Source organism: Streptomyces dioscori (assembly GCF_003024195.1).
Classification (GTDB): domain Bacteria; phylum Actinomycetota; class Actinomycetes; order Streptomycetales; family Streptomycetaceae; genus Streptomyces; species Streptomyces dioscori.
This window is the reverse complement of the sequence record NZ_KZ679060.1, coordinates 1-57,671: the sequence shown is the minus strand read 5'-3', so window position 1 is coordinate 57,671 and position 57,671 is coordinate 1. Positions and strand designations below refer to the sequence as shown.

Genomic DNA, 57,671 nt, shown 5'->3' with positions numbered 1-57,671 from the left:
CATCTCGCCCCGGCCGGACGGGGCTCCGAGGGCCCAGCCGAGCGTGCCCGGGTCGAGCTTGAGCATCAGCCGGTCGGCGATGGCGGAACTGCCGGGGACGGGGGCGCCGTCGGGGCTGTCCGAGGCTCCGAAGCACTGGTCGATCGGCGGGATCGCGGGCGGCAGCGCGGTCGTCCGGACGTCGTCGGGCAGGCCGTCGAGGTCCCCGTACGAGGCGAGGACGCGGATGCGCTCGACCTCGTGGCCCTCGTCGTCGTACTGGTAGAGGGACGCCTGGCCGGTGGAGAGGGTGCGCCCGGCGCGGACGACCTCGGTGCGCACGACAGCCGGACCCGGGCGGGACGCGGTCAGGTAGTGCGCGGAGATCGTGAACGGGTCGGAGTGCGGCAGGGCGTCGGCGAGGGCGCGGCCCAGGACGGCGAGGAGGTAGCCGCCGTTGACGGCGCTGATGATCGTCCACCCGGCGGACAGGTCGATGTCGTAGACGCCGGGTTCACGACGGGTGACCGCGGTGTCGCGGTCGAACTCGCTGTCGCCGATCCTGGCCCGCAGCGCGTGCGCGGAAGCTGCTTCTGGCATGGATGAACGGTACAACAGGTGATTACTAAGCGGTAGCTTTTCCCGTTGCGATCACATGAACACATGACCTCGGGTCCGACTCACTCGGCACCCGGGCCGGCTCACTCCGGTACCTCCACCGCCGTCGAGCGCCGGTGCCACGCCCGGGGCGCGCGCCAGTGGAAGCGCATCGCGAGCAGCCGCAGCGCGAAGGCGGTGACGACCGCGAGTCCCGAGGTGAACGGGCTCAGCACGTCGTAGCGGATGCACAGGACGACCATCGAGGCGCCGACGATGGCGGGCACCGCGTACAGGTCGCGGTCCCAGCGGAGCAGCGACGGCACCTCGTTGGCGAGGACGTCCCGCAGCACACCGCCGCCGACCGCCGTGGCGAGGCCGAGGGTCGCGGAGGCGGTGAGGCCGAGCCCGTACTCGTACGCCTTCGTCGTGCCGGAGACGCAGAAGAGGCCGAGGCCGGCCGCGTCGAAGACGTTCACCCCCAGCTGGATCCGTTCCACCTCGGGGTGCAGGAAGAAGACGAGCAGGGTGGCGAGGAGCGGGGTGAGGAAGTACCCGAGGTCCGTGAAGGCCGCGGGCGGCACCGCGCCGATGATCAGGTCCCGGAACAGGCCGCCGCCCAGCGCGGTGACCTCCGCGAGGACGGCCATGCCGAAGACGTCGAAGTTCTTGCGCACGGCCAGCAGCGCGCCGGAGATCGCGAAGAAGAAGATGCCGACGAGTTCCAGCGTGTGCTGGACGGAGGGCGTGAAGAGTTGCTGGAGCACCTCTGTATTCTCACCCAGCACACAGCCCCCGCCTTACATTGCAAGGCGGGGGCTCGGTGTTACGTGCCTTACTTACGGCACTTACTTCTCCTGCTGCGCTTACTTCTCTTGCTGCTCTTACTTCTCCTTGGCGGGAGCCTCGTCCTCGGGCGCGGTGGCGGCCGGCGACGCGGTCGGCGTCTCGGCCGGCGTGGCCGCGACCTCCGCCGCAACCGCCGCCGAGGTCGCCGCGGACTCCGCGAGCACCTCGTCGGCCACCAGCTCCGCCGCCTGCTTGGCGACGGTCAGCAGCACGGTGTCCTGCGGTGCCTGGTCCTCGAAGTTCTCCGGGTGATGGCAGGCGACCTGCTGACCCGGCTTCAGCTCCAGGAGCGGCGGCTCGGTGGTCGTGCAGATCTGCGTGGCCTTCCAGCACCGCGTGTGGAAGCGGCAGCCGCTCGGCGGCGCGATCGGCGAGGGCACGTCTCCCTGGAGGAGGATGCGCTCGCTCTTGGCCGACTTGCGCCGCGGGTCCGGGATCGGCACGGCCGACATGAGCGCCTTGGTGTACGGGTGCATCGGCGCCTTGTACAGCGAGTCGCGGTCGGCCAGCTCGACGATCTTGCCGAGGTACATCACGGCGATACGGTCCGAGACATGGCGTACGACGGACAGGTCGTGCGCGATGATCACGTACGTGAGGCCGAGCTCCTGCTGGAGGTCGTCCAGCAGGTTCACCACCTGCGCCTGGATCGACACGTCGAGCGCGGAGACCGGCTCGTCCGCCACGACCATCTTCGGGTTGAGCGCGAGCGCGCGGGCGATACCGATGCGCTGGCGCTGGCCGCCGGAGAACTCGTGCGGGTAGCGGTTGTAGTGCTCGGGGTTGAGCCCGACCACCGACAGCAGCCGCTGGACCTCCTTCTTGACACCGCCCTCGGGCGTGACGCCCTGGAGCTTGAAGGGGGCGCTGATGATCGTGCCGATGGTGTGGCGCGGGTTCAGCGACGAGTAGGGGTCCTGGAAGATCATCTGGACGTCACGGCGCATCGGACGCATCGCGCCGACGCCGAGGTGCGTGATGTCCTTGCCCTCGAACTCGACCTTGCCCGCGGTCGGTTCGAGGAGCCGTGTGATCAGCCGGCCCATCGTCGACTTGCCGCAGCCGGACTCGCCCACGACGCCCAGGGTCTCACCGGACTTGACCTCGAAGTCGAGGCCGTCGACCGCCCGCACCGCGCCGACCTGCCGCTGGAGCAGGCCCTTGCGGATCGGGAAGTGCTTCTGGAGCCCGGTCACCTTCAGGAGCGTCTCGCCGGGAGCGGCATCCCTGTTGAGGGTCGCACCCGCGGCCACGCCTTCGCGCTGTGCGGAGTTGGCCACTGGTTTGTCCTCTGCTTTGTCACTCACAGCTTCGGCGCAATCTCTTCGGTCCAGATCCGTTCCCGCTGCTCCGGTGTCATGTGACAGGCGGCCCAGTGCTGGCTGCCGACCTGGGCCAGCTCCGGACGGACCGTGCGGGTGACGTTGTCCTTGGGTACGTCCGCGTACGAGCAGCGCGGGTTGAAGGCGCAGCCCGTCGGGAGGTTGATCAGCGAGGGCGGGGAGCCCTTGACCGGGATCAGCCGCTCGGTCTGCTCACGGTCGAGCCGCGGCATCGAACCCAGCAGACCCCAGGTGTAGGGGTGCTTGGGCTCGTAGAAGACCTTCTCGGCCGGACCCCGCTCGATGCAGCGGCCGCCGTACATCACCAGGATGTCGTCGGAGAGTTCGGCGACGACGCCCAGGTCGTGGGTGATGACGATGACCGCGGAGCCGAACTCCTTCTGCAGGTCCCGGATGAGGTCGAGGATCTGCGCCTGGACGGTCACGTCCAGGGCGGTCGTCGGCTCGTCCGCGATCAGCAGCTCGGGGTTGTTGACCAGCGACATCGCGATCATCGCGCGCTGGCGCATACCGCCCGAGAACTCGTGCGGGTAGCTGTCGACGCGCTTGTCCGGCTGCGGGATGCCGACACGGTCGAGCATCTCGACGGCCCGCCTGCGGGCCGTCTTCTTGTCGACCTTGTGGTGGATCCGGTAGGCCTCCACGATCTGCTGACCGATCGTGTAGTACGGGTGCAGCGCCGACAGCGGGTCCTGGAAGATCATCGCCATCTCGCGGCCACGCAGCTTGCGCACGTGGTCGGGGTCGGCGGTGAGCAGTTCCGTGCCGTCCAGCCAGATCTCGCCGGAGATCTGCGCCTTGCGCTTGCCGTACTGGCCGGCCGTGTGCAGGCCCATGATGCCGAGCGAGGTCACCGACTTGCCCGAACCCGACTCGCCCACGATGCCGAGGGTCTTGCCCTTCTCCAGCGTGAAGCTGAGCCCGTCGACGGACTTGACCAGTCCGTCGTCGGTCGGGAAGTGCACCTTGAGGTCGCGGACTTCGAGGAAGGCGGAGGGCGCGGGCGAGTCCTTGACGGGCTCCCCCACGGCGGCTCCGCTCTTGCTGAGTTCGGTCATGAGAGCCTCACTCGGGGGTCGATCACGGCGTACAGCAGGTCCACCAGCAGGTTCGCGATGATCACCGCGAGCGAGGTGATCAGCGTGACGCCCAGGATGACGGGCAGGTCCTTGTCCCGGATCGCCTGAAGGACGGCGCCGCCGAGGCCCGGAAGACTGAAGGTGGTCTCGGTGAGGATCGCGCCACCGATCAGCGCGCCGAGGTCCATGCCGAGCATGGTGAGGATCGGCGTCATCGTGGAACGCATCGCGTGCTTTCCGATGACGACGGGTTCGGTCAGGCCCTTGGCGCGGGCCGTACGGATGTAGTCCTCTCCCAGGACCTCCAGCATGGTGGCTCTGGTGATGCGGGCGTACATCGCGGCGTACAGGAAGGCCAGCGTGACCCAGGGGAGGATCATGCCGCCGAGCCAGCCGGTGAAACTCTCCGCGAGGGGCACGTACCGGCCGTCGATCCAGCCGAGTCCGTAACTGAAGATCGCCAGCGACAGCATGCCGGTGAAGTAGATGGGGAGCGAGACACCGCCGAGGGCGACGATCATCGCACCGCGGTCCCAGAGGGATCCGCGCTTGAGCGCGGAGAGCACACCCGCCGCCACACCGAAGAGCAGCCACAGGAAGGCGGCACCGAGCGCGAGAGCCAGGGTCACTGGGAAGCGGTCGGTGAGCACCGGCCAGATGGCCTGCTCGCTCTTGAAGGAGTAGCCGAAGCAGGGAGCAGCACAGTCCGTGACGTCGCCGCCACTTGAGTACGTACGGCCTACGAAGATGCCTTTGAAGAACTCCCAGACCTGGGCGAAGATCGGGTCTGCCAGACCGAGCTTCTGCCGCACGGCCTCGATGGCCGCAGGGTCCGCCTGCTTGCCGACGAACATCGTGGCCGGGTCCACGCCCGCCCAGCGGGGGACGAGGAAGAAGATGCCGAAGACCACCAGAATGATGACCACCAGCATCACTGCGGCGGCGAAGAGCCGCCTGATGAGGTATGCGAGCACTGCTCTCGGCCCGGCGGCGGTGCCGCGGGCCACCGGAGGTCTTCCGGTGGCCCGCGGGTCACGCCGCGCCGGCCTTCACCTGCCTTTCGTGCCGTATGGCGGGTGCGCCGGTCGGTGTTACTTCTTCAGGCCGAGGTTGACGAAGTCGTACTGACCGCTGTAACCGTCGGTGGTGTAGACGTTCGCCAGACGGTTCGAACGCCAGTTGATGAACTTCTCGAAGACGAAGGGCAGGTAGAAACCGCCCTCCATGACCTTGTGGTTGATCTCCGTGGAGATCTCGGCCTTCTTCGTGGCGTCGAGCTCCTTGGTGTAGCTGTCAAAGAGTCCGTCGATCGTCTTGTCCTTGATCAGGGCGAAGTTGTTGTTGCCGCTCTCAAGGATGTAGTCGCCGCTCCACAGGGGCAGGCCGTAACCCTGGACGCTGGGGAAGTCCGGACCCCAGCCCATGATGATGATGCCGTAGCCCTTCTTCTTCACGTTCTCGGGGCTACCGATGATGCCGGTGGTCTGGGCACCGTCGAACTGGTCGATCTCCAGCGTGATGCCGACCTTCTTCAGCGAGGCCTGGAGGGACTCGGCGGTGGCAACCTCGACCGGCTTGTTGTTACGGACCGCGACGGTGGTCTTGAAACCGTTCGGCTTGCCGCAGGCCTTGAGCTCTTCCTTGGCCTTCGCGACGTTGCCGGTCTTGTTCGCCGTCGCCAGCTCGTACGGGTCGTACTTCTGGCCCTCGGAGCCCGGGACCGACGGCGGCAGCATGTTGGTACCGATGTCGCCACCGGCGACCGGGCCGCCACGAGCGGTCTGGAGCGACTGGTGGTCGGCACCGTAGATCACGGCCTTGCGGCAGTGCTCGTTGTCGAACGGCTTGACGCTCTGCGGGAAGACCGCGTAGCGGATGTAGCCGGAGACCGGGTTGTCCAGGTTGTCCTTGTGCTCCTTCAGGGCGGTGGTGCGGCCCTGCGGGGAGAGACCGGTCTGGCCGATGTCCAGGTCGTAGTCGCCCTTGATCAGACGCTGGTCCATGTCATTGGCGTTGGTGAAGAAGTCGACCGTGATCTTGTCCGGGTACGCCTTGCGGACCGGGTCCGAGGACGCCTTCCACTCGGTGTTGCGGACGAGCACGATGCCCTTGCTCGGCGTGTACGACTGGAACTTGTACGGGCCGGACGAGAACGGCTTCAGGCCGTACTTGGACTTGGTGTCCTTGTCCTGGCGGACCGGGGACGCCGAGGTCAGCGCGAGCATCTCCTCGAAGTCCGAGTTCGCCTCGGGCAGCTTGAAGATGATGGTCTTGTCGTCGGGCGTCTCGATGGCCTTCAGACCGAGCTTGTCCGCGGACTTGTCCTTGTACGGGCCCTTGTACTCCTTCTTCGGGTCCAGGACCTGCTGAAGGTAGATCGGACCGCCGGAGAGCACGTCCTGCGCCCACGCGCGCTCGATGCCGTACTTGACGTCCTTGGAGGTGATGGGCTTGCCATCCTCCCAGGTCGACCCGTCACGCAGCGTGTACGTGTAGGTCTTGCCGTCGTCCGAGACCTTCGCGGCCGCGGTGGCGAGGTCCGGCGTGACCTTGGCACCGTCGGCGCCCGGCGCGGTCGCGTTGGTGACCAGCTGGCGGCTGTAGTACCGCGAGAAGTTCCACATGAAGCCGTAGTAACCGCGGGTGGTGTCCCACGAGTCGGCATCCTGGGCGCCCGCGAACTTGAGCGTGCCGCCCTTCTTGGCGAGGGAGGCCTGGGCGACCTTGTTGTTCGCGGCGTCGAAGCCGGCCGCGCCGGTCTTCGAACCGCCCCCGTCGTCGTCGTTGCCGCCGCCGCACGCCGCCGTGGACAGCAGTGCAGCGACCACGGCTGCGGCGGCCACGGCCTGCTTGCGCCGCCCTGTGGTGCGTTGGGTACTCACTCGGATCCTCCGATATGTAGCGGCCCGTCGACAGATGACGGGCCCATGGGGGTACGGCAGTTCAGCGGGAGCCCTTCGGGTCGAGCGCGTCACGCACGCCGTCACCGAAGAGGTTGAAGGAGAGCACCGTGATGAAGATCGCCACACCGGGGATCACCATGTACATGGGATCCGACTCGTAGTAGTCGATCGCGGCGGAGAGCATCTGCCCCCACGAGGCGGTCGGCGGCTTGACGCCGACGCCCAGGAAGCTGAGTGCCGCCTCGGTGAGGATGTTGGTCGGGATCATCATCGTCGTGTAGACGATGATCGGCGCGACCAGGTTGGGCAGCAGCTCCTTGAACAGGATGTAGAACCGTCCGGCTCCGAGGCTGCGCGCGGCTTCCACGTACTCGCGTTCGCGCAGCGAGAGCGTCTGGCCACGGACCACACGGCCGACGTAGGGCCAGCCGAAGAAGCCGATGACCAGGATCATCACGAACAGGCGCACACCCGTGCCGGTCAGACCCAGCATCTCGTTCGGCATGACCGAGACCAGCGCGATGATGAAGAGCAGCTGCGGGAAGGCCAGCAGGCCGTCCATCACACGGCTGATGGCGGCGTCGACCCAGCCGCCGAAGAAGCCGGCGAGAACGCCGAGGATCGTGCCGAGCACCACGGCCACCAGGGCCGACAGGAAGCCGACCAGCAGGGAGATCCGGGCTCCGTAGACGATCCGGGCGAAGATGTCGCGGCCGCTGACGGGTTCGACACCGAAGAGGTGGTCCCCGCTGATGCCGCCGTAGGCCCCCTTGGGGGTCGAGAAGAGCGGGTCGATCAGGTCCTCGTGGTGCGTCTCGGGGTCCTGTCCGACCAGGTTCGCGATCACGGGCGCGAGCAGGGCGATCAGGATCAGCAGAAGCACGACCATGCCGCCCGCCAGGGCCAGCTTGTCGCGCTTCAGGCGCTCCCAGGCGATGCGGCCGAGGGAACGTCCTTGTACCGCCTTCGCCTCGGCGGAGCCGGCAACGAGCGCCGCCTCTTCGGCCGCGCTCGGCGCGGCTTCGGCCGTCGGCTCGTGCAATGGTGCCGTCATCGTGGCAGGGACCCCTCTCAACCGGCGGTAGCCGGCCCACGCTTGCCGCTGTAGCGGCGTGATCAGTCCGTCGTACACATCAGGAGGTTTAAACCTCCTGGACCGGGAGTCTTCAACGCCTCGGTGATCTGAAGCCAGACCTGAAGGCGAATGGATGCGCAACCGTGATGCCGTCAGGAGGGTTCCGTTATCCGAACGCCGGGTAACGGGGGTCGGACACATGACACTTGGGGCGAAAGGGGCCTCGCATCCCATTTACCCGCGTAGATCAGGACATTCCGCCCAGTGGCGGTACGGGTGTGGGAGCGGATGCTCCACTGGGTGGACTCCGCCTGACGGATCACGACCATCCGGCTGGATGGACCGTGTCCCTCCAGATCATCTCAGTACGTGCCGGGGAATCCGTAACCGCCCGCCGCCGGCGCCTGGACGGGAGCCGCGTGCGCCTCCCGGTCGTAGAACGGCCGGGCGTTGGCGCGCAGCCACAGAGCCACCGGGTCGTACTCGTCCGACATCGCGACGGTGGACACCGGCAGCCCGTCCGGCACCGCGCCGATCGACTGCTGCATCATCGCCCGCACCGAGTCCACGGCCGGCGGACTGGTGTCGTACACGTCGAGCCCGATGGCGAGGTACGGGGCACCGAGCGCGGGCTGCACCCAGGCGCGGCGCAACGAGCGGACGGCGGCCGTCCGGTGCGCGTTCTGCGTGAGCAGGGCGTAGAACTGCGGGATCTCGATGGCCGGTTCGGACAGCCGCAGCGGGCCCGCGGGCTGCCGCTCCAGGCCGGTGGCGATCCGCCGCAGATCGAGCCAGGGGATGCCGACGCCGCCGCCCGGCGCGTGCGGGTTCAGCCAGAGGCCGTAGTGGTCGGGGTACAGGGTGCGGGCCACGTCGAGCCCGTCGACCACCTCGTACGAACGGTTCCAGCCGCTGGCCGACAGCTCCTGGGCGGAGGTCACACAGGGGGCGTAGCCGAAACCGTCGACCTCCATGTTCCCGTACTGGGCGTCGGGCGAGCCCGACTGGCCGTGCCAGAGCAGCATCCACACCTGACCGGACGGCGGGGTCGCCAGGGCGCGCAGCAGCGCCTCGTAGGCGTCGTAACGCCCGGGCGTCACTTGGCGCAGCATGTGCTCGACCTGCCCGGCCGCGGCCGTGCCCGACGCGCTCACCTTCTACCGCCCCTTCGCGACATCACTGACATACCGGTCCCGTTCGATGAGGTGTCCCGTTCACTTGAACATCGCACCACTCCGACCGAGCCATGAAACCAGCTTAAGTGGCGATCCCGACAGCACCGTTGCGCTCCGCTGGGTTTGGTGTTTTGAGCTCGGGACCGTGTGTGATGCGTCGGGTGCGGGTTGTGTGTGGCTGGCCGCGCCCCGCGGCGGAGCCGCACATCGAAACAGCCCCGCGCCCCTTCGAGGCGCGCCCTGACGGGCGCAGCCTCGAATCGGGTCAGAACGCCCGGGTGTAGAACGGGCGGACCTTTTCCCTCAGCCAGTCGCCCACCGGGTCCTGGGCCACGTCCAGGAAGACCAGGCTCACCGGGTGGGGCAGGGGGACGCCGCCGAGGGCGCGGCCCAGGGCGTCCAGGGGGAGGGTGCGGGCGTTCTCGTCCCAGTGGGTCACCTCCACGCCGACGAACATCACGGTGTCGCCGCCCTCGATGCTCGCCAGACAACGCCGGGCGCTCGCCACCAGGCCGGTCGCCTCGAACTCCGCCGAGGCCGCGGCCAGGAAGTCCACCGGGTCGTCCTGCCAGTCGGGCTGGAAGAGCCGGACCCGGCCGCCGCTCGCGGGCCCGTCCAGTTCGGTCCGGCCGGCCCGGCACAGCTCGGCGACGGCGGCCGGGGGCAGCGGTATCCCGACCGTGCCGTCCGGGTTCAGCACGATGCCGGCCTGGGGCGGCAGCCCGCGCGCGAACTCCACGGCGGGCGCCACCGTGTACGCCATGTGGTCGCCGACGACCTGGCGGAACTGCTGCTCCGAGGTGAAGACCGGCACGTACGCCTGCCCGGCCAGCTCCATCGTGGGCAGGTCGAGCGGGCCGCTGTGCGGGCCGCCCCCCTGCGGCAGCGGCACCCAGATGAAGCTGCGCCCGAGGGTCTCCACGATCCGGGCCCCCGTCGAGGGCGACGGGGGGAGCCCCAGGGAGGCGGCGAGCACCTCCTCCAACTCGTTGCCGGGCCAGCCCATGTGAGGGTGCGCGTGTGCCGGAATGTCCTGTGCCGGGAAGTCCATCTCTACCGCCTGCTCCAACCGCCGTGTGCGGCTGCCGAGGTTAGTCGTCCTCAGTCGCCGAAATCGATGCGGCGCAGTACGTCCGCCGCGGCGCGGTCGACGAGCACCGCGGAACCGCAGCCCTCGGGGAGGTCGCCCTTCTCCACCGCGCGCAGCAGCCGGGCGACCGCGCCGCGGTGGCGCGCGAACGCGTACCGGGAGACGCCCCGGCCGCGCTCGCGCTGGCCGTCGAGGGCCGTGCCGGGATCGACGTCGAGGAGCAGCAGGTGCAGGGTGCCGCCGCGGCGGCGGGCGTCCCGGGCGAGCCAGTCGCGCACCCAGGCCTGCGTACCGCAGTCGTGCACGACGACGCCCTCCCCGGAGCGCAGGGCCCGGCGCAGGCCCGCGTAGTGCGCGGCGCGGACGAGGGGGCGGTAGACCGCGTACGGCAGGAAACGGGCCAGGCGCTCGTCCCAGCGGTCGCGGGTGTCCTGGGAGTCGATGCGGCGGCCGGTCACCGCCCGGCGCATCAGGGTCGATTTGCCACTGCCCGGCAGCCCCGTGACCACCACCAGATCGGCCGCGCCGAAGCGCAGGCCGTGCGGACTGTGGCCCGATCGCGCCCGCAGATCGCGGACGACGGGGGTCACCAGCGGGTCGCACGCCTCCCTGGCCGGAGCGGGTGGCTGCTTGGGCAGCGCGATGCCCGAACTGGTCGCGTACGCCGTGGTCCTGTTCACCCTGATCGTCCTCCCCATGGGGTCGGCAGACCCATCTCCGTCGAGTGTAAAGAGAAGGTAATGCGCTGGTCCCCCTGTTTCTGTTCTTGTCCTGCCACAGCCCCGTCACAGATCACTGTGAACGCCCTGGCCACCGCTCCGGACACCGCGCGGCCCCCTGCCGGAGCCGGGGGCGTGCAATGATGTGCCCGCCAACTGCATACCGGCCGCTTGAATCCGCGCGGGAGAGTTCCGGGAACATGTACACGCAGGTGTACGAGTGCCCGGGCGCCGAAGGAGCAAGTCCCTCCCTTGAATCTCTCAGGCCCCCGATACCGCACGGACGAGGCACATCTGAAAAGCGGGCCGCCCCTGACCGTCAGGGCGTGGGCCCCACCCAAGGTGCAAGTCAGTGATCCCCGTTTTTCGGCGGCGGGTCACGGCGAACCTCTCAGGTTCCGATGACAGATGGGGAGGAACGACCTCGCCGTCATGCCTTGGGAGCCCCGCCGATGAGCAGCAACGCCTCTGTTGAACCGCGCCGTACCGCGCTCGATGCCCTGCATCGCTCGCTGGGCGCGACGATGACCGACTTCGCGGGCTGGGACATGCCCCTGCGGTACGGCTCCGAGCGCGACGAGCACCTCGCCGTCCGGACCCGGGCCGGGCTCTTCGACCTCTCCCACATGGGTGAGATCACCGTGAGCGGACCGCAGGCCGCCGCCCTCCTCGACCACGCGCTGGTCGGCAACATCGGCGGCGTGAAGACCGGCCGCGCCCGCTACACGATGATCTGCCGGGCCGACGGCGGCATCCTCGACGACCTGATCGTCTACCGCCTCGCCGACACCGAGTACATGGTCGTGGCCAACGCCTCCAACGCCCAGGTGGTCCTGGACGCCCTCACGGAGCGCGCCGACGGCTTCGACGCGGAGGTCCGCGACGACCGGGACGCCTACGCGCTGCTCGCGATCCAGGGCCCCGAGTCCCCCGGCATCCTGAAGTCCCTCACCGACGCGGACCTGGACGGCCTGAAGTACTACGCGGGCCTGCCCGGCACGGTCGCCGGCGTCCCGGCGCTGATCGCGCGCACCGGCTACACCGGCGAGGACGGCTTCGAACTGTTCGTGGCCCCGGCCGACGCCGAGAAGCTGTGGCAGGCGCTGACCGACGCGGGAACCGCGGCCGGACTCGCCCCCTGCGGGCTCTCCTGCCGGGACACCCTGCGCCTGGAGGCGGGCATGCCGCTGTACGGGCACGAGCTGAGCACCTCGCTCACGCCGTTCGACGCGGGGCTCGGCCGGGTCGTGAAGTTTGAGAAGGAGGGCGACTTCGTGGGCCGCGAGGCGCTGTCCGCGGCCGCCGCGCGTGCCCTGGAGAATCCCCCGCGGGTGCTCGTCGGCCTGGCCGCCGAGGGCCGCCGCGTCCCGCGCGCCGGCTACCCCGTCGTCGCCGGCGGCAAGGTGATCGGCGAGGTCACCTCCGGCGCGCCCTCGCCGACGCTCGGCAGGCCGATCGCGATGGCGTACGTCGACGCGGAGCACTCCGCGCCCGGCACCGCCGGTGTCGGCGTGGACATCCGGGGCAGTCACGAGCCGTACGAGGTCGTGGCACTGCCGTTCTACAAGCGCCAGAAGTGACACTGGTCCGCAAGCACCGCACGTGACGCCCCTCCGCAGGCGCCACACGTGATCCTGGGCACATCCGCCCAGCTCACCCGTACTCCCCCTGCATCAGCACTCACCCGCGTACAGGAGAATTCACGCCATGAGCAACCCCCAAGAGCTGCGCTACAGCAAGGAGCACGAGTGGCTGTCGGGCGCCGATGACGGCGTCTCGACGGTCGGCATCACGGAGCACGCGGCCAACGCGCTCGGCGACGTGGTGTACGTCCAGCTCCCCGAGGTCGGTGCCGCGGTGACCGCGGGCGAGACCTGCGGCGAGCTGGAGTCGACCAAGTCGGTGAGCGACCTGTACTCACCCGTCACCGGTGAGATCAGCGAGATCAACCAGGATGTCGTGGACGACCCCGCGCTGGTGAACACCGCTCCCTTCGAGGGTGGCTGGCTCTTCAAGGTACGGGTGACGGACGAGCCGAAGGACCTGCTCTCCGCCGCCGAGTACACCGAATACTCCGGCTCCTGATTCCGGCTCCTCGCAAAGGACCCCAGACCGATGTCGCTTCTGAACACGCCCCTGCACGAACTCGACCCGGACGTCGCCGCCGCCCTCGACGCCGAGCTGAACCGTCAGCAGTCCACCCTTGAGATGATCGCCTCGGAGAACTTCGCCCCGGTCGCGGTCATGGAGGCCCAGGGCTCGGTCCTCACCAACAAGTACGCCGAGGGCTACCCCGGCCGCCGCTACTACGGCGGCTGCGAGCACGTCGACGTCGCCGAGCAGATCGCCATCGACCGGGTCAAGGAGCTGTTCGGCGCCGAGTACGCCAACGTGCAGCCGCACTCGGGCGCCTCCGCCAACCAGGCCGCGCTCTTCGCGCTGGCCCAGCCCGGCGACACCATCCTCGGCCTGGACCTCGCCCACGGCGGTCACCTGACCCACGGGATGCGGCTGAACTTCTCCGGCAAGCAGTTCAACGTGGTCGCGTACCACGTGGACGACGCCGGCCTGGTCGACATGGCCGAGGTCGAGCGGCTCGCCAAGGAGCACCGCCCCAAGGTGATCATCGCGGGCTGGTCGGCGTACCCCCGCCAGCTGGACTTCGCCGAGTTCCGCCGCATCGCGGACGAGGTCGAGGCCCACCTGTGGGTCGACATGGCGCACTTCGCGGGCCTCGTCGCGGCCGGCCTCCACCCGAACCCGGTGGAGTACGCGGACGTGGTCACCTCCACCACCCACAAGACGCTCGGCGGGCCCCGCGGCGGGATCATCCTCGCCAAGAAGGCCTTCGCGAAGAAGCTGAACTCGTCCGTCTTCCCCGGCTTCCAGGGCGGCCCCCTGGAGCACGTGATCGCGGCCAAGGCGGTCTCCTTCAAGGTCGCGGCCACCGAGGAGTTCAAGGAGCGCCAGCAGCGCACGATCGACGGCGCGCGCATCCTCGCCGAGCGGCTGACGGCGGCCGACGCCCGCGAGGCCGGCGTGAACGTGCTCTCGGGCGGCACCGACGTGCACCTGATCCTGGTCGACCTGCGCGAGTCCGAGCTGGACGGACAGCAGGCCGAGGACCGCCTCCACGAGGTCGGCATCACGGTCAACCGCAACGCCGTCCCGAACGACCCCCGGCCGCCGATGGTCACCTCGGGCCTGCGGATCGGTACGCCCGCGCTCGCGACCCGCGGCTTCACCGCCGAGGACTTCACCGAGGTCGCGGACGTCATCGCCGAGACCCTGAAGCCCACCTTCGACGCGGCGGCGCTCAAGGCCCGCGTGACCGCCCTGGCCGAAAAGCACCCGCTGTACCCCGGTCTGGGCAAGTAGTTCCGTTTCGCGGGGTACCGCGCACACTGGAAGGTGCGCGCGGTACCCCGTTCCGTTCCACCCCGTTTTGAGGAGTTCCCGTGGCCATCTCGGTCTTCGACCTGTTCTCGATCGGCATCGGCCCGTCCAGCTCCCACACGGTCGGCCCGATGCGCGCGGCACGCATGTTCGCGCACCGCCTGCGCAACGAGGACCTGCTGGCCCCCGTGACCGCCGTCCGCGCCGAGCTGTACGGCTCACTGGGCGCGACCGGACACGGCCACGGCACCCCCAAGGCGGTGCTGCTCGGCCTGGAGGGCGCCTCGCCCCGCACGGTGGACGTCGAAGGCGCCGACACCCGCGTCGAGAAGATCAGATCCTCGGGCCGCCTCGACCTGCTCGGCGAACACGAGATCGACTTCTCCTTCGACGACGACCTGGTGCTGCACCGCCGCAAGACACTGCCGTACCACGCGAACGGCATGACCCTTTGGGCGTACGACGCGATGGGCGCCGAGGTCCTCTCCAAGACGTACTACTCGGTGGGCGGCGGCTTCGTCGTCGACGAGGACGCGGTCGGCGCGGACCGCATCGTGCTGGACGACACGGTCCTGAAGTACCCCTTCCGCACGGGCGACGAGCTGCTGCGGCTCACCCAGGAGACGGGCCTGTCCATCTCCGCGCTGATGCTGGAGAACGAGCGGGCCTGGCGCACCGAGGAGGAGATCCGCGAAGGGCTCCTCGCCATCTGGCGCGTCATGCAGGCGTGCGTCTCGCGCGGCATGTCCCGCGAGGGCATCCTGCCGGGCGGCCTGCGGGTCCGCCGCCGCGCGGCCATGTCGGCCCGCCAGCTGCGCGCCGAGGGCGACCCGCTGGCCCACGCCATGGAGTGGATCACCCTGTACGCGATGGCGGTGAACGAGGAGAACGCGGCGGGCGGCCGGGTCGTGACCGCCCCCACCAACGGCGCCGCGGGCATCATCCCCTCGGTCCTGCACTACTACGTCAACTTTGTCGCCGGCACCTCCTCCTCCGAGGCCGAGAAGGAGGACGGCGTCGTACGCTTCCTGCTCGCCGCGGGCGCCATCGGCATGCTCTTCAAGGAGAACGCGTCCATCTCCGGCGCCGAGGTCGGCTGCCAGGGCGAGGTCGGCTCCGCCTGCTCGATGGCGGCGGGCGCGCTCGCGGAGGTGCTCGGCGGCTCTCCCGAACAGGTCGAGAACGCCGCCGAGATCGGCATGGAGCACAACCTCGGCCTCACCTGCGACCCGGTCGGCGGCCTCGTCCAGATCCCCTGCATCGAGCGCAACGGCATGGCCGCGGTCAAGGCCGTCACGGCGGCGAAGATGGCCATGCGCGGCGACGGCTCCCACAAGGTGTCCCTCGACAAGGTCATCAAGACGATGAAGGAGACGGGCGCGGACATGTCCGTCAAGTACAAGGAGACGGCACGGGGCGGGCTCGCGGTGAACATCATCGAGTGCTGAGGCCTCAGGGGCTGCCGTAGGGGCGCGCGCTCCGGCGCGGCCTTCAGGGCGCTGACGTGCATGAGGGTAGTAGGGGCCAAGTGCGGGCACCACAAAGGAGATTGCCCCCCCCACAGGCCCCAGGAAGCACGGTCCGTGTTTCCGGCCACCCCAGCACCAAGGAGTCACGCATGCTGCGCGGCATCGACGTAAGTGCCTACCAGTCGTCCTCGTACAGCACCGAGGGCCTGTCCTTCGTCTTCGTCAAGGCCACGGAAGGCCGGACCTATGTCAACCCGAAGCTGAGCGCGCAGACGAAGCGGGCCAGGGACGCCGGTTGCGTGGTGGGTTTCTACCACTTCCTGTGGCCCGGCAACCTCACGGCCCAGGCCGAGTACTTCGTCAGCAAGGCCCCGGAGAAGGCCGGCGACATCCTCGCCGTCGACTGGGAGACGACGGGCGAGGGAACCCACGCCAGCAACGCCGAGAAGGACCGCTTCATCCGCAAGGTGAGGGAGTTGCGCCCGAACAACAGGGTCGTCCTCTATTGCAACCGGAGCTACTGGTTGAACGTCGACGACACGTCCTACGCCGGTGACGGCCTCTGGATCGCGGACTACGTGACGGCGGGCAAGCCCCGTATCCAGGCCAAGTGGCGCTTCCACCAGTACACGGACGACCCGCTGGACAAGAACGTCGCCGATTTCTCCAGCAAGGCCGCCCTGCGAGAATGGGCCGAGGACGCCTGACACGCTTCATGACAGAGCAGGTCCGGCAACGACCCCCGGTGCGATACTCATCCCCTGCGCGGTCGTACAGGAAAGCCGATGCCGGGGGGGCTCCATGGCAGAGACCGATCCGGTGGAAACCGCGTGGCGGGTCCACACAGTTCTCACCGACTGGGCGGGAAAGGTGGACGCGAAGGCGGCATTCGCACTCACCCTGGAGTCGGCGGCCCTGGGCGCGCTGATCGCCGTATCCGGTCCCGGACACAGGCTGGGAGAACTGGACAGCACGCTGCCCAAGGTCCTGTTCTGGCTGGGCGTGGCCCTGCTCGGACTCGCCGCTCTGGCCGCGGTGTCCGTGGTCAGCCCACGGCTACGCAGCGAGCCCGGGCTCGACAGAGAGAACCACTTCATCTACTTCGGCGACCTCCGGCACTGGGATCCTCAACATCTCGCCGAACGGCTGGGCCAGGTATCGCCGCTGGAAAGCCTGACCCGTCAGCTGGTGACCATGAGCCAAGTCGTATGGGTCAAGCACCAACGAGTGCGGCAATCGCTGATGCTCGCCATCGCCGGCTCCGCGTCTGTCGTTCTAGCGTGGCTGCTGGGCTGAGGACCGTGACACTCCGCCGCACCACCACTTTCTGGGAGGTACTGGAGCCCTCGGACCAGGACGCGCTGCGCCGCGCGGCGATCCACACTTCGCTCCCCGCCGATGAGCAGTTCTTGGCCCAGGGCGAGGAAACCGACCACTTGGTCGTACTGCTGAACGGCTGGGTCAAGGTTGTCGCCCAGTCGCACGCCGGCTACCGTGCCCTGCTCGCCCTGCGCGGCCCCGGCGAACTACTGGGCGAGCAGGCCGGGTTGGAGAGGCGTCGCCGGTCCGCCTCACTGCACACTGCCACATCGGTCGAGTTGCTGCACCTGCCGGCCCGACGTTTCCACGCCATTGCCCACGGGAACGTCCGGGTCGCCGGGGCGTTGCAGCAGACGCTCTCTCAGCGGCTGCGCGAGGCCGATCTCCAGCGGACCGGCATCACCGAACCCGTCCCGACCCGGCTGGCCGCACTCCTCCTCGACCTCGCCGAGCGCTGCGGGTACAGCGAGCCCGACGGCACCGGCAGACGCATAGCGCTACCCCTGTCCCAGGATGACCTGGCCGGCCTGATCCTCAGCTCCAGACGTACGGTCAGCCGAGTACTGGAGCAATGGCGCGGCCAAGGTTGGATTGTGACGGGGCGTCAGTCACTATTGATCCGCTCCGTGGACCAGCTGAAGGCACAGGCATTCGGCGACTGAGAACAGTCGGTATGACCTCCCCCTCGGGTCAGATCACCTCGGAAACCATCGTGAAGTCCGGCTTGCATCCGGCCAGCGCCTGCTCGATCGGGAGTATCCACTGTGCCAGCGCCGGGCGGTCACGCGGTCGTGTGGACAGGCTGCGCACGGCCAACCGCTCCAGCGTGTCCGAGTGCCGGGCGAGCGCGGCACTGTCCGTGCTGACCTGGTCACGGTTGAACAGCCGTAACGCGACCAGGCCGAACTTGTACGCGTCCGACGCCCGCGTGGCCTTCTCCCTCTCGGGAACTTCCCAGTCAGCTGTCTCCGCCGGCGGCAGCGCGGAGTGCCCTCCGAACCGCATCGAGTCGCAGTCGAGGAGCAGACAACGCGGCCAGACGTCCAGTCTGAACAGGATGCTCATAGGCGAGAGGTCACCGACCGCGATCCCGTGGCCGTGGAGCACGCCCAGGACGCCCGCCAGGTCCTTGAGCAGCCTCAGGCGCTGTTCGTCGTCGACGAACAGCCCAATGTGTTCGGAGTAACTGTCGGAGTTCATCAGGAAACTCAGGTCCTGTGATCGCGCCCCGCCCAGAACCGGTCTCTTCAGGGTGTACTCCTCCGGAATCCGCCGCATCAGGTATCCGGCGGGGCTGCCCCCGCGGTAGCCGATCTGCAACGGCCAGACCAGCCGGGAGTCGAGGAAAGCGTGCTCGTCCGGCGAACGCCGCGCCAGGTCCCGGAAGAACCGGACCATGTCCTCCAGCACGGCGGGCCGGGAGAGCACATCCGGGCGGTGGTACTCCTTGTACGCGAGCGGGCCGGACAGCCCCGGCACCTCACGCACCACGGCGTACACGTTGCCCAGCCCGCCTGCGCCGAGAAGGAAGTCCCGGTGGATGATCGGGCCGGAGATCCCCGGAACCGGTTGCCCCTCGGACTCGGCGAGATCGCCGCCGGGGTCGGTGCGGGGCGACGACTCGTCCCGTATATCTCGGGAAGGGGTGGCCCACCGCGGCGGACCGCCTCGGTGGGGAACGGTCGCCCAGGCGACGAGACTGCCGTCCTCGGACTCCCTGGCGGGGATCTGCACAGGCCCGTACTCATACGGGCGGATGCCCGAGTGGCCGCCCAGCACGACGGTCTGGTGGACGGCATTCGAGAGGACGAGCAGCAGACCGGAGCCACCCCTCATGGGCTCCGCCGGTGTGCCCTCGACGAGCCGGATCAGCTCATTGATGGCCCGGCTCGACCAGTGCGGGCCGTGGACGGCGACCATGCCGTGATGCACACCCAGTCGTACCGAGAGGTGATGAGTCTCCCGGAACGCGTCGTCATGACCGCCCAGACTGTCGCAGAGCGACCGGACGAACTCACGCAGGAGGGGTAGCGGTGACGCCGAGGAGGAGACGAGAACAGCGAGTCCGGTGTCCCGGTCCCGCTCCTGACAGTCCCTGGTCCGCACGCGCGCGTCCCCCAGCGCCTTTCGGACGTATTCGCGCAGCTTCTCCCGGAGAACCATCTGCACCGCTTCCGCCCGTCCCGAGAGGTCCTCTACGTGGAGCAGGAGGATCCAGTAGGCGAGCGAAGCATCAGCAGGAGGCATAACTCACCTCCTCTCTGGGTGCCTTGAGGATGCGGTACCCCTTCGTATGGGTCAGGTGGTAGGTCACCGTCCATTCGTCGCAGGTGTCCTTGGGGTTCGAAACGGGCCCATAGCCGACGTCCTGGTGGCTGGTGAAGTTCACCGTGGCGAGGGTGTACGGGCCGGAGACGGACAGCGCCCTGAGGGCGATGTCCGTCTCCTCGGTCGTACTCATGGCATGCGTCCACTCCTCGCGGCTCGCGGCGGAGCCGGTGTCGACCACATTCGACGCGGGGTCGTAGTACGTCATGGCCCTGTCGTAGTCTCGTTCGTTGACAGCCCCGTAGAAGCGGGCGAACAGGGTGGCCACCTCGTCCGCCGCCGGCTCGTCGGCGACCTGGGAGTAGTCGACGCTCGCGCCGGGCGCCTCGGCCCGTCCCGGGACATCGGCGGCTCGCGACGGACCGCCGGGGCCGGTGTCGCTCTTGACGGTCGAGTCCACCGTCGACGACGACCCGTTGGTCGAGCCGCCCGAGGTCATCCCGAGCAGCAGGCCAATGACGAACATGATGACGAATACCACCAGCAACATGGTCACCGCACGTCCGACCCGTGAGTACGTCGGATTCGACGGTGTCGGCCGCGTCGGAGTGGACGGTGCCGCCACAATCCGAGCCGGGGTGGGCTGCGGTGCGGTGGGCCCGCGCGAGGACTGTGGCCGGGACCTCGGCTGTTGCGGGAGCTGCTGCCCGACGGGCGGCGCGGGCCGGACGGGTGACTGCGCCTGGATCCAGGCGTTCAGATGCGGGTTCGACTGCGTCAGCCGAACCTTCTGCCTCTGCTGGCTCCGGGCCTGTTCCAGTGCCCGGAGCCACTCCTCCGGCGAGGGCCGGGTACGCAGGTCCAAGTCCACGCTGCGCTCCGCAAGATGCACCAGATCGGTCGCGATGCCGCGCAGACCGCCGAGATCCGTACTGGTCTGGTGCCGGTTGAAGAGCCTGGTCGCGATCAGCCCGAACTTGAACAAATCCGAGGCGGTCGTGGCCTTCGCGGCCTCCGGCACCTCCCAGTCGCCCGTCTCGACCTGCTTCTGTACGTCCCTGCCCCTGAGACGCATCGAGTCGCAGTCGATGAGCAGGCACGTGGGCGTCGGGACGAGCGTAAACAGGATGTTCTTCGGCGAAAGGTCACCGACGGTCACGCCGTGCCGGTGCAGACGGATCAGTGTCGCTGCAAGGTCGGAGAGCAGGCAGAGCCGGTTCTCGTCGCTGACAAAAGGCAGCTCGATCCGCTGGGCGAACGCGTCCTCGTTGAGCAAGAACGCCATTTCCTGCGCCTTCGAACCGCCCAGCACCATACTGCTGAACTGGTACTCCGGCTTGAGCCGGGGCATCAGGAAGCCAAGCACCTGCATACCGGGGTTGAGCGACGGTTTTAACTGGGTCGGCCGGCTGCCCGTATAGATCATCGCGAGCGGCCAGGTCAACCGCTCGTCCAGGAAGGCCCAGTCGTGCCGGTGGGACCGGCTGAGTTCTTCACGGAAGACGATCATGTCGTAGAGAACGTCGCTGTCGGTCTCTCGCGGTTTCGAAAACTCCTTGTAGACGAGGGACTCGCCCGCGAACCTTCCCGGCGGAACGGGCACCCCGTAGACCGCGCCCTGGCCGCCATCACCCAATGGGTGTGCCTTGTAGTCTCCCAATTGCTCAGGCCGGGCATAGCTGACCGGAACCGTCATGGCCTGCCTCCTGGTGTCTCGGTCCGCAGCCAGAGGACGACGAGCGTCCGGTCGTCGTCGAAGGTCTCCCGTGAGAAGTCCAGCAGGTGGGCGAGGCCCAGCGGCGGCACGGGCTGCCGCAGCCGGGCGCGGAACAGCGTGGCCACTTCCCCCGCCCCGTCCCCCAGAGGGTCACCGAAGCCGTCCGTTCCGACGAGCAGGACAGTGCCCTGTTCCAGGGGGAAGGACGTCGGACGGATCACACCGGAGATGAACGGCAGCGGATCCACCGCGCAGGAGACCAGCCCGTCCGCGCCCGCCATCTTGCCGCCCACCACCTGGAAGAAGTTCTCGCGTTTGATCTGCCAGGCTCCGGAGTCCCCGATCGAGACCAGCTGGATGCGCACCTCCCCTTCAGCGGGCGTCGCGGTCCCCGCCACCAGAGTGGTGGCCAGCAGTCTGGCCGTCTGCTCGGCCCCCGCCTCGGAGTGGCGCAGGATGCGGCGGGTCTGTTCCACCAGTTGCCAACGGACCGTTTTCAGCAGATGGTCCCAGTCGGCCACGAAGCCGTCTCCTTCCCGCACCTGCGCCAGCATCGTCTCCACCGCACTGCGGCACGCCAACTGAGAGCCGATGTGCGGCTGCTCGGCAGCGGAGACCCCATCGGCGACGGCGAACACCACGGTCCCGGTACGCCGATCCCAGGCCGCCGCCACGTCGTCCTCACGCGGGCTGCCGTCGGCACGGTGCTGGTAACCGCGCACGGAGGCGAGGCGCAGGTGGAGTTCCTTCGTGGACCAGCCGTCGCACACGGTGTCCGGCCGGTAGGACAGACCCGAGGGCGGCTTCGGCTCGAAGAGCGGCAACGGTTCACCCACCTTCAGAGGCCGCCACAGCCGAGCGAGGTCGTCCGTCACCGGCTCCGGCTCGACGGAGAGAGCGGGCTCCTGGACCGGCTCGGCGGGCTCGCCTCCCTCGGGTTGTGTCCTCGCGTCGTTCATGAGGTCGTGGCGGGGATCGACGACCGGAGTCCGGTCCGGGGCCGGTGCCGGAGCTGTGGCCGGCGGTGTTCGGTCCGCGGTTCGTGTGGGCTCCGGTGCCAGATCCTCGGGCTCGTGCGCGGGCGTTCGCTCCCTCGGTCGCTGCCGCTCCTGCCGCTCCTTCTGCTTCTGGCACCCTTGCTGTTCCTCGGCGGAGCGCCTGAAGGGCCACAGCACGTCAGATCACATCAATCGCGAGAGTGAAGTTCTCCGGCTTGTCGACCACCAGCTGCGGAGAGGCCGAGGTGAGCGAACGGCCCGACGCGATCACGCTCTTGGTGAGCGCGGTGCAGAACTTGGCAATGGCCGGACCGACATCCACACCCTCGTTGGCGACGAAGCCGAACTCCGGCTGGGTGGCGACCTGGCTGATGATCTCCGCATCGGCATCCGAGATCCCGCAGGCGATGATGTTCGGCGCCCCCAGGGTCAGCGTGCGGTCGGTGAGTCGGCGGCGCGCGTCGTACCAGTCCTCGCCCATGTTCGGCACCCCGTCGGTGAGGAAGAACACCGCGGGCCGGTGCACCTGGTACCCCTCGGCCTTGAGGCCGGCGATGTCGACAGGTATCCGGGTGATCAGGTCTTCGAAGGCCGCCGCGTAACTGGTCATACCGCGGGTGCGGAGCAGCGGGAACTCGTTCGCGCTGCGCAGGTCCACCAGGTGCACCCGCTCGATCACGTCGTCCGAGAAGCCCAGCACGGAGAGCCGTACCTTGGCCGCCGCCATCGGCTCTCCGAGCAGCGCCTGGTGCAGAGACCTCAGCCCGTCGTTCAGGTCGTCGATGTGGTTCATCATCGAACCCGACTCGTCGGCGAGGACGTAGATGGGGAGCAAGTGCCCCCTGTTGCTTTCCACCATCGTCACTTGTCCTTGTCCGTTGTGCGATTGCTTTCTTCGGTGCCGCGCGTCAGAACGCGTCTTCCGCCATCCGGAAACCGTCCGGCGGAACGAGTGAGAACTGCGGGTCGCCGGAGCTCAGGCGCTGCCCGTAGGCGATGATCGTGTCCCGCAGGAACGCCGCGCAGCTGTGCGCCGCGGAAGCCACGTCCTGATGCGGTGCGGCCATGAACCCGAACTCGGGGCGGGTCGCCACGGTTCGGACCGCGCGGGCCTGGGCCCGGCCGAGGCCGAGCGCGATGAGATGCGGTGCCACTGGGTTGCCGCCCTGGTCGACCAGCTCCCGATAGGCGTCCTGCCATCCGTCGCCCCCCTCCGGGACGCCGCCGGAGAGGAAGAACACGATCGGCCGCAGCACCTGCGCACGCTGCGTCTTGACCAGCGCCACGTCCTGCCGGAGCAGCGCCTGCAGCATGCGGAAGGCCTGCTCGTACGAGAGTCCCTGGCGTCCGGCGAGGATCGGGGTGCGGGTACTGGGCAGCACGGTGTCCAGGGGCAGCCTCATCTCCGTACCGGCGGCCATGCCCAGGACGCACAGCCGCAGTGCGGCCGAGACGGCCGGTGCGCCGGCGAGCGCCGAATGCAGGGCTGCGAGACCGCGGTTGAGTTCATCGAGGCAGTCGTCGTCCAGCGACTCGTCGATGACGAGGTAGATGAGGGCGACACCGGAGAACGCGGTGGCCGGGGCGGCCGTCGTTCCCGAGGCGGACGGTGCGGTCGGCATCACCGGCGCCGTAACGGTGGGCGGCGCACTCGGCGTGACCGGTGCCGCCGCGTCCGGCGCCTGCTGGGGCGACGCGGGCGGGAGCTGTGCCGTGGCGTCCCAGGGCCGGGCGCCGGGCAGTTGGGGCGGAGCGGCTGCCGAGAGCGTAACGTGACCACCGGTGGCCTGGCCGACCTGTCCGGTGAGCTGCTGGCGCAACAGATCGAGGTCTCCGGCCTGGATGAGGCCCTTGTCCGCCATCACCTGGAACAGCGCGAGGGCCCGTTGGTTCTGCAGTTCGTCGGTGGTGGCCCGGGCCTCCTCCAGCTGGCGGCTCATCTCGAACGCCCCGGCAGCGTCGTTCGGATGGGTGATCAGGTAATGCCGGATCAGCCCCTCGCTGTTCGCGATCATGTCAGAGAACGCGGCGGCCTGGCGCTGCGTGGCCTGAATCTCGTAGGTCTGCTCGATCGCCTTGAGTTCGCCCTCCCGATGGGCGCCGCCGGACTTCGGCCGATGCCTGGCGGCGCCGATGTTCTCCTCCCACTCCGCCTCGATCAGCATCTCCAGGTAGGTCAGTGACTTGGCGTCGGGGCGCACTGAGACCCGGCAGCCGTCCATCACCAGGCCCGGGTCCAGGGACTCGGATGCGGCGCAGAGCTGGTTGAGGTGGCGCTGGAGTCCGAAGGAGTCGTCGATGCCGAAGCTCTGCCCTGCCGCGTGGAAGCGGCTGTTGAGGTGTCCGTGCACGATGGGGAGCGGGTCCTGCAGGCCGGAGCGCACCCACTCCTCGGCCCCCTGCCAGCCGGCGACACGGAAGGTGAAGGAAATGGTCACCTCGAAGGCGTGCACACCGTCCCGGGAGACCAGTGGATTCTGGCCGAGGACAGCGGTGCGGTGCTGCTGACGCATGTCGACCTCGTAGCGCATGCGGTACTTGGAGAAGAATTGCTGCCCGGTCCGCAACGGCCGGCCGTCGAAGCAGGCCACCTCACCCACGGCGGTGGCGTACACGACGGCCAGATACGGTTCCCTCGCTTTGGTGGGACCCACCGCCAAGCGGGGCACGGCCGACTGACTGACAATCAACGACACCGGCTGGTTCACCGGGCACCTCCTGGCTGAGCGGACAGGTCGGGCCGGCCCTGGCGCAGGGCGCCGCCGAGGACCGCCGCGGAGCGGGGCAGGGGACGAAAAGAGTCGCGCTCGTTCCAGCGCGCGACGTAGCGCTGCAGGAGCAGGCCCACTCGGGGGTTGCGAGTGGCGACATCTCCGACGAGCGAGCGGACCAGGTCGTCGAGGAGCAGCGGGTCCGACTCGGCCTGAGCGGCCCAGCCGTGGAGCACTCTCGCGGCCTCCTCCGCGAAGAGCTCGCCACCGATCGCTTCGGCCCACAAGTAGCCGAGTAGCCTCCGCAGTTCGCCACCGGACGGCCCGGTCGCGGCCAGCCACAGCAGCGTCGGCCGGCTGCGCGGCACGGCGCCCGCGACCACTTCCTCGGTCACGAGGGCGTCGGCGAGGATCAGGAAAACGAGGTGTCCGCAGGCTCGGCTCCGTGGCTGGTGCACCATCTCGGCCACGGCGCGCAGCACCACCGGTGCGCGCTCCGTCACGTCCTCCGCCATCATGTCGGCGAAGCCGTCACCGATCGCGATGGCCACCTGGATGTGATCCACCATTCCGAGCCGGGTGAGGGCTGCGACGGCGGTGCCGAGATCGGTGCCGCCCAGACACAGGCCGTACGCGCGCGCCGCCGCGGCCTGTGTCTGCCACGTCCCGCTCAGGTACCACTCGTTGACCAATGCGTACACGCCCGTACGAAGGGCGGGGTCCCGTGCACAGACCTTCAACGCGTAGGCGACGGCCTCACGGCGCAGCGAGCCGCTCTCCTCGTGCCGAATCCAGCCCGCGAAGACCTGGTTGGCGATGAACTCGAACGACTCGGTGGCGATCAGGCCGAGTGCGGTTCCCGCGAAACCGCGGACCTGCTGGGCCGGCGAGTCCACCAACCCGGCGAGCCAGCCGATGAGTTCCGGCTGAACACGGTATTCCGACCAGACGTGACGGATGATGCGGGACGGGTAGTCGGGATTCCGGTACTCGGCGACGGTGCACGGCAGCCAGCCGTAGCTCCCCTGGGTCACGGAACTGACGGTCCGGGAGCGCAACTTGTCGGCGAACAGCCTGCGCGAGTGGGCGAAGGGGTCCTGGCGCAGCGGAACGGGTCCCTGTTCGACGCTTGGCGTGAGAACCCCGCGCTCGCTGCGGAACCGGTCCAGCAGCATGCTCGCGGCCAACGCCACTTCCTCCTGCGGCAGGCCGCCGAGCACGGCGAGGGCGACAGCCTGGGTGCGCAGCACCGTGTCACCGAGCCCCTCGAACCATTCCTCGGGCCCCTCGCCGCCGGTCTGGTCCATCCTGGCCCGCACGCGGTCCAGGTCGAGGTCCAGCACCTGGGGCGGGTCGAGGGTGCCGGGGCCGTACTCCTGCGCGAGGACTTCCGCGAGCCGGGCCGCGTCACGGCAGGCCGCGTCGTCCAGCAGCTCCGCAGCCAGTTCGCCGACCCCGTCCACCTCCAGTACGCGCTCGGCCTCGGCCTCGCCCAGGTGGTGTGCCAGATGGGCTTCCAGTACGGCGTTCAGCGCTTCCGGGCGGATGACTCGCTGCACGTACTCGCCGACACCACGGCCCAGTTCGTCCTCGGTCCCGGCGATCAGGACCAGGTGTGCGTCCGCCCGGTACAGCAGGTCCTCCAGGCTTTCGAGCAGCGGGCCGCGCAGTTCGCCGAGGTCGGGGGGCCGGTCGAGGATCAGGCCCGCTCCGCTGCCGATCTGCTTCAGATCCGTCAGACGGGCCAAATCGTCTACGGAGTCGAGCCGGAACCATGTCTTGGCGCTGGCGGCGATCAGCAGCCGCACAGCCGCAGCTGTCTTTCCCGCGCCGCCCGGCCCGCGCAGTACGACGGAGCGGCTCTGCCGCCAGGCGTCCGTACGGATGGCGTCCCAGCGCGGCGGTTCCCGGAAGGCGTGCCGAACGGTGTCCACGATGCTCGCGGAGAGGGTGCGCAGCACGACACCGCGATCTCCCGCGGCCTGGATGACGATCTTGTTGCCCTGGACCCGGTCGCCGCCGATGTGCGTCCAAGCCTCGCGCAGCAACCCGGCTCGCAGACTGCCCTGCCCGGTACGGGCCGTGGCGTCCTGGGCGTTCCTTCCCGCCCCGACATTGTCGCCACCGGCTCCCGGGCTCTGGGGCCGATGCACTCCGTCCCCTCCGGGTGGCCGAGGTGCGTCACCGCCACCCGGAGGGGACGCACCTCCGCCGCCACTCTGTCCGCCGCCCGCGCCCGGCGGCGCGGGCGGCGAAGCCGGAGAGCCGACCGGGGCCGGCGCAGGCGAGGGGCCATCGGACACGCTCATGAGCCGTCCGCGGAGGTGCCGTAGTGGCGATGCTCGTACTTGCCGCCCTCTACATAGTCGCCTTCTTCGAGGTAGACGACGCGCTCTGCGCCGGGACCCACTATCCGGCTGTTCGACACGTCACGAATGTTCATGGGGGTGGACGGCGGGACCGTGCTCCCCTGGACGGTCCCGCCATCACCCGTCCCCGCCCCGGCGCCGTCCCGGACCGCAGTTCCCCCTGCTGCGCCGGGCGGCGTCCCCGAATCGGCGGGAAGCCCGGGCGGTGACGAGTAGCCGGGCACGGTGATCCAGCCCCGGCGTAGTTCGCCGTGCTTCGTGACGAAGTCGGCGGACAGATAGGACGCCGGGTCTATCCCGGGGTACCCGCCGCGCACGATCGAGGTGTGCACGTTTTCAGAGACCACCAGCACCAACTGGGCCCTGCGAGCCTGTTCGAGCACACCCTTGACCGGGCCAGCGTCCACCAGTCGGGCCAAATCGTTAATGGCGGTGCCTGTCCAGCGCTCGCCCTGCCGAATCACGAGCCCTTGATTGAGGCCGACCCTCAGCCGCATGCGGTGGTCCTGGTTGTACTTCACCTGGTGTGCCTGCAATGCGTCCTCCAGCCCGCGCGCCACTTCCCGCAGCAGCTTGGTCGGGCTCGTTCCCATGGGGATCAGAATCAGCATCCCGTCCCCACGGTCCTGGACTGGGCACTCGGCAAGGTCGAGTCCGGCCCGGGCGAGCGCGAACTCGACCACCTCATACAACTCACCGTGCAGTGTCGCCTGGGCGACTTCCGTTCGCAGGCTGAAGTCTTCGATGTCCAGCAGCACGATCCAGTAGCTGTGCGGATCAGGCGACACCATGTCCGTCCTCCTGTGCTCACGCAGGAGCGGCCAAGAGCGCCCCCGCGGCTCCATGCAAAAACCTGTGAGAAGCAGTGTCTACGCCAACTGGCACACAGCGCACCATATTTAGAACATCTCTATTGATAGAGAAATAGAGGAGGAAAACCCGTAAGGAGCACCTTTCGCTAGTTACGCTTAAGGAAAGGCAGGAACTTTTACACCGCTATAACCCCGAGCCACGAGAGGTAGCTTCGGCATATGAGTAGGACAGTTGCTGCAGTCAGCAGTAAGGAGACGTACTCGTTCACCAAGCCGAACCGGGAGAGCATCATGCTGCTCGCGGGGCTCGGGGTCGAGGGTGATGTGCATGCGGGGACGACCGTCAAGCATCGGTTCCGGATGCGGAAGGATCCCTCGCAGCCGAATCTGCGGCAGGTGCACCTCATCCACGAGGAGCTGTTCGACGAGGTCCGGGGAGCCGGGTTCGAGGTCGCGGCCGGGGAGCTCGGCGAGAACGTCACCACCCGGGGCATCGATCTGCTCGGGCTGCCGGCCGGGACGCTGCTGCGGCTCGGGGATGAGGCCGTGGTGGAGGTCACCGGGCTGCGCAATCCCTGCGCGCAGATCGACACCTTCCGGAAGGGGCTCATGAAGCAGGTCGTGGGCCGGGGCGAGGACGGGAAGGCCCGGTTCCGGTCCGGGATCATGAGTGTGGTCGTCGCGGGCGGCCGGGTGCGGCCCGGTGACCCCGTGGAGGTCGAACTGCCGGCCGGGCCGCACCTGCCGCTGGAGATCGTCTGAGCGGGGCGGGAGAGTTACGCGGTGAAGTCCGGGGTGCGTTCCCTGGACGCCTCGGCCAGGGCCTTCGTCACCGCGTCCACGCCTTCCTGGAGGCCGTAGACGGGGGTGGCGGGCTGCTGGCGCCAGGAGTCGTCGAGGCCGCCCGCGTCCACGGTGTCGAAGCCGAGCTCGTCGATGAGGGCGCGTACGACCTGCTTGGCGGCCGCGTCGTCGGCCGCCACCGGGAGGGCGATGCGGTCGGGGGCGCCGGCCGGCCGGGGGCGGTCCAGGATGTCCTGCGCGTACGTGCCGTTGAAGGCCTTGACCACCGTGTGGCCGAGGTGCTGGGCCGTCCAGCGGGACTCCGTCAGACCCTCGTCCAGGATCGCGGCGATCCTGCCGTCCCGCTGCGGGTAGTAGTTGCCGGTGTCGATGACGGTCACCCCGTCGGCCGCCTGGTCCAGCAGTCCGGACGGCAGGTCGGGAATCGCCTTCAGGGGGATCGTGACGACGACGACCTCGGCGCCCCGGGGAGCCTCCTCGACGGTGACAGGGGTGGCTCCGGTCTCCTCCGCCAGCGCGGTGAGCGTCTGCGGGCCGCGGGAGTTGGCGACGTACACGTCGTGGCCGAGTGAGGTGAGGCGGCGGGTGAGGTTGCCGCCGATGTTCCCTGCTCCGATGATGCCGATCTTCATGGGGGCTCGCCCTTCGAGGGGGTGGGTGACTCCTGGCGCGATATACCAACCCGGGTTCATACCGGGCTATTCCGAGCCCCACTCGGATGGACGAACACGACAAAGGGGCGCCCACCGTGAACCGGTGGGCGCCCCTGCCACTCGGGTCACTTGTTGATGTGGGCCCAGAACTCGTCGAACGAGAGCAGCTTGTCGCCGTTGAGGTCCTGGGCGCCGATGACGGCCTCGGCGACCGAGTCCGTGACGTTCCAGTCCCCGCCCTGGGCCAGGGCCTTCTTGAACTCGGCGGCGGTGATGTAGCCGTCCCCGTCCACGTCGATGCGCTCGAACGCCTTACGTGCTTCCTCGATGTCCGCCACCGGACCCGCCCCTTCGTGGTGCTTCAATGACGAGGTCAGATTAACGTTCCGCTCCGGCGCGCAGCGCGGCGACCACCCGGGCGCCGGAGTCAGTGCCAGGGCTCGTAGTGCGGGTTGCTCTCGCAGTCGCTCATGATCTCGGTCTTGGTCTTCTTGTCGACGGGGCAGACGCCGATGATGTACTGCCGCGCGATACCGCCCGGGAAGGCGACCTCGACCTGGTCGGCCCACCTGTGGGTGTCGCCGATGGTCTTGTTGACGTCCACGCCGCCCGGGGCGTCGATGTAGTAGTTGTAGCCGCTCTTCCACCACGTCTTGTAGAGGTCGTGGTCGTAGCTCGTGGAGACGTACGGGGAGGGCTGGTTGACCAGGACGTACTGCTCGATGTCGTACTGGCCGTTGATGACGTTCTTCGGCAGGAAGCCCTGCTCGAAGACGACCGCCGGGCCGCGGCCGTCGCTGCGGTAGAGCGTGCCGCAGCTCGTGCGCCAGGCGGGGTCCGGGGTGATGCGGTCGACGTCCACGCGGTGGTCTGCGGCGGCGTGGACGGGGTCCGCGTACTGGGGGCAGGCGGGGGCGGCTGCCGCCTTTGCCGTGGGGGTCTGCGTGGGGGGTGTCGCTGCGGAGGTGGTGAGGACTGCGGTCAGGGTGAAGGCGAGGGTGGCTGCGTGGCGCTTCCAGCGGGTTGTGATCATGGGAGCACGATCTCGGTGGGGGCTGCCTCGGGGGCGAACCCTCACTCGTTGGCGGCGTGTCCGTGGGCGGGGTTGCCGTGGGGTGTTCCTCGCCCCCGCCGCCCCTACCCGTTCCCGTCAACGACTCGGGGGGCCAGCCCCCCGAACCCCCGCTCCTCAAACGCCGGAGAGGCTGATCATCAGCCCGTCCGGCGTTTGAGGACACCCCTAGCGGTCCGCCACCCGCATCTCGAACCATGTCGTCTTGCCGCGAGGCAACAGGTCGACCCCCCAGCGGTCGGAGAGCTTGTCCACCAGGAACAGGCCCCGGCCGCTGACGTCCATGTCCTGGACCGGCATCAGACAGGGCAGCCCCCGCGAGGGGTCGCGGACCTCGACCCGGATCCATCCGCGGCGGCGTCGCATCCGGAGCCCGAAGACCCGCGCCCCCGTGTGCCGCACGGCGTTGCCCACGAGTTCCGACACCAGTAACACGGCGTCCTCGGTCATCTTCGGCGAGAGCCCCCACTGGCGGAGCACCACCACCTGGGTGAGCCGGCGCGCCGTGGCGGCGGACTCCGGCCGGGACGGCAGAGGTACCTCCGCCTCGGTGGGGTTGCCGAACAGTTCCAGCGCCTTCAGCGCGTGTTCGTCCTCGACAGCAGGCGACCAGCGCGCCGCGGTCGCACTCCCGTGCCGCCGCGGCTGTTCGATACCCTCCAGCCCCGCCATGCCCCCATCATGACCCCCGAAGGGGCCTCTCCGGGGGTGTTCCGGAGGAATACGCCCCCCGGAACCCATTGTTCCGCATCATCCGATTGACATATGCCATCGGCATCACAATGGCCCAGGCAGCCCATCTGGCCTGCACGGACAGGGGTGTTCGGGGCAATCGCCCGCGCTCCCCCGCAAGGAAGGCTTAAGGCTGCCTTAAGGACCGGATAAGCCGCCCCGCCGAGCCGAATGTCCACGCGGACGGGTGATACACCGCGTCAACAGCAAGTGGACCGGCGGAAGTTTCTCAACAGCCGCCGCGTCAGAGGAACTTCGCCTTGCCCGGTCCCTCCTCGACGAAGCTCCGCATCCCCGACTCCCGGTCCTCCGTCGCGAACAGGCCCGCGAACCAGGTGCGTTCGACCGCGAGTCCGGTCTCGATGTCCGTCTCCAGGCCGACGTCGACGGCCTCCTTGGCCGCGCGCAGCGCGAGCGCCGGTCCCCGCGCGAGTTTCGCGGCCCAGGCGTGCGCCTCGGTGTACACGTCGGCGGCCGGTACGACCCGGTCCACCAGGCCGAGGGTGAGGGCCTCGTCGGCCTTGACCATGCGGCCGGTGAAGATGAGGTCCTTCGCGCGGGAGGGGCCGATCAGCCGGGACAGGCGCTGGGTGCCGCCGGCGCCCGGGATCAGCCCGAGGAGGATCTCCGGCTGGCCGAGCTTGGCGTTGTCCGCGGCGATCCTGTAGTCGGCGCACAGCGCCAGTTCGCAGCCGCCGCCGAGCGCGTAGCCGGTGACGGCGGCGACGACCGGCTTGGGGATGCGGGTCACGGCGGTGAAGGAGTCCTGCAGGGCCCGGGAGCGTACGACCATGGCCGCGTGGTCCATGGCCTGCATCTCCTTGATGTCCGCGCCCGCCGCGAACACCTTCTCGCCGCCGTAGAGGATCACGGCGCGCACGTCCTCGCGGCGGGTGGCCTCCTCGGCGAGTTCCCTGAGCCGGTCCTGGGTGGCGACGTCCAGCGCGTTCATGGGCGGACGGTCGAGGCGGATCGTGCCGACGCCCTCGGCGACTTCGAGATGCACAGTCATGAGAGGAGGTTAACGAAGGCTAACGGGAACGGCCCCGGTGTGCCTCGTCACATCACGGACGAGGCACACCGGGGCCGTACGGTCTCGGGAGAGAGGGTGCCGCGGTCGACGGCGCCCCCTCAGCGCGAGGTCAGGCCGTCCACTTCTCCCACGACATGTTCCAGCCGTTGAGGCCGTTGTCCGGGTCGATGATCCGGTCGTTGGAGTTCTTCACGACCACCACGTCGCCGACGATCGAGCGGTCGAAGAACCACGCGGCCGGGGCTCCCCGGTCACCGCCGCCGCGCTGGTCGCGCAGGCCGATGCAGCCGTGGCTGGCGTTGTAGTTGCCGAAGGCGTCGCCGCCCCAGTAGTTGCCGTGGATGAACGTGCCCGAGTTGGACAGGCGCATCGCGTCGGGCACGTCCTTGATGTCGTACTCGCCGCCGTAGCCGACCGTCTCGCCGTTCATACGGGTCACCCGAAGGCGCTCGCTGATGACCATCTGGCCGTTCCAGGTCTCGTAACCCGCCTTGCCGGTCGTGACGGGAATGGTCTTGATGACCTTGCCGTCGCGCTTGACGGTCATCTTCTTGGTCTTGACGTCGACGGTGGAGACCTGGCTGCGGCCGATCGTGAACTTCACGGTCTTGGCCTGCTCGCCGTAGACACCGGGCCGGCCCTCGACACCGTCGAGGTTCAGGGTGACGGTGACCTTCGTACCGGACTTCCAGTACTTCTCCGGGCGGAAGTCGAGGCGGTCGTTGCCGAACCAGTGGCCCTGGACGTCGACCGCCGGCTCGGTCTTGATCTTGATGGCCTTCTCGATGTCCTCCGGGTGCGTGATGCCCCGGGTGAAGCGCACCGAGAAGGGCATTCCGACGCCGACCTTGGAACCGTCCTCCGGCGTGAAGATGCCGACGAACGTGTTCTTCGGGGTCAGCGTGGTGAACGCGGACTCCTCGGCGGCCTCACGGCCGTCGGAGTCCTTCGCCACCGCGTGGACCTTGTACTTGGTCGAGGCCGCGAGGTGGGCGGCGGGCGTCCAGCTGGCGCCGCCGCCGGTGATCTTCCCCTCGACCGGGTTGCCCTTGGTGTCCTCGACCTTCACCTCGGTCAGCTTGCCCTTGGCCGCTGTCACCTTCAGTGCGCCGCTGGTCTTGACGGCGTCGGCGCCGTCCTTCGGCGCGATGGTCACGACCGCCTGCGAGACCTTGGTGTCCGCCTGGCTGGAATCCTTGCCCTTGTCCTTGTCCCCGCCGGACCCGGAACCCGAGTCCCCTCCTCCGCCGCACGCGGTCACGAGGAGCAGCAGCACCCCCAGCACAAGTGCCAGGGCTCCCTTGCCGCTTCGTGTCCGCGCGCCAACCGACGCCCCCGATATCGGTCGCCCGTTCAAGTTCGTTCTCCCCTCGCACGGCCTGTTCAGGCCCGTACTACGACGGCGCGTCCCGCGCACGCATCGCGCTAATTAATCACACTGCCAGGAGAGATGACCTCCCGGGAATGTCACCGTTCAGTCCCAACTGCTGGAGCCGGGAGCGCGATGGGGGCCCTTCCTGTGCGTACCCCTATGTCGGGCTACTTCACCGCTGAGCCCGCTTTCCAGGCTTTCCAGCCCATGTTCCACCCACCGAGGCCGTTGTCGGGAGCGACCTTCTTGTCATTGCTGCGGACGACCTCGACGACGTCACCGATGAGGCTGCGGTCGAAGAACCAGCCCGCCGGGGTCGCGGAGCTGCCGCCCTTCACATCGCGCAGTCCGACGCAGCCGTGGCTGACATTGGCCGTGCCGAAGACGCCCTTGGCCCAGTAGTTGCCGTGCAGGAAGGTCCCTGAGGAGGTGAGGCGCACGGCGTGCGGGACGTCCGGGATGTCGTACTCGCCCTTGCCGTCGGCCCGTTTGAAGCCGACGGTGGCCCCGTTCATCCGGGTGACCTCCAGCATCTCGGTGATCACCATTTTCCCGTTGTACGTGGTGTTGCCGGGGGCACCCGCGGTGATCGGCACCGTGGACAGGAGTTCGCCGTCGCGGGTCACCCGCATGGTGTGGGCGGCGGCGTCGACGACGCTGGTCTGGCTGCGGCCGACCGTGAAGGAGAAGGTCTTGTACTGGAGCCCGTACACGCCGGGGGCCGCCTCAACGTCCCGCAGCCGCAGGTCGACGGTGACCTTGGTGCCGGGCTTCCAGTAGGTCTCGGGCCGGAAGTCGAGTCGGTCCTCGCCGAACCAGTGCGGGGCGATCTCCGTCTTCGGTACGGAGGTCACGCGGATCGCGCGCTCGACGGCCGCCCGGTTGTCGATCTCGCGGTTGAACTCCAGGGACACGATCATTCCGGTGCCGACCGTCGAGCGGTTCTCCGGCGTGACGTATCCGATGAACCGCTCGTCGGGAACGTACGTCGTGAAGGTCACGTGCCGGGCCACCCGCCGGCCGTGGGCGTCGAGCGCGACCGCGTCCACCGTGTACTTGGCTGCCAGCGCGAGATTCGGTTCGTCGGGCCGCCAGGTCGCGCCGTCCTCGCCGATCGAGCCGGGCACCGGGAACTCCTGCGCGTCCTGGGACTTCACGACCTTCACGGACTCCAGGCGCCCGGCGGGCACCCGTACCTTCAGGCCCTCCTCGGGCTGTACGGCCTTGCTGCCGTCGTCCGGCGAGACCCGGATCGCCTCCTCGGGCGAGCGGGGCTTGCCGAGCATCTCGTCCACCCCGTGCGAGGTGCATCCGGCGGCCGCGGCCAACAGGGCCGCCCATGTCAGTACGGCGGCCAGCGCGGCCCCTGCGCGCCCCGCGCGCCTCTGTGCGTGCATCACGTGGGACCCAACGACGGAGCGGGCCCCGGGGAAGTGGGTCCGTTCGGCGGGTGCCGGGCGGCGCCGGGCGCCTCACATCCGGCGCCTCACGTTCCGGGCCTCGCACGCCGTGCCTCCCATGCGGCGCCTCACATTCCGTGCCTCTGTTCGGCCTACGCCTCAGGAAACGTGAGTGCGAGCCCGGCTCTGGGCAGAACAGTGGGGAGGACGACGCGACAGAGGACCGCGGCCGGGACACCGCGGTCCTCCTCGTGCCGCTCCGACCGAGCCGCGGGAGGGCCCAGGGTGTCGAGCGCAGCCGAGCAGGAGGCAGTGCGGGAACCGGCGCAGGAAGGACGCGCCCTCGGCAAAGGGCTGCCCGCACAGGCCGCCCCCGCGGTGAACGGCACGGCGCTCACGGCGCCGGCTGTCTCCGTGTGGCCGGGTGCGCCGACCCCGCTCGGGGCGCGCTTCAGGACCGGGCCCGACGGGGTCTCGGGCACCAACTTCGCGCTGTGGGCGGGCGGGGCCGAGTCCGTGGAGCTGTGTCTCTTCGGCTCACCGGACGATCCCGGCGGCGAGGGCGACGGCGTCGAGGTCCGGGTTCCCCTCACCGAGCTGACCCATGAGATCTGGCACGGCTTCGTGCCCGGGGTGCGGCCCGGCCAGCGGTACGGCTTCCGGGTGCACGGCCGCTGGGACCCGTGGACCGGCGCCCGCTGGAACCCCGCGAAACTGCTCCTGGACCCGTACGCCCGTGCCGTGGACGGCGCGGGACGCGACGAGTTCGGGAGTTTGCCGCCGGAGGTGTACGGGCATGTGCGGGACTGGCCGCAGCAGCATGTGGCGGACACCGTGCGCGACGACCGGGACTCGGCGCCGTTCGTCCCCAAGGGGGTCGTCGTCCACGACGACACCCCCGGCGACGAGTGGGCGGACGACCGCCGTCCGAAGACGCCGTGGGCGGACTCCGTCATCTACGAGCTGCACGTCAAGGGCTTCACCAAGCTGCACCCGGGGATCCCGGAGGAACTGCGCGGCACGTACGCCGGGCTGGCGCACCCGGCGGCGATCGAGCACCTGGTGGCGCTCGGGGTGACGGCCGTGGAGCTGCTGCCGGTGCACCAGTTCGCGCACGAGGACCATCTGCTGCGCCGGGGCATGAAGAACTACTGGGGCTACAACTCGATCGGCTACTTCGCCCCGCACGCCGGATACGCGGCCTCCGGGACCAACGGCCAGCAGGTCGGCGAGTTCAAGCGCATGGTGCGCGCGCTGCACGCCGCCGGGATAGAAGTCATCCTCGACGTGGTCTACAACCACACCGCGGAGGCGAGCGAGCTGGGGCCCACGCTGTCGCTGCGCGGCATCGACAACCGCGGCTATTACCGACTGCAGGACGACGCCCGGCGGTACGCGGACTACACGGGCTGCGGCAACACCCTGCACGTCGTCCAGCCGCACGTGCTGCGGCTGATCACCGACTCGCTGCGCTACTGGGTGACGGAGATGGGCGTCGACGGCTTCCGCTTCGACCTCGCGGCGGCGCTGGCCCGGTCGATGCACGACGTCGACATGCTGTCCCCGTTCCTGGCCGTCATCGCGCAGGACCCGGTGCTACGCCGCGTGAAGCTGATCGCCGAGCCGTGGGACGTCGGCTCAGGCGGCTACCAGGTGGGCGCCTTCCCGCCGCTGTGGACGGAGTGGAACGACCGCTACCGCAACGCCGTACGGGACTTCTGGCGGGGCGCGCTGCCGGACGTACGCGACCTCGGGTACCGGCTCTCGGGCTCCAGCGACCTATACGCCTGGGGCGGGCGGCGGCCGTACGCCTCGGTGAACTTCGTGACCGCCCACGACGGTTTCACCCTGCGGGACATGGTGTCGTACGAGCGCAAGCACAACGAGGCCAACGGCGAGGGCAACAGGGACGGCACCGACGACAACCGGGCCTGGAACTGCGGGACGGAGGGCGAGACGCAGGACGCCCGGGTGAACGGCCTGCGGCGCCGCCAGCTCCGTAACCTGCTGACCACGCTGCTGCTCTCCACGGGTGTCCCGATGCTGGTCGCGGGCGACGAACTGGGGCGCACCCAGGGCGGCAACAACAACGCCTACTGCCAGGACAACGAGATCAGCTGGCTCGACTGGAGCCTGCTGGACGACCCCGGCTGGCGGGCCCTGTTCGACCTGACGTCCCGGCTGATCGCGCTGCGCCACGCACATCCCGTGCTGCGGCGGCGCGCCTTCTTCTCCGGGCGGGCGCACTCGGCCGACGGGCTGCGGGACCTGGCGTGGTTCACCGCGCACGGCACGGAGATGACGGAACGGGACTGGTACGCCCCCGCCGGGACGCTGGGCATGTTCCTGTCCGGGCGGGACATCCCGGGGCGGGACGCGCGGGGCGTGCCCGTGACGGACGACAGCTTCCTCGCGGTGCTGCACGCGGGCGACAGACCCGCGGGCTTCGTCCTGCCGGGACCGCCGTGGGCCCGGTCGTACGAGGTCGTCGTCGACACCTCCCGGGAGGAGCAGTCGGCCGCGCCGGACGTGGTGCACCGGGCGGGCGCGACGATCACCGTGCCGGCGCGGGCGGTGCTGCTGCTGCGGGTGGCGGACTGAGGGGGCGCCCGCCGGGGAGGGGTACGGGCGCCTCACCCAAGGATCCCGTACGCCTGAAATATCCCGTCGTATCTTCGGTGGGCTCGTCGGTGGCGGCGCCGTGACGGCCGTCGCCACCACGGCCGGTACCGCTCCGGCCGCCGCGGCCGGGGCGACCACCGCCGAACGGCCCTTCGCCGCCCGCACCTCCGGCGCCGCGGCCGGCCGACGCCCCAACATCCTGGTCATCCTGGGTGACGACCTCGGCTGGGCCGACCTCTCCTCGTACGGCGCCCCGCACATCCGCACGCCCCATCTGGACCGGCTCGCCCGGCAGGGAGTGCGGTTCACCGACGCGTACTCCGGGTCCGCGACCTGCTCGCCGACCCGGTTCAGCCTCTACACCGGGCGGTACCCGGGCCGTACGCGAACCTCAACTTCACCACCCCGCACTGGCCCTGGCTCGCCGAGGACGACGCAGAGACCGGTGCCGAGATCGCCGCGAGGATCCGGGCGGCCAGGAACCAGGCGGAGGTCTCCCGGGCGCTCAACCACTTCGACGGCGGCTCGGTCGAGAAGTACACGCAGATGGTGGAGAGCCTGGACGCGGCCGTCGGCGAGGTGCTGGCGGCGCTGCGGCGCTCCGGGCAGGAGGAGAACACGCTGGTGCTGTTCGCCAGCGACAACGGCGGCGAGCGCTACTCCTACAACTGGCCGCTCAGCGGGGAGAAGTTCGTACTCCTGGAGGGCGGGATCCGGGTGCCGGCGATCGTGCGCTGGCCGGCCCGGATCGACGGCCACCAGGTCAGCCACGTGCCCAACTTCTCCCCCGACTGGACGGCGACCCTGCTGGAGGTGGGCGGCGCCCGGCCCGACCCGGCGTACCCGCTGGACGGCACCAGCCTCGCCGGCTACCTGCTGAAGGGCGAGCGGCCGCGGGAGCGAGACCTGTTCTGGCGGGTACGGGCCAAGCGGGCGCTGCGACGCGGCGACTGGAAGTACTACCGGAACGAGGGGGCGACGACCACCTCTACGACCTCGCCGCCGACTCCCGCGAACAGGCCGATCTGGCGACCGACCGGCCCGAGCTGCTCGCCGAGCTGAGGGCCGCCTGGGAGAGGACGGCGGCGACCCTTCTCCCGTACCCGACCGCCCCGACCGCCTAGAACAGCTCTCGGCCCCCGGCGGCTGCGACCGGCGAAAACTCGCTGGGTGTTGTCAGTGCCGAAACGTAGGCTCGCTGCTGATGCCCACCACACCTGCGCCCGCCGAGGGAACTGACGAGACCCGGCCCACCCGGAGCCGTTCCGCCGTACGCAGCCTGCTGCGGCTGTGGCCGTATGTGAAGCCCGTGCGCGGACGGCTGGGCGTCGCGGCCGTCGTCGCGGTCGCCGCCTCCTGTACGGGTCTGGTGATCCCGCTCGTCCTGAAGTGGATCGTGGACGGGCCGGTGGCCGACCGGAGCACGGGCGGGGTGTGGCTCGGCGCGCTGTACCTGCTGCTCCTCGGGGTCGCGGAGGCGGTCCTCTTCGGACTCCGGCGGTGGCTGGTCGCCCGGCCGCTCGCCGGGGTCGAGGCGGCCATGCGGGCCGATCTGTACCGGCATCTGCAGCGGCTGCCCATCGCGTTCCACGACCGGTGGGCGTCGGGGCAGCTGCTGTCCCGGGGGACGACGGATCTGATGCTGCTGCGGATGTTCCTCGCGTTCCCGCTGACGTTCCTGCTGGTCAACTCGGTGACGATCCTCGTGGGTGTCCTCATCATGCTGGCCCAGGACTGGACGCTGGGACTGGTCCTGCTCGCCCCGGCTCTCCCGGTGATGGTCGTCTGCTGGCTGTTCGAGAAGCGGTACTCGCGGGTGGCGCGGCAGGCGCAGGACCAGGTCGGCGACCTGACGACGCTCGTCGAGGAGAGCGTGCTGGGCATCCGGATCATCAAGGGGTTCGGCCGCCACCGCAGCCAGGCGCTCGCCTTCCGGGACCTCTCCCGGACATTGCGCGGCACGGAACTGGCGAAGGCGCGGCTGCTCGCCGGGATCTACGCCGCGATCACGACCCTGCCCGAACTGGCCGTCGGCGCGGCCCTGGTGCTCGGCACGGTGCAGGTGGCCGACGGCTCCCTGTCGGCCGGCACGCTGGTCGCGTTCCTCTCCACGGCCCTCGCCCTGCGCTGGCCCGTGGAGTCGATCGGCTTCCTGCTGGCCATGAGCCAGGAGGCGGCGACGGCCACGGAACGCTACTTCGAGGTCATGGACGCGGCCCCGGAGTCGGACACCGCGCCCGTGTCCGGGGCGGTGTCCGCCTCCGGGGCGGCGTCTGCCTCCGTGGTGGCACCTACGTCCGGGGCGGGCCGCGCCAGGGACGGTGGTCACGGCGGCCTCCGGTTCGACGGGGTGCGGTTCCGGTATCCCGACGCCGAGTCCGACAGTGTTCCCGTACTCGACGGGATCGATCTGCACATACGGCCGGGCGAGACCATGGCCCTCGTCGGCGGCACGGGGTCCGGGAAGACCACACTCACCGCGCTCGTGCCCCGGCTGCACGAGGTCACCGCGGGGCGGATCACCCTGGACGGCGTGGACATCACCGCGATACCCAGGGAGGAACTGCGCGCCCTCGTGGCCGTCGCCTTCGAGGAGCCCACCCTCTTCTCCGCGGGGGTGGGGGAGAACGTCCTCATGGGCGCCCCGGACACCGCGGGTGAGGCCGATCTCGCCCGCGCCCTCGCCGTCGCGCAGGCCGACTTCGTCCACGCGCTGCCGCACGGCACGGACACCCAGGTCGGTGAACAGGGCCTCAGCCTCTCCGGTGGGCAGCGCCAGCGCCTGGCCCTGGCGAGAGCCGTCGTCGGCACCCCCCGCTTCCTCGTCCTGGACGATCCGCTGTCCGCCCTGGACGTCCACACGGAGGCCCTGGTCGAAGCGGCCCTGCGGCGTGTCCTCGCCGGGACGACCGCCCTGGTCGTGGCCCACCGCCCGTCCACGGTCCTGCTCGCCGACCGCGTGGCCCTGCTCTCCGGCGGCCGGATCACGGCTGTGGGCACCCACCACGAACTGCTGCGGACGAGCGCGGAGTACGCCTGGCTGATGTCGGGAAGGACAGAGACGAGCGAGAGGGAGAACCGATGACGGCGCCCACGACCACCGCGCCGACAGACGACAGCAGAGACCGGCCGGCGGACCCGCCGCCCAAGGACGGCGATCCCTTCGACCGTGACGCCCTGCCCGCTCCCCCGCGCGCCACGGCCACCCTCCTGCGTTCCCTGCTCGCGCCCATGAGGGCCCGTGTCGTCCTCGCGGCGGTCCTCCTGCTGCTCCAGCAGGCGGCGGTGCAGGCGGGCCCGATGCTCGTGGCGTACGCGATCGACCGCGCCGTACCGGCCTTCCGCGCCGACGACCACGGCCCGCTGATCGCGGTGGCCGCCGCGTACGCGCTGTGTTCGGTGGCGGCCGGCGCCCTCCAGTACGGCTTCGTGCGCACCTCGGCCCGGGTCAACCAGGACGTCCTGCTGGACCTGCGCGGCAGGATCTTCCGGCACGCGCAGGCGCTCAGCGTCGACTTCCACGAGCGCTACACCTCGGGCCGGCTCATCTCCCGCTCCACGACGGACGTCGAGTCGCTGCGCGAACTGCTCAGCGAGGGCCTCCAGGAACTCGTCACCGTCATCCTGTCGTTCGTCTACATCTCCACGATGCTGCTCTGGCTGGACCTGGGGCTCGGCGCGGTCGCGGTCGCCTCGTTCGTGCCGCTGTACCTGCTCATCCGGCTCTACCGGCGCCGCGCCGGGCGGATCTTCGCCGTCCGCTCGACCGCGATCGCCGCGGTGATCGTGAAGTTCGCGGAGACGATGAACGGCATCAGGCCGGTGCGCGCCTTCCGCCGCGAGGCCGTCAACGACTCGGCCTTCCACGCGCTCAACAGCCGCCACGAGCGCGTCAACGGCGACGCCATCCTGGAGATGGCCCGCTATGTCGTCGGCTCCCGGCTGGTCGCCAACACGGCGGTCGCGGGGATCGTGCTGTGGGGCGCGTACCGGGTGGCGTCCGGGTCGCTCGCGCTGGGCGTGCTGGCCGCCGCGGTGCTCTATCTGCGGCGCCTGTACGACCCGATCGACCGGCTCGGCATGTTCCTGAACTCGTACCAGTCGGCGGCGGCCTCGATGGAGAAGATCGCGGGTCTGCTGGCGCAGGTCCCGTCGGTGCCGGAGCCGGCGCAGCCGCGTGAGCTGCCCGCGCTCACCTCCGAACTGCCGGGCCGCGAGGTCGTGTTCGACGACGTGCGGTTCGCGTACCGGACGGGCGGCGAGGTGCTGCCGTCCTTCTCGCTGACGCTCCCGGCGGGCCAGACCGTCGCCGTGGTCGGCTCCACGGGCGCGGGCAAGTCGACGCTCGCCAAGCTCCTGGCGCGCTTCTACGACCCCACGACCGGCCGCGTCCTCCTCGACGGCGTGGATCTGCGCGAGCTGTCCGTGCCCGAACTGCGGCGCGGGGTGGTGATGGTGACGCAGGAGGCGTTCCTGTTCTCCGGCACGGTCGCCGAGAACATCGCCATCGGGCGCCCCGACGCCTCCCGCGAGGACATCGAGCGGGCCGCGAAGGCCATCGGCGCCCACGACTTCATCAGCTCCCTGCCCGACGGCTACGACACGGACGTACGCAAGAGGGGCGGGCGCATCTCGGCCGGTCAGCGCCAACTGGTGGCGTTCGCGCGGGCGTTGCTCGCCGACCCGGCGGTCCTGATCCTCGACGAGGCCACCAGTTCGCTGGACGTACCGGGCGAACGGGCCGTCCAGCGTGCCATGCACACGGTCCTGCGCGGCCGTACGGCGGTGGTCATCGCCCACCGCCTGTCGACGGTCGAGATCGCCGACCGGGTCCTCGTCATGGAGCACGGCCGCATCGTCGAGGACGGCAGCCCCGACCGCCTCGTCACGGACACGGGCCGGTTCGCGGACCTGCACCGGGCCTGGCGGGACAGCCTCGTGCAGGAGCACGCCGAGTGACCCTGAGGCGGGTCGGCCCGGAGCGGCCGAGCCCTGGGAGGGCGAGCGCGGCCGGGTCGGCCCCCGGGCGGCTGGGCCGCCTGGAGCGCTTCGCGTACGAGGATCCCGGCGTCCCCGACCTGCGCGGCGGCGGCCGGTACCTGTGGTGGCTGGTCACCCGGCAGCCGGGGCGGTCGGCGGCGGGCGCGGTACTGGCCACCGTCTGGCTGGTGCTCATCGCGCTGACGCCGTATCTGCTGTCCCGGGCGATCGACGACGGGCTGGAGCCGGGTGACCTGGCGGCGCTGGCCTGCTGGTGCGCCGCGCTGCTGGGCCTCGGGGTGTTCAACGCCGTGGTGGGCCTCCTGCGCCACCGCACGATGACCAAGGTCCGGATGGACGCCAACTTCCGTACGGTGAAGCTCGTCGTGGGGCAGGCGACCCGGCTGGGCGCCGGGCTGTCCCGGCAGACGGGGACCGGGGAGGTCGTCACGATCGGCGTCGGCGACGTGCTGACGATCAGCGGGGCCCTGACCGTCGTGGGGCCCGGCGTCGGCTCGGCCGCCGCGTACGTCGTCGTGGCCGGGCTGCTGCTGTCGGTCTCGCCGCCGCTGGCCGTGGTGGTCCTGATCGGGATACCGGTGATCGTCCTGCTCGTCGGCCCCCTGATGGGACGGCTGCGGGGCGTGGAGACGGAGTACCGCGAGCGGCAGGGGACGCTGACCGCGCGGATCGGGGACCTCGCGGGCGGACTGCGGGTCCTCAACGGCCTCGGCGGCAAGGGACTGTTCGCGGACGCCTTCCGCCGGGACTCCCAACTGCTGCGCGAACAGGGGTACCGGGTCGGGGCCGTCACGAGCTGGCTTCAGGCGCTCGGGGTGGGGCTCCCGACGGTGTTCCTGGCCGTGGTGACCTGGCTGGCGGCCCGGCTCGCCGCGCAGGGCTCGCTCACCGTCGGCGAACTGGTGTCCGTGTACGGCTATGCGGCGGTCCTGGTGGGCCCGGTGGCGTTCTTCGTCGAGTGCGGCTACCAGCTCAGCCGGGGCGTGGTGGCCGCTCGACGCGTCGTACGCTTCCTGGCCCTGGAGCCGCTGATGGCCGACGGCCCGCCCGTCGGCCCCGCCCCGGACATCCCCGCGGACGCCCCCGCTGAGCCCTCCGTGCTGCACGATCCGCGGTCCGGCGTCCGGGTGGTGCCGGGCTCGCTGACCGCCCTGGTGAGCGCCCGTCCGGCGGAGTCCGCCGCCGTGGCCGACCGGCTCGGCCGGTACACCGGGTCGGCGGCCACCTGGGGCGGCGTACGGCTCGACGCGATCGCCCTGCCGCGGATACGGGACCGGATCCTGGTCGCCGACAACGAGGCCGACCTGTTCGCGGGCACCCTGCGCGACCTGCTGGCCGGCCGCCTGGACCCGGCCGGTACGGACGACGCGGCCGTCGGCAGGGCCGTGCACGCGGCCGTCGCGGACGACATCGTGCTCGGGCTGCCCGACGGGCTCGACTCGGCCGTGGACGCGCAGGGCCGCAGCCTCTCCGGTGGCCAGCGGCAGCGCGTACGCCTGGCGCGGGCCCTGCTCGCCGACCCCGAGGTGCTGCTCGCGGTCGAGCCCACCTCGGCGCTCGACGCGCACACCGAGGCCACGGTCGCCGCCCGGCTGCGCGCGGCGCGCACCGGCCGTACGACCCTCGTCACCAGCACCTCGCCGCTGCTGCTCGACCAGGTGGACACCGTGTACTACCTGGTCGACGGCGAGGTCGCGGCCGTCGGCGGACACCGCGAACTCCTCGACGGCGAACCGGGATACCGGGCGCTGGTGGCCCGCGACGCGGACCCGGACGACACGGATCCGGACGGCGGGCAGGCCGGGAAGACCGGCGGGCGCGACGCGCAGGAGCCGGAAGGGGCCGTGCGGTGAGCACGCAGTTGCCGGTCGCCGGACCGGCCGACGTACGCGCCGCCGCGGCCCGGCTGATCCGCGCGGACGGCCGCGCCTTCGCCGCCGTGCTCGCCCTGAACGCGCTGGCCGCCGCTGCCGGTCTGGCCGGCCCGTGGCTGCTCGGCCGCATCATCGACGAGGTCAGGGCCGGTGCCGGGGTCGCCGCCGTGGACCGGCTGGCGCTCGTCATCCTGGTGTGCGCGCCCGCCCAGCTGCTCCTGGCGCGGGCCGCCCGGTTCGTGGGGCACCGGTTCGGGGAGCGGACGCTGGCACGCGTGCGCGAGGAGTTCGTCGACCGGACACTGGCCCTGCCCGCGTCCGTGGTGGAGCGGGCGGGCACCGGCGATCTGACGGCCCGCGGCACCGCGGATGTCGCCGCGGTGGGCACGACCCTGCGCGACGCGGGGCCCGAACTGCTGATCTCCTCCGTGCAGGCGCTGTTCCTCGTCGGCGCGGTCTTCCTGCTCGATCCGCTGCTGGGCGGCTGCGCGGTGCTCGCCCAGGCCGGTGTCTGGTTCGCCCTGCGGTGGTATCTGCGCCGGGCGCGGCCCGCCTATCTCGCCGAGGGGGCCGCCACCTCGGAGGTCGCCGAGATCGTCTCGGCCACCACGTCCGGCGCGCGCACGGTCGAGGCGTTCGGGCTTGAGCAGCGGCGCGTGACCGCGAGCCGGGACGCCCTCGACGCGTCCCGCCGCACCCGTATGCGCACGCTGAACCTGCGGTCCGTGTTCTTCACGGCCGTGGAGATCTCGAACGTCCTGCCGGTGGCCGTCGTCCTGATGGTGGGCGGTGTCCTGCACGCGCGGGGCGCGATGAGCGTGGGGGCCGTCGTCGCGGCGGCCCTGTATCTGCGCCAGCTGGAGTCGCCGCTCGACACGATCCTGATGCGGGTGGAGCAACTGCAGAGCAGCGGCGCCTCGTTCGCACGGGTGGAGGGCCTGGGCCGGGCCCAGCACACCGGACCCGCGGGTCCGCCGTCGGGGCCGTCGTCGGGACCGATGGCGAAGTCCCCCGCCCCGGCGGACGACCTGATCGACGTACGGGGAGTGCGGTACGCGTACGACCGCGGCGGCGAGGTGCTCCGCGGGGTCGATCTGACCGTACGGCCCGGGGAACGGCTGGCCGTCGTGGGCCCGTCGGGCGCCGGGAAGACGACCCTGAGCCGGCTGCTCGCGGGCGTAGACGTGCCGGGCTCCGGCACGGTGACGGTCGGCGGGGTGCCGATCGCCTCTCTGGACCCGGAGCAGCTGCGGCGGCAGGTCGTGCTCGTCACCCAGGAGCACCATGTGTTCCTCGGCACGGTCCGCGACAACCTGCTGATCGCCGACCCGGCCGCGGACGACGCCGCGTTGTGGGCGGCGCTCGGGGCGGTCGGCGCCGACGACTGGGTCCGGGAGCTGCCGGACGGGCTCGGCACGGAGCTGGGCCCCGGCGGCCGTCCCCCGGGCGCCGGCCATGCCCGGCCGCCGGGAGGGGCGCCCGTCGCGGACGGTTCGCGGGCCCAGCAACTGGCCCTGGCCCGAGTGGTGCTGGCCGACCCGCACACCCTGATCCTGGACGAGGCCACGGCGCTGCTCGACCCGGCCACCGCGCGCCACACGGAGCGCGCGCTGGCCGCCGTGCTCGAAGGGCGCACCGTCATCGCCATCGCGCACCGGCTGCACACCGCGCACGACGCGGACCGGGTGGCGGTGATGGAGGAGGGGCGCCTCACCGAACTCGGCACCCACGAAGGCCTCGTGGCGGCCGGCGGGGCCTACGCGGCGCTGTGGCACTCGTGGCACGGCGAGCCCCCGCCCGCCTCCTGACCCCCGCCCGCCTCCTGACCCCTGCCCCCTGCTCCCTGTTCCCTGGCTCCTGCCCTCTACCTCCGCGCAGCGGCGGTGCAGCGGCGGTACGGCGGTACGTGCGGTGCGGCGGTGCGGCGGTGCGGCAACTGGTCCGTATACCGAACATGACCGTCCGGACAACGGAGTCTTTCCGGCCAACTTCCTGATGCGCACCTGACAGATGCGCCCATGTCCTGCCACTCTTCCCACGACCGCCTCACAGCAGCCTCACAGCAATTGCCGCGGGGCGGTGAACGGCTCTGCTTGCACGTGGTTCTGCGTTCCGTCTTGTTCTGCCCGGACGGCTCCCGGCCGCCCGGTCCCCCCTGGCCGCGCGTTCGTGGCCACGCAGAAGGAGTCCGTGTTGAAGCGCACCTCCCACAGACCCACAGCCCGCTCCCTCCCCCGCAAGGCGACCGCCGGCGCGCTCGTCGCCGTCGCCGCCCTGCTCGCCGCGGCCGTCCAGACCGGCGCCGCGACCGCCGACGCCCCACCCGCCCCGGGCAAGCTCGACAAGGGATCCCTGGCGGTCAAGCTCTCCCCCGCCCAGCGCGCCGCGCTGATCCGCGACGCCGACTCCGCGAAGACGGACACCGCGGCGGAACTCGGCCTGGGCGCCAAGGAGAAGCTGGTCGTCCGCGATGTCGTCAAGGACGCGGACGGCACGGTCCACACGCGCTACGAGCGCACCTACGCCGGACTCCCGGTCCTCGGCGGCGACCTGGTGGTCGAGACCGCCGGGTCGGGGAAGACCGAGGGCGTCACGCGGGCCGTGCGGGCCTCGCTCACGGGGCTCACCACCAGCGCGGCCGTGAAGCCGGCGGTCGCCGAGAAGCAGGCGCTCAAGGCGGCCTCGGCGGAGGGTTCGAAGAGGACCGAGGCCGACGGCGCGCGCAAGGTGATCTGGGCGGCGGGCGGCAAGCCGACGCTCGCGTACGAGACGGTCGTCGGCGGGCTCCAGCACGACGGTACCCCGAACGAGCTGCACGTCATCACGGACGCGGCCACCGGCAAGAAGCTCTTCGAGTACCAGGGCGTCGAGAACGGCACCGGCAACACCCAGTACAGCGGCTCGGTGACGCTCGGCAGCGCGCAGTCCGGGTCGACGTACAACCTCACGGACACTACGCGCGGGAACCACAAGACCAACAACCTCAACCGCGGTACGTCGGGCACCGGCACCCTCTTCTCCGGCCCGGACGACGTGTGGGGCAACGGCGCCGCCTCCAACACCGAGACGGCCGCCGCGGACGCCCACTACGGGGCCGCGCTGACCTGGGACTACTACAAGAACGTGCAGGGCCGCACGGGTATCCGCGGGGACGGCGTGGGCGCGTACTCCCGCGTCCACTACGGCAACAACTACGTCAACGCCTTCTGGCAGGACTCCTGCTTCTGCATGACGTACGGCGACGGGTCGGGCAACGCCAAGCCGCTCACCTCGATCGACGTGGCCGCGCACGAGATGACGCACGGCGTGACCGCGAACACCGCGGGGCTCGTCTACAGCGGTGAGTCGGGCGGTCTGAACGAGGCCACCTCCGACATCTTCGCGGCGGCCGTCGAGTTCTACGCGGGCAACAGCTCCGACGTGGGCGACTACCTGGTCGGCGAGAAGATCGACATCAACGGCAACGGCACGCCGCTGCGTTACATGGACAAGCCGAGCAAGGACGGCGCGTCCAAGGACAGCTGGTACTCGGGCATCGGCTCGGTGGACGTGCACTACTCCTCCGGTCCGGCGAACCACTTCTTCTACCTGCTCAGCGAGGGCAGCGGTGCCAAGACCGTCAACGGCGTCGCGTACGACTCGCCGACCTCCGACGGACTGCCGGTCACCGGTATCGGCCGCGACAAGGCCGCGCTGATCTGGTTCAAGGCGCTCACCACCAAGTTCACCACCACGACCAACTACGCGGCGGCGCGCACCGGCACCCTCGCGGTCGCGGGTGAGCTGTACGGCACCACGAGCGCCGAGTACACGGCCGTGCAGAACGCCTGGGCCGGCATCAACGTCGGCACCCGGCCCGGCGGCGGAGGCGGCGGCACGTCCTTCGAGAACACGACCGCCGTGTCGATTCCGGACAACGGGGCCGCTGTCACCTCCTCGATAACTGTTTCCGGCCAGGCCGGAAACGCCCCGTCCAACTTGATCGTGACGCCGAACATCACCCACACCTGGCGCGGTGACCTGGTCGTCGACCTGGTGGCGCCCGACGGCTCGACGTACCGCCTCAAGTCCTTCAGCTCCTCGGACTCGGCGGACAACGTCACCGAGCCCTACACGGTCAACGCTTCAACCGAAGTCGCCAATGGCACCTGGCAGTTGAAGGTCCAGGACCAGGCGGCGCAGGACGTCGGCAGGATCAACAGCTGGAAGATCACCTTCCCGACGAGCTAGCCGCACGACCCCGGCACACAGAGGGTGCCGCCCCGGGAGCCGACTCCCGGGGCGGCACCCTCTTTGCCTGTGCTTTGCTGCCGCCTTACCCCCCACTTCCGGTTCCATTGCCGGGTCTTTGCGGGCGATCAAGTCCGCAATGCGTACGCCGATCTTCGGGCAGCGGACGATTTCCGGCCAACCTCCATTTGCCCCGCTGACATGTACGCGACCCACCTGGCACTGTTCACCTCGCACGGCAGGCACACCCGCACCGCAACTTCACAGCAGCCCGACCGCTCCCCCATACCGGTCGGACACCCCCCACGAAGGAGCTTGTGTGACCCCCCTCTACGCGCGTCGCAACCGCACCACTCTGGCCATCGCCACCGCTGTCGCGGCCGGTGCTCTCCTCACCACCGGTCTGACCACCGGTGCCTCCGCCCAGACCCCGGCGGAGAGCTCCGACGCGACGCTCGCCGCGTCCGCGGTCCAGCTGTCCCCGGCGGCCCGTACGAGCCTCATCGCGAAGGCCGACGCCGCCACCACGGAGACCGCCGGCGAGATAGGGCTCGGCGCCAAGGAGCAGCTGGTCGTCAGAGACGTCGTCAAGAACGTCGACGGCACGACCCACACCCGCTACGAGCGCACGTACGACGGACTCCCTGTCCTCGGCGGCGACCTGGTCGTCCACGAGACCAAGGCCGGGAAGACCACGGGCGTGACCAAGGCGACCAAGGCGACCATCAAGGTCACCGACGTCACCCCGTCCATCGCCAAGTCGGCGGCCGAGAAGCAGGCCGTGACCGCCGCGAAGGCAGAGGGCAGCACCAAGTCGGCCGCCGACAAGGCGCCCCGCAAGGTCGTCTGGGCGGCCGACGGCAAGCCGGTCCTGGCCTACGAGACGGTCGTCGGCGGCTTCCAGCACGACGGCACCCCGCAGGAGCTGCACGTCGTCACCGACGCCGAGTCGGGCAAGAAGCTGTACGAGTGGGAGGCGGTCAAGACCGGTATCGGCAACAGCCAGTACTCCGGCAAGGTCACCATCGGCACCTCGCTCTCCGGCTCGACGTACCAGCTCAACGACACGTCCCGGGGCTCGCACAAGACGTACAACCTGAACAAGGGCACCTCCGGCACCGGCACCCTGTTCACCGACGCGGACGACACCTGGGGCACGGGCGCGGCGTCCAACACCCAGACCGCCGCGGTCGACGCGCACTACGGGGCCCAGGTCACCTGGGACTTCTACAAGAACGTGCTCGGCCGCACCGGCATCAAGAACAACGGTGTCGCGGCCTACTCCCGCGTCCACTACAGCACGGCGTACGTCAACGCCTTCTGGCAGGACTCCTGCTTCTGCATGACGTACGGCGACGGCGCGGGCAGCGTCAAGCCGCTCACCTCGCTGGACGTCGCGGGCCACGAGATGAGCCACGGCGTGACCGCGAACACCGCGGGCCTCAACTACAGCGGTGAGTCCGGCGGCCTGAACGAGGCCACCTCCGACATCTTCGGCACGGCGGTCGAGTTCTACGCGGCCAGCGCCTCCGACGTCGGCGACTACCTCATCGGCGAGAAGATCGACATCAACGGCAACGGCACCCCGCTGCGCTACATGGACAAGCCGAGCAAGGACGGCGCGTCCAAGGACAGCTGGTCGTCCAGCCTCGGCTCGGTGGACGTCCACTACTCCTCCGGCCCGGCGAACCACTTCTTCTACCTCCTGTCGGAGGGCAGCGGCGCCAAGACGATCAACGGAGTCAGCTACAACTCCACGACGTCCAACGGCACGACGCTCACCGGCATCGGCCGCGACAAGGCCATCAAGATCTGGTACAAGGCGCTCACCGAGTACATGACGTCCACGACGAAGTACGCGGGCGCCCGTACGGCGACGCTGAGCGCGGCGTCGGCGCTGTACGGCTCGACGAGCACCGAGTACAAGGCGGTGGCGGCGGCCTGGTCCGGCGTGAACGTGGCGTGACGCCCACCTAGGTGTGCGCGGGGCGGTACCCGGGACGAGATCGGTCCCGGGTACCGCCCTACTCTTGGTTCCCATGCCCTTCACGTACGAGGATGTGGGCGCGACCCGCGACGGCCGGTGCCCACCCGGCTTCCACCCGCTGCACGTCCGCACCCGCATAGGCGAGGGCCACGAGGTCTTCAAAACGGCCTCGCAGGCGGTCATGACCTGGGAAGTCCACCGGGCGGCCGGTGTAACGATCACGACGGAGGCCGCCGAGGCCGCCCCGGGCGTCGACGTGACGGTCGGCCTGGGCGGTCTCATCAAGGCGCCCTGCCGCGTGGTCTGGACCCTCGACGAACCGCGCCGCGCCGGCTGGGCCTACGGCACCCTGCCCGGCCACCCGGAGTCCGGCGAGGAGGCCTTCGTGGTCGACCGCACGGGCGACGGCACGGTCTGGCTGACCGTGACCGCCTTCAGCCGCCCGGCCAAGTGGTACGCGAAGGCGGGCGGGGCGGCCACGCGGGGCCTGCAGCACGCGTACGCGCGGCGGTGCGGGGTGGTGTTGCGGCGGATGTGCGCGGAGTTCGACGAGGCGTAGACCCCGGCCGCCCCGCCCCGCCGCACACCGGCTCGCGTCACCTCACCGCATGAGCACCCCCGCCCCCTCCACCAGCTCCTCCGCCGGCACCGCCACCAGGCCCAGTTCCGCGTTGGAGGCGAGGAGGCGGTGGGCCGGGAGGATGCGGACCGTGTAGCCGAAGGGGCCCGTGCGGTCGAGGGCGAGTGGGCCCTCGTAGAGCCAGCGGCCCTCCCCGTCCGGGCCGCCCGCCGGTTTCAGCGGGAACGTCGTGCCGTCCGTGATGCGGTCCTCGGAGTCCACGCGCCCCGAGACCGCCTGGACCTCGACGTCGTCCGGGGCCAGGTCGCCGAGGCCGACCAGGACCCGCAGGGAGAGCGTCGAGCCCAGTTCGGCCGTGGCGGTCACGGCCGTCGTCTCGACGTGGTCGACCGTGATGTGCGGCCAGGCCGCCCGCACCCGGGACTTCCACACCGCGAGCTCCCTCGCGGCGGGGTGGTCCATGGAGCGGTGGGCCAGCGCCGCCGGGGTGTAGAGGCGTTCGACGTACTCGCGGACCATGCGGCCCGCCAGGAGTTTGGGGCCCAGGTGGGACAGGGTCTGGCGGACCATCTCGATCCAGCGGTCGGGCAGACCGGCCTGGCCGAGTTCGTAGAAGCGCGGGGCCACCCGCTGTTCGAGGAGGTCGTAGAGGGCCGTGGCCTCCAGCTCGTCGCGGCGGTCGTCGTCGACCGCGGTGCCGTCCGCCGTGGGGATCGCCCAGCCGAAGTCCGGCCGGAACCATTCGTCCCACCAGCCGTCCAGGACCGACAGGTTGAGGCAGCCGTTCAGCGCGGCCTTCATCCCGGACGTGCCGCACGCCTCCAGGGGGCGCAGCGGGTTGTTGAGCCAGATGTCGCAGCCGGGGTACAGCTTCTGCGCCATCGCCATGCCGTAGTCGGGGAGGAAGACGATGCGGTGGCGTACGCGCGGGTCGTCGGCGAAGCGCACCAGTTCCTGCACGAGGCGTTTGCCGCCGTCGTCGGCCGGGTGGGCCTTGCCCGCCACCACGATCTGGACGGGCCGCTCGGAGTGCAGCAGCAGGTCCATGAGCCGGTCGCGGTCCCGCAGCATCAGGGTGAGGCGTTTGTAGGAGGGGACGCGGCGGGCGAAGCCGATGGTCAGGACGTCCGGGTCCAGTACGCCGTCGATCCAGCCCAGTTCGGCCGTCCCCGCGCCCCGCTGCCGCCAGGACGCGTACAGCCGCTCCCGTACCTCCGCGACCAGTTGCTCGCGCAGGGAGCGGCGCAGTTCCCAGATGTCCTGGTCGGGGATGTCGGCGACGGCGTCCCAGGTGTCGGAGCCGCCGACGGTGAGGGCGTCCTCGGTGCGCTGTGCGCCGATCTGCCGGGCGCCGAGCCGGAACACCTCGGGGGCCACCCAGGTGGGGGCGTGGACGCCGTTCGTCACGGAGGTGATGGGGACCTCGGCGGGGTCGAAGCCCGGCCACAGGCCCGAGAACATCTCCCGGCTGACCTGGCCGTGCAGGAGGGAGACGCCGTTGGCGCGCTGGCCGAGCCGCAGTCCCATCACGGCCATGTTGAAGAGGTTCGGTTCGCCGCCGGGGTAGGTCTCCATGCCGAGGCGCAGGATGTGTTCGACGTCGATGCGCGGGAGTTCGGCGTCGGGGCCGAAGTGGCGGGCCACCAGTTCCCGGTCGAAGCGGTCGATGCCGGCGGGCACGGGGGTGTGGGTCGTGAAGACGGTCCCGGCCCTGACGGCTTCGAGGGCGGCCTCGAAGTCGAGGTCCTCGTAGGACAGTTCGTGGATGCGTTCCAGGCCGAGGAAGCCCGCGTGGCCCTCGTTGGTGTGGAACACCTCGGGCCGCGCGTGGCCGGTGAGCCGGCAGTACGTACGCACGGCCCGTACGCCTCCGATGCCGAGCAGCATCTCCTGGAGCAGCCGGTGCTCGCTGCCGCCGCCGTAGAGCCGGTCGGTGACTCCGCGCTCGCCGAGGTCGTTCTCCTCGACGTCGGAGTCGAGCAGCAGCAGCGGGACGCGGCCGACCTGGGCCAGCCAGATGCGGGCGTGCAGGGCCGTACCGCCGGGGAGGGCCAGGGAGACCTGGGAGGGGGTGCCGTCGGCCTCGCGCAGCAGGGAGACGGGCAGTTCGTTGGGGTCGAGGACCGGATAGTGCTCCTGCTGCCAGCCGTCCCGGGACAGGGACTGCCGGAAGTACCCGTGCCGGTACAGCAGTCCGACACCGATGAGGGGTACGCCGAGGTCGCTGGCCGCCTTGAGATGGTCGCCGGCGAGGATGCCGAGGCCGCCGGAGTACTGCGGCAGCGCGGCGGTGATGCCGAACTCGGGTGAGAAGTAGGCGATGGCGGCGGGCAGTTCGGACGGCTGGGCCTGGTACCAGCGGTCGCCCGTCACATAGTCGTGGAGATCGTCGGCGGCGGCGGACAGCCGCCTCAGGAACCTTCTGTCGCCGGACAGCTGGGCCAGCCGCCCTGACGACACGCTTCCGAGGAGGCGTACGGGATCGCGGCCCGAGGCGGTCCAGCGTTCGGGGTCCACGGACTGGAAGAGGTCACGGGTCTCGGCATGCCAGGACCAGCGCAGGTTGCGCGCCAGATCGCTGAGGGGGTGGAGGGCTTCCGGGAGTACGGGTCGCACGGTGAACCTGCGGATGGCCTTCACGAGCTTCCACCTTCACAAAGGGCGTATCGCTGTCGCCAAGCACGTACGGACGTCATCCACGACGGTAGCGGCGTCGTTGCTCCGCAACCACGGCGCGCAGCGCTGCGCTGTGCTTCGTCGGGAGTGCAGTGGTGCGACTGCGGGCCGGTGGGGGCGGGCCGCGCAGTTCCCCGCGCCCCTGACGGGGCGCGGCCTTCGGTGCGGCTGCGGATGATATGGCCGATTCCGCACCGGCGTGCGGGCTTGTGGGGGTTCGCGGCGCACGAGAGGCTGCCGCATGTCGACGAGGGGAGCGCACACCATGGCAGTGAGGCGCACACGGCGGCTGCACTGGGCGGGAGGCCTGACCGCGGCCCTGACGGCGGCGGCGGTCTCGGCTCCCGCTCCGCCGGCGCACGCCGCGCCCGAGGGGCGGATATCCGGCAGCGCGGGAGCCGGCTCCGTCAGCGGCAGTTACATCGTGACGCTCAAAGGGGCGACGAAGGCTCCGTCGAAGGCGGGCAGGGCGGTCGCCACCGAGTACGGAGCGAGAATAAGCCACGCCTACAGCACGGCACTCAACGGCTACGCGGTGCGGGCCGGCGAGCGGCAGGCGCGGCGGCTGGCCGCCGACCCCCGGGTCGCCTCGGTCGCCCGGGACGCCACGGTGACCGTCGAGCACCAGCAGTCCGACCCGCCGTGGGGGCTCGACCGCCTCGACCAGCCGGAGCTGCCGCTGGACCGCAGTTACACCTGGCCGGAGTCGGCGGGGCAGGGCGTGACGGCGTACGTCATCGACACCGGTGTGCGCGTCACCCACCAGGACTTCGGCGGGCGGGCCGCCTCCGGCTGGGACTTCGTCGACGACGACGCCGTCGCACAGGACGGTCTGGGCCACGGCACCCATGTGGCGGGCACGATCGCGGGCACGACGTACGGGGTCGCGAAGCAGGCGCGGGTGGTCGCCGTCCGTGTCCTCGACGACACCGGGTCCGGTACGTTGTCGCAGGTCATCGCGGGTATCGACTGGGTGACCACCCATGCCGTGAAACCGGCCGTCGCCAATATGAGCCTGGGCGGCCTCGCGAACGCGCAGCTGGACGCCGCCGTACGCAACTCCATCGCGTCCGGCGTCACCTACACGATCGCGGCGGGCAACGACAACCGCCCGGCGAGCCTCGACTCACCGGCCCGGGTCCAGGAGGCGATCACGGTCGGGGCGAGCGACCCGAAGGACGCCAGGGCGTACTTCTCCAACTGGGGCGCGCGGCTCGACCTGTTCGCGCCCGGCGTGGACGTCACCTCCGCCTCGCACACGGGCGACACGGGCACGGCGACCTTCTCGGGTACCTCGATGGCGTCGCCCCATGCCGCCGGCGCGGCCGCGCTGTATCTCGCCGACCATTCCTCGGCGGCTCCCGCCGAGGTCGCCGGGGCCCTGGTCGACCGGGCCGCCACCGGGCAGCTGTCGGACGTGGGGCCGGGTTCCCCCGACACACTCCTGCAGGTCGACAACCCTTGACCAAGTAGACATTCACGGACCGGTCTCGTCCCGCGAATCCCGGGTAGATGCTTCACGGATCAGTGAACGCTTTGCAGATCAGTGGCGGATTCCCAGCGGGTGGGGCCGGTCTTGTGTGTGGACATACGCGCGAGTAGTTAACAAAGTGCCGGATTGCCCACCCGAAAGGGGAGGGAAGGCTCCCCCGGTAACACAGCACAAGAACCTCCTCACACTCTCATCCGCCCGCCCACGTTGACGCGGACAGGAGCGGTCATGCCCGCCAAGCACCACCAGCCGTCACCACCCCCGACGCCCGGCATCACACCACCCCCGGATCCGGGGGAGAAAGCAGACCGCCCACCGGCACCGAGGACCCGGACCGCCGAGCGGGCGGCTCCGGCGCAAGAGACACGTCCCACGGCGCCCGCCCCCGGGCCGGCCGCCCCGACCCCCGAAAGTGCCTCCGTGAGTGCCCCCGTGATCGGCCGTATCCCCGTCCTGGACGTCCGTCCTCTCGTCACCGGTGGCCGTCGGCCGGCAAAGGCCGTGGTGGGAGAGTCCTTCGAGATCTCCGCGACGGTCTTCCGGGAGGGCCACGACGCGGTCGCCGCGAACGTCGTGCTGCGCGGCCCCGAGGGCCGCACGGGCCCCTGGACACCCCTGCGCGAACTCGCCCCCGGCACGGACCGCTGGGGCGCCACCGTCTCCGTGCCGGCGCCCGGCCTGTGGACGTACACCGTGGAGGCCTGGGGCGATCCGATCACCACCTGGCGTCACCATGCCCGGATCAAGATCCCGGCGGGCATGGACACCGAGCTCGTCCTGGAGGAGGGCGCGCTGCTGTACGAGCGTGCCGCGGCCGGGGTGCCGAAGAGCAAGGGCCGGCGGGAGGCGATCCTCGCGGCCGTCGCGGGTCTGCGCGACACCGCCCGTCCCGCGGCGGCCCGGCTGGCCGCCGCGCTCACCCCCGACGTGGACCATGTCCTCGCCCGGCACCCCCTGCGCGAACTGGTCACCGCCGCCGACCCGCTGAACCTCCAGGTCGAGCGGGAGCGGGCGCTGTTCGGTTCCTGGTACGAGTTCTTCCCGCGCTCGGAGGGTGCGGTGGTCGAGCCCGGGAAACCGCCGGTCAGCGGTACGTTCGCGACGGCGGCCCGGCGGCTGCCCGCGATCGCCGGGATGGGCTTCGACGTGGTGTACCTGCCACCGATCCACCCCATCGGCGCGACCTTCCGCAAGGGCCCCAACAACACGCTCGACCCCGGCCCGCACGACGTCGGGGTGCCGTGGGCGATCGGCTCGCCCGAGGGCGGGCACGACGCCGTCCATCCCGACCTCGGCACGATCGACGACTTCGACGACTTCGTGCGCCGGGCCGCGGAACTGGACCTGGAGATCGCACTCGACTTCGCGCTCCAGTGCTCCCCCGACCACCCGTGGGTGGAGAAGCACCCGGAGTGGTTCCACCACCGCTCCGACGGCACGATCGCCTATGCGGAGAATCCGCCGAAGAAGTACCAGGACATCTATCCGATCGCCTTCGACAAGGACATGCCGGGCCTGGTGCGGGAGACGCTCAGGGTGCTGCGGTTCTGGATGAGTCACGGCGTACGGATCTTCCGTGTCGACAATCCGCATACGAAACCGGTCATCTTCTGGGAAGAGGTGATCGGGGAGATCAATCGCACCGATCCCGATGTGATCTTCCTGGCCGAGGCGTTCACCCGCCCGGCGATGATGCACACGCTCGGCGCGATCGGCTTCCAGCAGTCGTACACGTATTTCACCTGGCGCAACACCAAAGAGGAACTGACCGAATACCTCACCGAACTCTCCGGTGACGCGGCGGCCTATATGCGGCCCAACTTCTTCGTCAACACCCCCGACATCCTGCACGAGTTCCTTCAGCACGGTGGCCGGGGCGCCTTCGAACTGCGCGCGGTGCTGGCCGCGACCCTGTCCCCGACCTGGGGTGTCTACAGCGGATTCGAGCTGTGCGAAGGCGTGCCGGTACGCGACGGCAGCGAAGAATACCTGAACTCAGAAAAGTACCAACTACGTCCGCGAGACTGGGAGTCGGCAGAACGCGAAGGCCGTAGCATCGCGCCTCTGATTGCCGAGCTGAATGCGATCAGGCGCCGCAGCCCCGCCCTTCGACAACTGCGTGACCTGCATTTCCACCAGACGGACAAGGAGGCGGTGCTCGCGTACTCCAAGTCGGTCACGGACGCACGCGGATCGAACACGGTTCTGGTGGTCGTGAACCTCGACCCCCACCACACCCAGGAAGCCACCATCTCGTTGGACATGCCACGACTC

The 57,671-nt window shown here is 70.1% G+C and carries 43 protein-coding genes, 1 pseudogene and 1 riboswitch (1 of these 45 running past the window's edge); of the genes and pseudogenes, 19 read left to right on the top strand and 25 right to left on the bottom strand.

Going from position 1 to position 57,671, the window contains the following annotated elements; genetic code table 11:
- The 10 genes from C6Y14_RS40130 to C6Y14_RS40085 all read right to left on the bottom strand — a co-directional run.
- Positions 1-579, bottom strand: the 5' portion of a protein-coding gene (locus C6Y14_RS40130) for a thioesterase family protein (protein WP_107021871.1). It extends 288 nt beyond the left edge of the window; only the first 579 of its 867 coding nucleotides appear in the window; its start codon is at positions 577-579; its stop codon lies off the left edge, out of view.
- A 101-nt stretch (positions 580-680) separates the two neighbouring features.
- Positions 681-1,343: a trimeric intracellular cation channel family protein gene (locus tag C6Y14_RS40125; protein ID WP_107021870.1), complete on the bottom strand. Its 663-nt coding sequence runs from the start codon at positions 1,341-1,343 to the stop codon at positions 681-683.
- 117 nt (positions 1,344-1,460) lie between these two features.
- Complete coding sequence (locus C6Y14_RS40120) at positions 1,461-2,705, bottom strand: ABC transporter ATP-binding protein (protein WP_199855034.1); 1,245 nt, start codon at positions 2,703-2,705, stop codon at positions 1,461-1,463.
- A 23-nt stretch (positions 2,706-2,728) separates the two neighbouring features.
- The gene (locus C6Y14_RS40115) at positions 2,729-3,826 is read right to left on the bottom strand and encodes an ABC transporter ATP-binding protein (protein WP_107021868.1); all 1,098 of its coding nucleotides are present in this window, start codon (positions 3,824-3,826) and stop codon (positions 2,729-2,731) included.
- Complete coding sequence (locus tag C6Y14_RS40110) at positions 3,823-4,821, bottom strand: ABC transporter permease (protein ID WP_107021907.1); 999 nt, start codon at positions 4,819-4,821, stop codon at positions 3,823-3,825. The genes C6Y14_RS40115 and C6Y14_RS40110 overlap by 4 nt, the downstream gene beginning before the upstream one ends.
- A gap of 117 nt (positions 4,822-4,938) precedes the next feature.
- Positions 4,939-6,729, bottom strand: a complete 1,791-nt coding sequence (locus C6Y14_RS40105) for an ABC transporter substrate-binding protein (protein ID WP_107021867.1) — start codon at positions 6,727-6,729, stop codon at positions 4,939-4,941.
- Between the two features lie 61 nt (positions 6,730-6,790).
- Complete coding sequence (locus tag C6Y14_RS40100) at positions 6,791-7,804, bottom strand: ABC transporter permease (protein WP_107021866.1); 1,014 nt, start codon at positions 7,802-7,804, stop codon at positions 6,791-6,793.
- Positions 7,805-8,187: 383 nt separating this feature from the next.
- The gene (locus C6Y14_RS40095; protein WP_107021865.1) at positions 8,188-8,979 is read right to left on the bottom strand and encodes an enhanced serine sensitivity protein SseB C-terminal domain-containing protein; all 792 of its coding nucleotides are present in this window, start codon (positions 8,977-8,979) and stop codon (positions 8,188-8,190) included.
- Positions 8,980-9,265: 286 nt separating this feature from the next.
- Positions 9,266-10,051, bottom strand: a complete 786-nt coding sequence (locus tag C6Y14_RS40090; RefSeq protein WP_107021864.1) for an enhanced serine sensitivity protein SseB — start codon at positions 10,049-10,051, stop codon at positions 9,266-9,268.
- Positions 10,052-10,101: 50 nt separating this feature from the next.
- Complete coding sequence (locus tag C6Y14_RS40085; RefSeq protein WP_199855033.1) at positions 10,102-10,788, bottom strand: AAA family ATPase; 687 nt, start codon at positions 10,786-10,788, stop codon at positions 10,102-10,104.
- Between the two features lie 193 nt (positions 10,789-10,981).
- Positions 10,982-11,097, top strand: a riboswitch (glycine riboswitch).
- A 164-nt stretch (positions 11,098-11,261) separates the two neighbouring features.
- Between C6Y14_RS40085 and gcvT the strand changes: the two genes are divergently transcribed.
- The 7 genes from gcvT (at position 11,262) to C6Y14_RS40050 (ending at position 17,656) form a co-directional block, all read left to right on the top strand.
- Entirely contained in the window at positions 11,262-12,389 is a 1,128-nt protein-coding gene (gene gcvT, locus C6Y14_RS40080) for a glycine cleavage system aminomethyltransferase GcvT (protein ID WP_107021863.1), read from the top strand.
- Positions 12,390-12,516: 127 nt separating this feature from the next.
- Entirely contained in the window at positions 12,517-12,894 is a 378-nt protein-coding gene (gene gcvH / locus C6Y14_RS40075; protein ID WP_107021862.1) for a glycine cleavage system protein GcvH, read from the top strand.
- Positions 12,895-12,924: 30 nt separating this feature from the next.
- Positions 12,925-14,187, top strand: coding sequence for a serine hydroxymethyltransferase (glyA, locus tag C6Y14_RS40070; RefSeq protein WP_107021861.1), 1,263 nt, complete (start codon positions 12,925-12,927; stop codon positions 14,185-14,187).
- An 80-nt stretch (positions 14,188-14,267) separates the two neighbouring features.
- Positions 14,268-15,653 (top strand): L-serine ammonia-lyase, encoded by a 1,386-nt coding sequence (locus C6Y14_RS40065; RefSeq protein WP_107021860.1) that lies wholly within the window; start codon positions 14,268-14,270, stop codon positions 15,651-15,653.
- Positions 15,654-15,823: 170 nt separating this feature from the next.
- Positions 15,824-16,381 carry a glycoside hydrolase family 25 protein gene (locus C6Y14_RS40060; protein ID WP_107021859.1) on the top strand — a complete coding sequence of 186 codons (558 nt, stop codon included), beginning with the start codon at positions 15,824-15,826 and terminating at the stop codon, positions 16,379-16,381.
- Between the two features lie 94 nt (positions 16,382-16,475).
- Positions 16,476-16,970: a Pycsar system effector family protein gene (locus C6Y14_RS40055; protein ID WP_107021858.1), complete on the top strand. Its 495-nt coding sequence runs from the start codon at positions 16,476-16,478 to the stop codon at positions 16,968-16,970.
- Positions 16,955-17,656, top strand: a complete 702-nt coding sequence (locus C6Y14_RS40050; RefSeq protein ID WP_225891518.1) for a Crp/Fnr family transcriptional regulator — start codon at positions 16,955-16,957, stop codon at positions 17,654-17,656. The genes C6Y14_RS40055 and C6Y14_RS40050 overlap by 16 nt, the downstream gene beginning before the upstream one ends.
- A gap of 28 nt (positions 17,657-17,684) precedes the next feature.
- Here C6Y14_RS40050 and C6Y14_RS40045 read toward each other — a convergent pair whose 3' ends face one another.
- The 7 genes from C6Y14_RS40045 to C6Y14_RS40015 all read right to left on the bottom strand — a co-directional run bounded on the left by C6Y14_RS40045 (position 17,685) and on the right by C6Y14_RS40015 (position 27,848).
- Complete coding sequence (locus C6Y14_RS40045) at positions 17,685-19,241, bottom strand: hypothetical protein (protein WP_107021856.1); 1,557 nt, start codon at positions 19,239-19,241, stop codon at positions 17,685-17,687.
- On the bottom strand, positions 19,228-20,958 hold the full coding sequence (locus C6Y14_RS40040; protein WP_159074404.1) for a hypothetical protein: 1,731 nt from the start codon (positions 20,956-20,958) through the stop codon (positions 19,228-19,230). Before C6Y14_RS40040 ends, C6Y14_RS40045 begins: the two co-directional genes overlap by 14 nt.
- Positions 20,955-21,938 (bottom strand): protein phosphatase 2C domain-containing protein, encoded by a 984-nt coding sequence (locus tag C6Y14_RS40035; protein WP_159074403.1) that lies wholly within the window; start codon positions 21,936-21,938, stop codon positions 20,955-20,957. Before C6Y14_RS40035 ends, C6Y14_RS40040 begins: the two co-directional genes overlap by 4 nt.
- Before the next feature lie 217 nt (positions 21,939-22,155).
- Complete coding sequence (locus tag C6Y14_RS40030) at positions 22,156-22,836, bottom strand: vWA domain-containing protein (protein WP_107021853.1); 681 nt, start codon at positions 22,834-22,836, stop codon at positions 22,156-22,158.
- Between the two features lie 49 nt (positions 22,837-22,885).
- Positions 22,886-24,685 (bottom strand): vWA domain-containing protein, encoded by a 1,800-nt coding sequence (locus C6Y14_RS40025; protein WP_107021852.1) that lies wholly within the window; start codon positions 24,683-24,685, stop codon positions 22,886-22,888.
- A complete protein-coding gene (locus C6Y14_RS40020) occupies positions 24,682-26,841 on the bottom strand; it encodes a hypothetical protein (protein WP_107021851.1) in 2,160 nt (719 codons plus the stop codon). The genes C6Y14_RS40025 and C6Y14_RS40020 overlap by 4 nt, the downstream gene beginning before the upstream one ends.
- 152 nt (positions 26,842-26,993) lie before the next feature.
- Positions 26,994-27,848, bottom strand: a complete 855-nt coding sequence (locus C6Y14_RS40015; RefSeq protein WP_107021850.1) for a hypothetical protein — start codon at positions 27,846-27,848, stop codon at positions 26,994-26,996.
- Between the two features lie 240 nt (positions 27,849-28,088).
- Between C6Y14_RS40015 and C6Y14_RS40010 the strand changes: the two genes are divergently transcribed.
- Positions 28,089-28,631, top strand: coding sequence for an MOSC domain-containing protein (locus tag C6Y14_RS40010; RefSeq protein ID WP_107021849.1), 543 nt, complete (start codon positions 28,089-28,091; stop codon positions 28,629-28,631).
- Positions 28,632-28,645: 14 nt separating this feature from the next.
- Here C6Y14_RS40010 and C6Y14_RS40005 read toward each other — a convergent pair whose 3' ends face one another.
- From C6Y14_RS40005 to C6Y14_RS39975, 7 genes are all read right to left on the bottom strand, one after another.
- Complete coding sequence (locus C6Y14_RS40005) at positions 28,646-29,305, bottom strand: NADPH-dependent F420 reductase (RefSeq protein WP_404828910.1); 660 nt, start codon at positions 29,303-29,305, stop codon at positions 28,646-28,648.
- Between the two features lie 146 nt (positions 29,306-29,451).
- Positions 29,452-29,664 (bottom strand): EF-hand domain-containing protein, encoded by a 213-nt coding sequence (locus C6Y14_RS40000; RefSeq protein WP_107021847.1) that lies wholly within the window; start codon positions 29,662-29,664, stop codon positions 29,452-29,454.
- Between the two features lie 89 nt (positions 29,665-29,753).
- Complete coding sequence (locus C6Y14_RS39995) at positions 29,754-30,359, bottom strand: ADP-ribosyltransferase (RefSeq protein WP_107021846.1); 606 nt, start codon at positions 30,357-30,359, stop codon at positions 29,754-29,756.
- Positions 30,360-30,566: 207 nt separating this feature from the next.
- The gene (locus C6Y14_RS39990) at positions 30,567-31,070 is read right to left on the bottom strand and encodes an ATP-binding protein (protein WP_107021845.1); all 504 of its coding nucleotides are present in this window, start codon (positions 31,068-31,070) and stop codon (positions 30,567-30,569) included.
- 304 nt (positions 31,071-31,374) lie between these two features.
- Positions 31,375-32,142 (bottom strand): enoyl-CoA hydratase/isomerase family protein, encoded by a 768-nt coding sequence (locus C6Y14_RS39985; protein ID WP_107021844.1) that lies wholly within the window; start codon positions 32,140-32,142, stop codon positions 31,375-31,377.
- 130 nt (positions 32,143-32,272) lie between these two features.
- Positions 32,273-33,520, bottom strand: a complete 1,248-nt coding sequence (locus C6Y14_RS39980; RefSeq protein ID WP_199855032.1) for a L,D-transpeptidase — start codon at positions 33,518-33,520, stop codon at positions 32,273-32,275.
- Between the two features lie 182 nt (positions 33,521-33,702).
- On the bottom strand, positions 33,703-34,935 hold the full coding sequence (locus tag C6Y14_RS39975) for a L,D-transpeptidase (RefSeq protein ID WP_107021842.1): 1,233 nt from the start codon (positions 34,933-34,935) through the stop codon (positions 33,703-33,705).
- A 285-nt stretch (positions 34,936-35,220) separates the two neighbouring features.
- Between C6Y14_RS39975 and glgX the strand changes: the two genes are divergently transcribed.
- From glgX to C6Y14_RS39930, 9 genes and pseudogenes are all read left to right on the top strand, one after another.
- A complete protein-coding gene (gene glgX / locus C6Y14_RS39970) occupies positions 35,221-37,536 on the top strand; it encodes a glycogen debranching protein GlgX (RefSeq protein WP_199855031.1) in 2,316 nt (771 codons plus the stop codon).
- 58 nt (positions 37,537-37,594) lie between these two features.
- Positions 37,595-38,681: pseudogene (locus tag C6Y14_RS39965) on the top strand (sulfatase family protein).
- Positions 38,682-38,761: 80 nt separating this feature from the next.
- On the top strand, positions 38,762-40,642 hold the full coding sequence (locus C6Y14_RS39960) for an ABC transporter ATP-binding protein (protein ID WP_107021840.1): 1,881 nt from the start codon (positions 38,762-38,764) through the stop codon (positions 40,640-40,642).
- Positions 40,639-42,516, top strand: a complete 1,878-nt coding sequence (locus tag C6Y14_RS39955; RefSeq protein ID WP_107021839.1) for an ABC transporter ATP-binding protein — start codon at positions 40,639-40,641, stop codon at positions 42,514-42,516. Before C6Y14_RS39960 ends, C6Y14_RS39955 begins: the two co-directional genes overlap by 4 nt.
- A gap of 80 nt (positions 42,517-42,596) precedes the next feature.
- Complete coding sequence (locus C6Y14_RS39950; RefSeq protein ID WP_107021905.1) at positions 42,597-44,411, top strand: ABC transporter ATP-binding protein; 1,815 nt, start codon at positions 42,597-42,599, stop codon at positions 44,409-44,411.
- A complete protein-coding gene (locus tag C6Y14_RS39945) occupies positions 44,408-46,240 on the top strand; it encodes an ABC transporter ATP-binding protein (RefSeq protein ID WP_107021838.1) in 1,833 nt (610 codons plus the stop codon). Before C6Y14_RS39950 ends, C6Y14_RS39945 begins: the two co-directional genes overlap by 4 nt.
- A 385-nt stretch (positions 46,241-46,625) precedes the next feature.
- Entirely contained in the window at positions 46,626-48,662 is a 2,037-nt protein-coding gene (locus C6Y14_RS39940; RefSeq protein ID WP_225891517.1) for a M4 family metallopeptidase, read from the top strand.
- A 319-nt stretch (positions 48,663-48,981) separates the two neighbouring features.
- Positions 48,982-50,628: a M4 family metallopeptidase gene (locus C6Y14_RS39935; RefSeq protein WP_107021836.1), complete on the top strand. Its 1,647-nt coding sequence runs from the start codon at positions 48,982-48,984 to the stop codon at positions 50,626-50,628.
- Between the two features lie 73 nt (positions 50,629-50,701).
- Complete coding sequence (locus C6Y14_RS39930) at positions 50,702-51,208, top strand: DUF1990 family protein (protein ID WP_107021835.1); 507 nt, start codon at positions 50,702-50,704, stop codon at positions 51,206-51,208.
- 42 nt (positions 51,209-51,250) lie between these two features.
- Here C6Y14_RS39930 and C6Y14_RS39925 read toward each other — a convergent pair whose 3' ends face one another.
- The gene (locus C6Y14_RS39925; RefSeq protein WP_107021834.1) at positions 51,251-53,869 is read right to left on the bottom strand and encodes a glycosyltransferase family 1 protein; all 2,619 of its coding nucleotides are present in this window, start codon (positions 53,867-53,869) and stop codon (positions 51,251-51,253) included.
- Between the two features lie 301 nt (positions 53,870-54,170).
- Between C6Y14_RS39925 and C6Y14_RS39920 the strand changes: the two genes are divergently transcribed.
- Both C6Y14_RS39920 and C6Y14_RS39915 read left to right on the top strand, forming a co-directional pair.
- Positions 54,171-55,370, top strand: coding sequence for a S8 family peptidase (locus C6Y14_RS39920; RefSeq protein WP_107021833.1), 1,200 nt, complete (start codon positions 54,171-54,173; stop codon positions 55,368-55,370).
- A gap of 255 nt (positions 55,371-55,625) precedes the next feature.
- Positions 55,626-57,671, top strand: a 2,046-nt coding sequence (locus C6Y14_RS39915) for an alpha-1,4-glucan--maltose-1-phosphate maltosyltransferase (RefSeq protein ID WP_107021904.1), incomplete at its 3' end; no start/stop codon positions are given.

Excerpts from the sequence above, each read along its gene's own strand:
- C6Y14_RS40060 (WP_107021859.1), top strand. The coding sequence starts at position 15,824 with ATGCTGCGCGGCATCGACGTAAGTGCCTACCAGTCGTCCTCGTACAGC.
- C6Y14_RS40010 (WP_107021849.1), top strand. The coding sequence starts at position 28,089 with ATGAGTAGGACAGTTGCTGCAGTCAGCAGTAAGGAGACGTACTCGTTC.
- C6Y14_RS40085 (WP_199855033.1), bottom strand. The coding sequence starts at position 10,788 with ATGGGGAGGACGATCAGGGTGAACAGGACCACGGCGTACGCGACCAGT.
- C6Y14_RS39930 (WP_107021835.1), top strand. The coding sequence starts at position 50,702 with ATGCCCTTCACGTACGAGGATGTGGGCGCGACCCGCGACGGCCGGTGC.
- C6Y14_RS40115 (WP_107021868.1), bottom strand. The coding sequence starts at position 3,826 with ATGACCGAACTCAGCAAGAGCGGAGCCGCCGTGGGGGAGCCCGTCAAG.
- C6Y14_RS40055 (WP_107021858.1), top strand. The coding sequence starts at position 16,476 with ATGGCAGAGACCGATCCGGTGGAAACCGCGTGGCGGGTCCACACAGTT.
- C6Y14_RS40040 (WP_159074404.1), bottom strand. The coding sequence starts at position 20,958 with ATGACGGTTCCGGTCAGCTATGCCCGGCCTGAGCAATTGGGAGACTAC.
- gcvT (WP_107021863.1), top strand. The coding sequence starts at position 11,262 with ATGAGCAGCAACGCCTCTGTTGAACCGCGCCGTACCGCGCTCGATGCC.
- gcvH (WP_107021862.1), top strand. The coding sequence starts at position 12,517 with ATGAGCAACCCCCAAGAGCTGCGCTACAGCAAGGAGCACGAGTGGCTG.
- C6Y14_RS39985 (WP_107021844.1), bottom strand. The coding sequence starts at position 32,142 with ATGACTGTGCATCTCGAAGTCGCCGAGGGCGTCGGCACGATCCGCCTC.
- C6Y14_RS40100 (WP_107021866.1), bottom strand. The coding sequence starts at position 7,804 with ATGACGGCACCATTGCACGAGCCGACGGCCGAAGCCGCGCCGAGCGCG.
- C6Y14_RS40035 (WP_159074403.1), bottom strand. The coding sequence starts at position 21,938 with ATGAACGACGCGAGGACACAACCCGAGGGAGGCGAGCCCGCCGAGCCG.
- C6Y14_RS40030 (WP_107021853.1), bottom strand. The coding sequence starts at position 22,836 with ATGGTGGAAAGCAACAGGGGGCACTTGCTCCCCATCTACGTCCTCGCC.
- C6Y14_RS39955 (WP_107021839.1), top strand. The coding sequence starts at position 40,639 with ATGACGGCGCCCACGACCACCGCGCCGACAGACGACAGCAGAGACCGG.
- C6Y14_RS39990 (WP_107021845.1), bottom strand. The coding sequence starts at position 31,070 with ATGGCGGGGCTGGAGGGTATCGAACAGCCGCGGCGGCACGGGAGTGCG.
- C6Y14_RS39920 (WP_107021833.1), top strand. The coding sequence starts at position 54,171 with ATGGCAGTGAGGCGCACACGGCGGCTGCACTGGGCGGGAGGCCTGACC.
- C6Y14_RS40045 (WP_107021856.1), bottom strand. The coding sequence starts at position 19,241 with ATGCCTCCTGCTGATGCTTCGCTCGCCTACTGGATCCTCCTGCTCCAC.
- C6Y14_RS39960 (WP_107021840.1), top strand. The coding sequence starts at position 38,762 with ATGCCCACCACACCTGCGCCCGCCGAGGGAACTGACGAGACCCGGCCC.
- C6Y14_RS40005 (WP_404828910.1), bottom strand. The coding sequence starts at position 29,305 with ATGAAGATCGGCATCATCGGAGCAGGGAACATCGGCGGCAACCTCACC.
- C6Y14_RS40090 (WP_107021864.1), bottom strand. The coding sequence starts at position 10,051 with ATGGACTTCCCGGCACAGGACATTCCGGCACACGCGCACCCTCACATG.
- glyA (WP_107021861.1), top strand. The coding sequence starts at position 12,925 with ATGTCGCTTCTGAACACGCCCCTGCACGAACTCGACCCGGACGTCGCC.
- C6Y14_RS39995 (WP_107021846.1), bottom strand. The coding sequence starts at position 30,359 with ATGATCACAACCCGCTGGAAGCGCCACGCAGCCACCCTCGCCTTCACC.
- C6Y14_RS40015 (WP_107021850.1), bottom strand. The coding sequence starts at position 27,848 with ATGGTGTCGCCTGATCCGCACAGCTACTGGATCGTGCTGCTGGACATC.